Genomic DNA, 57,671 nt, shown 5'->3' on the forward strand with positions numbered 1-57,671 from the left:
CTCCGCGTGCTTACGGCTCCGCATGGATCCGGTGTGCTCGCAGGGGGACGCTTGGACATGCGTTTTTATGCGGCACTGGGAATTACATTTTGCGGGTATCCAAACAACGAATTTCCTCACCGACTCGAAGCAACAATCGCCCCTCGGAATAGGCCGGCGTCGCGCCCGCGGGCCCCCCCAGGTCGACTTCGCCTAACTTTTCAAATGTGTCGCTGGCGCGAAAGATCGTCGCTTGGCCATCCAGGCTGATGATTAAAACTTTGTCGTCAACGATGATCGGAGACGCCCCAAAATTGCCGCCAATGCGTTCTTTCCAAAGGGTTTCGCCCGTCATCACGTTTGCACATGACGCGATCCCTTTGTCATCGATCATGAACAAATGATCGCCTTTGCGTGCGGGGGTCGGAACATAAGGCGAGCCACGGTCGATGCGATACACTTGCTCGGGCTGTTCCTGCTTTGACTTCGGAATGCGAACGGCGACGAGATGATTTCCACCGCCGCCGCTTCCCGCCGTGGCAATGGCAAGGTCGCCCACGACCAACGGAGTGCTGCAGCAACGCGCACTGAACACTGGCAAGCTCCAAAGTAACTCACCGGTTTTGGCATCCAAGCCAAACATGCCATTGCCGGTATCCGCATTAATGACTTGGGCATTGCCATTTTCGGGCTGGAAAATGGCGGGGACACCGTAACACGTTCGCGTGGTTTTCAGCGGCGTTTCCCATACCGTTTCACCGGTTTTACGGTCGACGGCGATCATCCGAGTTTGCCCAGGACTTTCTCCCTGCTTGATTTGGTCGGCCTGCTGAGAATTGAACAGCAAGACCATCGATCCAAACAAGCGTGGTGAGGTGCCAAAGCCATGTTGACTTTGCCAGGTGCCAAAGTCGCGAGACCAAACTTCACGACCTTCAAAGTCAAAGCACTTGAGCGTCGTGTGCTGCGGGTCGCTCCATGCACAATAGATATTGGACGCGTCCGCCGTTGCGGTACTCGAAGCCGCCGTGTTACGCGAGTGAAGATGCCCCACCGCGTGAGGAAACGACTGATTCCAAACCAGGGCTCCCGTCTTCAAATCGAGTGCCCGGACCGCGATCGCTTGCTCCTTGGCGTTCGATGCCAGGAAGATGACACGGTCGTTGGCAACGATGGGGGAACCGACATTGTAAGCGCCGCTGTTGTGCCGCCAGGCATAATCGCCATCCTTCCAACGGTCGGGAAGCGAGCCGTGCGGGGTGTACCCGTGGGCGCTAGCCCCGTGGAATTCAGACCAAGCGGCTTGGGGGGCTGCCACCCCGGTGGTGCGGAGCGGGGACTCCGCAAAGCCAATCGTCTGCAATCCCAAACCAACCAGGATCGCGATCAATGACTTGCCAATAAAACCAGCGGTGGATGTCATATGAGTTCCAAGGCAATTTGAAAGAGGAAGGAGGAGCGTGTAGGGCGGGGCGAAACGATGTTGGGCAAATCGAGGGTGCCAGGGTACCGGATGCTTAAACCGACGCGATTGCATCGATTGTATCGATTGCAAAACAAGTTCGTTTTTTTGCATGCTGCATTGTAAGCGAAAGCGAGCAGTTCGTCCCCGTAGTCCAATCCGGGGGGCTAGATTTTCAGGTAAATCAACATCGTTGCCCCTCCGTTGATGGCCCGTCAATGCACCGCGTCGAATCTTCCAACAACGTCAACCTGCTTTTTGCCCAAGCAGACACCTGGAACCGTCTGGCCTCGGGAGTGCCATTTCGTGAAACATTTTGGCTGAAACCGTGGTGGGATCGATTTGGCGACTCATCAGACGCCTATGTGCTGGTCGCTCGCAACGCGGCAGGCGAAATCCAAGGTTTGTTGCCGCTTTATCGAAAAGCGGGCTCGCCACGGACATTGTGCAACATGGGAGACAACAACGCGTGCACCGATTTTGTCTCCATTTTGACTGACCCCATTCGCGATCCAGCCGAGTCGATTGCGATTGGCAACGCGATGGCCCGTTTCTTGTGCAAGCATGCCAACAGCGAAGCGGAGGGTTGGGATTTGATCGAAATCGATGGTGTGTCCGCCGACGATACGGTGATGCATCATTTTTCGAACGCACTCGGCAACGCCGGATCGATCGTGCATGCCCAATCACGGATGCACACTTGGTTTTTGAAGACCGAAGCCACGTGGGACGAAATGCTGAAAAGCTATAGCGGGCGAACACGCAAGAAAGTGAATGGCTACCTGGCACGTCTCGCGAACACGCCCGGACTGCGAAAGGAGGTCGCGGAAACTCAAGAGCAACTCGACGAATTCCTCAATGCCATGATCGAACTCCACCAACGACGCTGGAACGCCGTGGGCGAACCGGGCACCTACGGCGACGCAAAACTGCGTGACTTCGTGATCCGTGTGGCCAACGAAATGTTCCAAGCCAAGCGTTTGTACCTGCCTGTGCTACGAATGGATGGACGCATTATTGGCGGTGAGCTGTGCTTTTTGAATGAGGATCGTTTGTATGTCTACAGCAACGGATACGATCTCGATGCAGCCGAACTCGAACCCGGTCGGATTTTGAGTACCGTTACGATCAAGCATGCCCATGACCAGCGTCTGCGTGGCATCGAATTCATGCGTGGCGACGAGCCATACAAGCAACGCAATGGAGCGGAGCCGACACAGCTACTTCAACTCCGCGTGGTCGCGCCACGATGGTGGGCCAAGGCTTGCCATAGTGCTTGGTCGGCACAATTTGAATTCAAACAATGGGTTCGCCGCCACACCGGGCGTGATCCAGCGAAGGTGATCGACATGACGCTGACTTCCTAAACACTCGATTCACGATCGCGAGTGCCGTCATGTCGTCACGGCTTTGACTACCTTTGGAGACTCGAGTACTGATCTCGCAGCGCATTATCCTTAGGCGGATTGGTTAGCAAAATGTAACGTGCACGTTGCTGTGCCTGCTGCACATCACCGAGTTGTTTGAGTGTCGTAATCGATTCTAACTTGGCTCGGTGCCAATCGTCGCTGCCCACCGGCAATCCGGCTGCCCAACGATCCCACCACTCAATTGAAATCCGTTTTGCAGCGTCGTTGTCGCTTCTGCTAAGCAGGCTGGCTGCTTGCCGAACGAGATCTCTGGGCGCATCGGGCTCTCCTGCGAGTGCATTGATCGCGGTCGTCGCTTCCTTGATTCGCCCGAGCCAAACCAGACGTTCGGCATGCTCGAGAGAGTTTGCGGAGACCGGCGGCCAACTTTCGATTAGGGTCGCGATCGGAATTCGCAGCGTGGTGTCTTGGCGACCATCTTTCATCAGACGTGCGGCGGCCATTTCCAGCTTGTCCCCAGCGAGTTTTTGCAGCTCCGCCGCTGTGGCTCCCGAGATCCGGAATCGCAACAACGCTTCGCTCGGAGAAACCGTCGCCGCCGCGGAGGGGTCGATCGGCGGCAAATCGTCCAAGTCAACGCGGTCAAAAAAATACGTTGCGAGATGACGATAACGCTCCGCCACGCTGGGTTCGTCCATCGATTTTGCAAACGCGTGCTTTAGCCGGGGCATCATTTCAATGCGTGCGGCTTCGTCGCTTGATTGAAACGCATCTTCCCAAAGTTCAAAGGCGGTCTCGAAATCGTTCACCCCCAGCGTGGTCGCAACCTCCGCTGCATCGACGCGTCGTTGTTGCGCGGTGTATAGTTTGACCAGCCAATTCCCCGCTTGGTTCGCTTGCTCGCTGTCCGGCCAAGTGGTGATCGTGGTTTGCAGCATCGCTTCGAGTTCCGTGGCGGAAACCTTCGCTTGCGACTTCAGAATCGCAGCCTGCAAATGAGCCGCTGCGGCCCCGGAGCCCGACGGCTTCAACGTTGCCACCCCCGACAAGATGTCCGCTGCATCGCTCGGTTGCTTTGCGGCCACAAATGCGGCAGCCGATTCGAGCGAGCGTTTGATCGCACGGTCAGGAGTCGATTCGGCCATCGCCGCACTCGCGAGCAATTGAGCCGCACGAACGGGGTTGCCATCACGCAGGTATTGTCGCCCTTGGGCGGCCACGATCCCGGGATCCATGCGCAAAGGGGATTCGCCGCTAGAGGCATGGCTCGGTGCGGATCGCAACACGTCAATCGCAATCGTTTCGGCGCGGCGACGGCCATACGCTCCGTGGCGTTTGCCGATCATTTCCATCCAATCCCCGCCCTGGTTTCGATCGTCAGCATCGCGAAGCAGGAGCGACTCGAGGCGAACCAAATCCATGTCAATTGAGAGCGGAGCCTGCGAAGGAGATGGCTGGTAAAACGCATCGAGTTTCCGAAAAGCTTCATCGTGACGGTCGCTGCGCAGGTCGATCAGAATGTCTAACGCACGCATGCGAAGATCCGACGCCACGGGAACTTCGCTGACGAGTTGGTTGAATTCACGGCGTGCACGATCAAAGTCCTCGCTGCGCAAAAGCGTAATCACGCGAAGCCGTTCGACTTCGTTGCGGGCTTGGCATTCGCTCGGCAACTGTGTCAGCGCCTCGTCGGCGGCTTGCAACGCCGCCGTCGAGGCCGCCAAGCGGTCGTCGCTACCACGCGGAAACAGCTCGGTCCCCATCAACTTCACACGCACAAGATCGACCTGGGTTTGCTGAGCCAAACGAGCCAAATCGCTTCCCATGGCCGCGGCCTCAGGCGTGGTGGGGGAGCGTGAGTCGAGCCGCGTTTTTGCTTCGAAGGTCGTCGTCGCGAGCGTTTCCAGTACCGAGGCCGCGGCCGTCAATCGGCGAAGCGCTCGCTCAGTGCGTTGTTCGTCAGCGGGATGGATCATCACCGCCAACAAATCGTGTTCGGCGGCGGCCGTTTCCACCCCAATCAACTGCGATTGAAGAAACAAGGCTCGCGGATGTTCAGGATACGAATCAAGTAATTCGCGAATCGGTTTTTGGGCGGCGAGTATTTCTTGGTCCGAAAAGTCTTCACGCGTTCGTCGCTGGGCGGTTTCCAGCTCGCAATACCAAAGCGTCCAACGCGCGTATGCGTCGCTCATCGGCGAGGTTGATTCGAGCCCGCGGAGGATTAGGTTTTCCGCGACATCGAACTCCGTTCGGCGAATCAACTCGGCGATCAAATCCGCATCTCGATCATTGCTGGTCCTGCCGACCGCGGTGGGCTGGGCCGCGGAGGATTGGGCAAGCACCAAGCCGCACGGCAAGAACAGCGTGAATACGATTGCAATCAAGAATCGAGCGCAGGATGCGGGCATGGTAATCATTCGGCGTTCGCAGCGAATAGAACTCGATCGGCGCCCGCAACTCGGGCGATATCATAAACCAGAATCGCTTCGGCAATCGCGATGTTGGGCTCGGGGTCGACAATCACCGGCGGCTGAACGCCCAGCTTCAAAATCTCTTTTAATCGACTCTCCAGCTCGCCAGTATCGCGTACCGGTTGTCCATTCAATTCGATCACATGGCCGCCTTCTCTCGCGATCATGCGAACGATGAGCTCATCAAAAATCTCGATAGGTGGCGCATCAGCCGGATCGTCGCGGGTGCCTATCGTGGGGGGCTGAGCGACTGCGCTAGGGAGGTCGAATTCAGGCTGTTCAAAGCTGCTCGTCCAAACAAAAAACACCAGCAGCAGAAAGACGACATCAATCATCGGCGTCATTTCGACATCCAACGAGCCCTGAGAGCGTCGTAACGGAACCTTCATTATTGGTTAGCCTCGCGAACCGAGATCGTGACATCATGGATCCCAACGAGTGCGGCTTCGCGTAGGATCGGTTCGATGTACTGGTAGACAACCGAACCGTCGGTTCGCAATCTTAGCGACGCATTGGCGCCGCTGCGGCCAACGTGATCGAGCAGGATCGCCTGCAATTGATCGGCGGCGATGATGTCTCCCGAGATCCGGTAGTTCGATTCAGCATCGACCGTGACGGTCAACGCAACGCGATCGGGGGAGGCGGGTAGAAAGGTGCTTGCGATCGGTAAATCGACCGGCAAATAGTTCTCCTGCCGAGCGAGGTGGCTCGAGACCAAGAAAAAAATGATCAGCAAAAAGACAACGTCGATCATCGGCGTCATGTTCGCACCGACCGGGGAGACGTTGTTAGGATTGGGAACTCGCATAGCCGTCAATGTAGCGAAGTTGTGTTGGAAAAATAATACGGCCTTTCACGTTCCCAATGAGGTGCGATACGCTATGATGATGAAAGACACGCTCACTTTTTTGAAAAACTTCCTTCGTCATCCGACCCAAGTCGGGGCAATCGTGCCGAGTAGCGCCGGTTTGGTTTCCGCGATGGTCGATTGGTTCGATTGGGATTCGGCACGCAATGTCGTCGAGTTCGGACCGGGGACAGGCGTTTTCACCGAAGGAATCATCGATCGATTGCATCCCGATGCAAAGTTTTTTGCGATCGAACGCTCCGCGGAATTGGTCGCAGCGACCCGCCAGCGTTGTCCCACCGCGACCGTTTACGAAGACAGTGTGACGAACGTGGTCGAGCTCTGCCGACGCGAATCAATGCCCCATGTCGATGCAGTGATTTGTGGGCTGCCGTGGGCATCGTTCTCCGAATCATTGCAAGCCGAGATCATGGACTCGATGCTGGAGGTGTTACGACCGGGGGGCCAATTTGCCACCTTTGCGTATTGGCAAGGCTTGGCACTGCCAGCGGGGCAACGGTTTTCACGTCGCTTGAAGCAAACCTTCCCCGAGGTGGGGCGAAGTCACACGGTGTGGCGAAATTTGCCGCCAGCGTTCGTGTATCGATGCAGCCGAACGTGAGTAGAAAAAAGCCCAAGCGATCCACGGACGGGGCGAGCTCGCTGGGCTAACCGACGATGGGCTAACCGACGATGGGCTAACCGACGATGGGCTAGCCGACGATCTGGTGGTAGCTCCATCTACAAATTTGCCATGCCGCATAGATCAACAGCGCGGTGTAGAGCGAAACGATCAGAGCCCAGAAATAACGCTCGACATTCGAAAATGCCTTGTTCATCCACAGCAAAGGAATCCCCAACGCTCCGGTGACCAAGAACAGCGTTGCCAGCACTGCACCACGACTTTGCAATAAACGACGTTGCTGAAAAGGGGGCGTTGCCGCTGGTGACGGGGGCACCGGGACATCGCCGGCCGCCGATGGCGATGCGGAAAGCTTGGCTTCGATTGGCGACTCATCCTGGTCGGCATGCGGGTTCATTGCGAAACTTCGGGCGTGGTGGAGGCAGGTAAATTCTCTACAGGTGCATTCGCAACAGGTGCATTCGCAACAGGTGCATTCGCAACAGGTGCATTCGCAACAGGTGCATTCGCAACGGGGGCATTCGCAACGGGGGCATTGCTGTCACTCAAACGTTGTTGAGCCTTCAGCACCAACGGTCCTACGTTGCTATTGCTCGCATACAACTCAATGATTGAGTACCAGATTTGCCGTGCGGCGACCACATTGCCGCGGCGGTGTTCTCGCTCCGCTTCATCGAGTTTTTCTTGCAGGATGATTGCGGCTTCGTCCTTGATCAAGGAGCGATTTTCAATCTGAGCGATTTGGCGTCTGGCAAGATTGACGAACGGACGATATTTGGGATCGTCGCCGAGCAAGGTTTCCATGCTGCGGTATTTGTCCAACGCCGTCGAGGTGTCACCGAAACGTTCAAATTGCTCCGCTTCGGCATACAATCGCTCCCCTTCGTTTTTGATCGCTAGGTTACGCTTTAACTTGACCGCTAAGGCGTGCTCGGCCTGCATCATTTCAATCCGATCGACCTGTTCTTCGGCCCAAGCGGCATGTTCGCCGTCGGGGAATTGAGCGATCATCGGGCGCAGGTAGTTGTTCTTCGCTTGATTCATGGACGTTTGAGTTTCTTGCGAAAGGAGCGTTTCGGCGCGTTTTCGCATTTGATCTTCGTTGAGCGGCCAAGCGACATAGCCGAGCATCAACAACATGGCGACGAGAACGCCAATCAAAACCCACGACTTGTCATGCCAAAGAGTGGCATCGGGGTGCGATTCTTTGTCGACATCAACCAATTCACGACCGAGCAACGTGCGCGCCTCGTCTCGCTCTTTTTGGTCGGTCACGCTCAACGGACTGAATCCCGAGGAAGCATGCTCGGCAACGCCCGCGCGTGACATCGATCGACGTCGCACCTCGGCAAGGGCGAGCTGAACCGCGGGGGCGCCAAACGGACGTGCCGACGGATCTTTTTCGAGCAGTTGAGTGATTAGCTTGTCAAACCAAACCGGACAATCCATCACCAAGGATGCAGCGGACGCAGGAATTTGTTCTCGAACATTTCGCGTCACTTCTTCGACCGTATCGCCCTGGACCGGAGGGCGTCCGGTGATGGCGAAATAGAGCGTCGCCCCCAACGAATACAAATCGGACCGGTGGGTGATCGATGTCGGATCGTCGATCAGTTCTGGAGGACGAAAGGCAATTTCGTGAAGCGTGGGCGGACGCGATGTCTTGAAGTGCGACTGGAATCGATCGGTACGAACATCAACGAGCAGCGGGCTGAGCCCGGCGTAAACAATCTTGTCGGGGGCAAGGGCCCCGTAGGTGATCCCTTTCTCGTGCAGATAACACAGGGCCGCAATGATCGGCTCGGCAAACTCAAGCACCGATTCCCACGGCAAACGGCCACGTCTCTCTAATTGTGCGGCCAACGTTTCCCCTTCGACCAACTCATAAGCAAGGTACGCGTCCTTGTCTTCGAAGCCACCGCCGTAGCAGCGAGCGATCGCCGGGTTTTGCAGCGTTTTGAGCGTTTCCCACTCGGCCGCGAATTGAGTGCGTGCCTCAGGGGTCGCCCCAAACGGGGACGAAAAGACCTTGACGGCAACGGCCTTCTTCAATTGCACGTGAATGGCACGCCACACCGAACTCTGCGACGGATGGTCGCCGAGTTTGGTTTCGATGGCTAAAGGTCCAAGTCGACTGCGGGGCATGGTGACGGAGTGGGGAGAACCGAGGAGAAGAGGGGGGACAGGCGATGACATTGGCCGCGTCCGCCGGGGTAGGATTCTCCCCAGTGCGGTAGGCTGCCTTCGCTAAAGCTCACTTAGGTTGCATCAATTTGGTCTTTCAAGTGTGCAAAGAAGATCGCCTTGTCGGCATTGTATCGCTCGAGGTCCCCTTCGCCACGCCGCCATCGCTTCACTTTTGCGGCTTCAAAATCGACCGCTGATTCGGCATTTTGACGCAGATAATCGCGAATGGAAACCGCCTCAACCCAAGCGGGACTCATCGCCATCATTAAATAGACGCAGTGGGTCGGGTCAGGGGGGTCAGGGGTAACATAACGAGGTTTGCATAGCGTGATACAGGATCCTGCCCACAATGGCGATGCGACTCGGCGGTAATTCAGTCCTTCGATCAACAATGCGGCACGCTCCATCATATCGGCTTCGCTCACCCCTGCGAGCAAATCGAGGGTCGGACGGGCGATGAGCCCCGAAATCGCGGTGCTGCCGATATGAACGACATCGACCACCCGCCCTTCACATGATTGCAGGATGCTACTTCGTGTTTGCTCGAATTCTTGACGCCATCGTGGATCAAAGTGCATCAAGCGAACGGGATTGGTTTCCATCGGAAAAATGTCTTGAGGCCTCGCGAGAGAATCAGGTGGATCACTTGAATGTAACCGAAGTCGGCACGTTTTGGAGCTAGCGTGTCAATCCAGGCCCCGTCGAGTTCGCCGACGCGTGCGATCGATCGCACGCGTCAGCAACCCAATAGCGGCTTGCAAAAAAACCGGGCCAACGAATTTCTCGTTGGCCCGGTTTGCGATTTCAGAACGAGGCTTGCACACCCAAGCGACGCATTAACGGCTGGTCAGCATCGCGACCTTCGACGATTCGATCTGGCGTTGGATCGATTCGACATAGGCGACGTCTGCGGCGCACATCCGTGACATCGGTACGGTGCACGTTTTGCCATTGGATTTCAGCAAACGAACGCTGCCCGAATTGATTTCGATCAAACGCCCATCGGTGCGGAAGCTGCCGGTGTTATCGATCCAAGTACGCGAGCGAGTGTCCGATATCGAAGTCACGCTAACCGAACTCTTTTCCGAAACGACAAGCTGGGTCGAGTCTTGAGCAGCGGTCTGTTCCGCACCGCGTAGCTCGGTAGCCCCCTTCGCCACTGGAGCGGTGGATCGCTCGACGTTGCCGAACAGATCATCGATGGAGGCTCCCGCGGTGTCCTTTTCGGTTTTGGTTTCTTCCGCTTCGGCGGGTTGGCCAAACAAGTCGTCGATCGATTCGTTCGCAGGCGCCGCTTCTTCGGCTGGGGCTGCGTTGAAAAGATCGTCGAGACTATCGGCCGGATCTGCAGGAGCCTCAGTTTTGTCCGTAGCGGCAGCAGGTTTTGCTGGTTCACCAAACAAATCGTCGAGGTTCGTATCCCCCACGGCTGGCTCAGTCGCAGGAGCTTCCATTTCCACAGCGTCAGCAGGAGCTTCCGCGGCGGGAGCCTCTACCGCTGGGGCATCGCCACCAAACAGATCGTCGAGGTTCGTGTCGCCAACGGCGGGCTCGGTTGCAGGTGCTTCCATCGCTGGAGCTTCTGCAGCGGGAGCTTCCGCGGCGGGGGCGTCTGCCGCTGGGGCATCGCCACCAAACAGATCATCGAGGTTCGTGTCGCCAACGGCGGGCTCAGTCGCAGGAGCTTCCATTGCTGGAGCTTCTGCAGCGGGAGCTTCCGCGGCGGGGGCGTCTGCCGCTGGGGCATCGCCACCAAACAGATCGTCGAGGTTCGTGTCGCCTACGGCGGGCTCGGTTGAAGGTGCTTCCATTGCTGGAGCTTCTGCAGCGGGAGCTTCCACGGCGGGAGCGTCTGCCGCTGGGGCATCGCCACCAAACAGATCATCAAACGCATTCGGTGCTGGCTTTTCTGCAGGAGCTGGTTTTTCCGCTGCAGGGGCATCCGCCGGAGCAGCGAAGATATCTTCGTCCATGGCGGGCTTTGCCGACTTCTCTTCACCGCTGGCTGGGGCGTCTGCACCAAAAATGTCGTCCACTGCAGGTGGCGTAGCTGGCTTCGCAGGGGTTTCCGCTGGCGCAGGATCGCCGAACAAATCGTCTGCAGGAGCTGGTTTGGGTTCTTCCGCAGGAGCTGGTTTGGGTTCTGCCGCAGGAGCAGGCTTGGGTTCTGCTGCAGGAGCAGGCTTGGGTTCTGCCGCGGGAGCTGGCTTGGGTTCTGCTGCGGGAGCTGGTTTGGGTTCTGCCGCAGGTACAACCGGAGCTGGCTCCGCTGCTGGAGCGGGAGTCGCTGGGGCTTCCGCAGGCATGTCCGAGCTAGAGTCCACCGCATCCTGAGGTGCTGCGAAGGGTGAATCCGAGGGAGAGCTTGTTGCTGGACCGCTTGGGATCGTTTCGATCGTATCACCCTCGATGGTGGCGCCATGCTCGAAGGGTTGTTCCATCACCGCGGGTGATTCAACACTTCCCTCTTCGTAGACCATCGGAGCGGGCTCAACCACCACACCGGCGTCGACACCGCTGTAATCACAAACGCAACTGTTATCCACAACCTCGTAAGTAACTTCAGCACCGCAATGCACAGGCGCTGGCTCGCAACAGCCGGCTGCGGAGGAGATCACGCCATGCGTGACAACGCCGTGGTGGCCACAACCGTGGGCGACGGGCGCCGAGATGATCGGGCTGGGGTAACAAGCATCGACACAGAGGGGTGCCGAGACAATCGGTGCCGGAGCACAGAAGACAGGTTCACAGGAAGGAGCTGGTTGACAGCAGGCATTTCGAAGAAGCCACCCTGCCGAAGCAGGACTGATGCCAACGAGGCAACTCAATGTGGCAACGAGGCTCCATCGGTAAAGACGTCGGGCCGTGCGTTTCATAGTTAGTTTTGTCTCCTCCGCACCACTGGGGGGCGGGTCGCGTGCGAGTATTAAGGCGGGATAGGAATCCGTTGGCCAGCGTTAACTCCGAGTTCCGCAACATCGTCTCGAAACATCCGCGTCAAGTTCGCGTTAAGTCCGCGTGGGCCTTCATCCACCCTCCCATGCTAGTTATCACAAAATCAGCAGGCAAGCAGCGAATTATGGTTAAATTGAGAGCCGTAGGGCGACGGGTGGGGTTTTAAGGAACGAATCACCAGAATGAGCTAGGAGCACCGACCCGAAGGGCGTTTGCGAAACTCGCCTCCCCTGGATCGGCCGAATCCGTCACACTGTAGGTCAACCACAACTCCTTCGGCCCCCTCACGAACAGCCCCGCAGAAGGGGCAACTTATTCCGCCCCGTCCGATGATTTAGCGATCGATCGCGGTTATCGTGGTGCCGCTCAAGCGATCGAAGCCGCGGTTTCCCAACGCCGGTTTGATTGTTTGAGAGGCAAGTTTCGGGTGCCATAGCGTGTCACCTTGCTGCCTTTTTTCCTTTTACGATTGCCTCTGATTCCCATGTTTCGCTTCATCAAGAGCGTTTTCTCCTCCATGAGCCTCGAGCGGAAATGCCTGCTCTTTTTTGGCTCAGCGCTACTTGTATTGATGTGTGCCGCCTTTTTTGTGGTTCAATTGCTGGCCAAAAGTCTGGTCACGAACACCACACGCCAGCGAGCGCGAGACTATGCGGCAGCCGAATTGATGCTCATCCACAGCGACGCTCAGTGGTCCTCCGAACTGCCCTCGGAGGTCGTCAATCGGGACAAAGAACTACTGGGCGGGTTACGTTCGGAGCTACTGAATTCCAAAATCGACTTTCAAATTCTCGCTTTGCGAGACGCGTCGCCCTACGACAATTTGCCCAGCATTGCGTTGCCTTCGTCGTCGACCACGCTTGGCGCGATGGAACTTGGCCGCTTGAAGAGTCTGCAGCCACAGTATCGCGAATGGTTAACGCGTCAGATCGCGCAAGACCGTCCCGATGTGGAACGACCGTTGGATTTAGGCGAGAACGAATCGATGAGTCGCATCGGTTTGCTTGGGACAACGGTGTTCGCCGAAGATGGCCCTGTGGGCGATCGCTACATCTATTACTCGCCCGTCTTCTTCAAACCCACCTGTGTGTTGTCGTGCCATAGTCCGACCGGCGGCGCGATCTCGACATCCCCCGATGAAGATCCGGCGACGTTGGCGTCCCAATATCCGTTTCGTGTGTTTCGGGTCAGTATGCCGTACCAGGAAACACACGAGCAAACGACTTGGATTCGCGCGATCGTCATTGCACTTGCGATGCTGATCATCGCGGTGACCCTGTTTGTTTTACACGCGATCGTTCGCTATTTGGTGCTCCAACCCCTGTATCACCTTCGTGATGTCAGCGATGCGATCACCCACGGAGATACGAATCAACGAGCCACGATTGATACCGAAGACGAGTTTCGCGAACTGGCCGATGCCTTCAATCGAATGCTTCGCCACTTGACCGAAACTCAGGACAAGATCCAAGAGGTCAATCGCGAACTCGATGCTCGGGTGGATCAGCTTGCACAACTAAACCTGCAGCTCTATGAGGCCAACCGGCTGAAAAGCGACTTTCTGGCTAACATGAGTCACGAATTACGAACACCGCTCAATAGCATCATCGGGTTTTCCGAGGTGCTTCAAGGCATCGATTCGCTCAATGACAAACAGCGGCGATACGCTGGGAATATCCGCAAAAGCGGTCGTTTGCTCTTGGAAATGATCAACGACATTTTGGATCTGGCAAAAGTCGAAGCGGGCAAGATGGAAGTGCGACGAACGGAATTTGATCTCTCCCGACTCGTCTCGGCCCAGTGCGACATGATTCACGCGTTGTCCGAAGAGAAGAATATTTCGCTCACCGTCGAGGTCCCCGAACATCTTCCTAAAGCGTTCCAAGATCAAAATAAACTCGGCCAAATCATCAACAACTTGCTCAGCAACGCGATCAAGTTCACCCCCGAAGGGGGCATGATCACCGTTCATATCGAAGAGGTAAAAAACGGTCGCTTCCGGCTTTCGGTCAGCGACACCGGGGTGGGGATTGCCGAAGAGGACCAATCGATCATTTTCCAGAAGTTTCGTCAGAGCCAAAAGGTACTCAACGACGAAGGGCTAACGCGTGAGTTCTCGGGCACCGGACTGGGGCTATCGATCGTCAAGGAGTTAGCAAAACTGCTCGGCGGTGAAGTCGATTTTGAGAGCGAACTGGGGCGTGGTAGCCGATTTTGGGTCACGTTGCCGTGGCGGTTACCAGAGGTCCCTGCGATGTCCAACCGCACGCCAAGTGCACTGCCATCGGCATTACAAGACACCGCAAGTGGTTTGACGACGGCGCCGCCTTCGCCGTAGCCGCGTCTGCTTCGCCATAGCTATAGCCATAGCCATAGCCATCCCACTCAAACAAGCAACTCTAAATTGGAATCCCGTCTGCGCAACCGCGCTCGGCCGGAGAAAACCCGACAAGACGAGGATGAAGCGTAAGATTGCGATTCAGAATCAAACGAAGGCAAAGCCATGCGACCGTTCGATCACGAGAAACGGTTCCGTCTTTTTACAAAATTTGAGATACGATTGTCGTTCCCCTGAATTCGCCAGTTGCACTCCAATACACCTGCGGCAAAACGGCATGAATGAGGAGCTCCGATCCTTTGTCTCCCAAATCCGTGCTTGTTTAAGCCCTAGCTTCGTCGGGGTTCGTGAAATTCATGCCTGTCATGACGCCGCGATCTGGACACTTGAGCCACCACCTCCGTTTTGCACCGTACGTGCGACGGCCGAGATCGGGAGACGGGGGAGATCAGGGCCGATCAGGTCGCCGCAATGCAAAAAGCGGCCTGCGCCCACCATGAGCCCCCAACATGCATGTCGAAACCCAGGGATGGCAAACAAACAATGTTCGCTGGCCTTCGCATTTGTTAGGTTATCGGCTGGGGAGGTGGCGTGATGGGGAAATCGCAAGTTTCCGCGTCGTTATGCCCCTCTTGAAAGCGAAAGTGGGGTTGGCCATCGGTTTTGCCGAAGGGACTCGTTGGATCAACTCATTGGATCAATTGCAAAGCACGAACCGCGTCTTACGAAAAGCGCAAAGCCAAATATCGAATTATGAAAAAAGTGGATCTATTTACCGATGGCGCCTGTAGTGGAAACCCAGGCCCCGGGGGCTGGGCGTTCATTTTACGCTGTAGCAAAACCGAAAAGGAACTCGAACGCAGTGATGGCGAACCCGAGTCGACCAACAACCGCATGGAGTTGATGGCGGTGATTCGCGGCTTAGAGTCGCTCAAGGAGCCATGCGAGGTGACGCTGCATGCCGACAGCACCTACGTGGGTCAGGGGATGACCAGTTGGATGAAGGGCTGGAAGAGTCGCGGTTGGAAACGCAAGGATGGTTCCAAGTTAGTGCCGATCAAGAACGAAGAATTATGGCGTGAGCTCGATCGCTTGATGCAGCAGCACAAGATCATCTTTAACCATGTCAAAGGGCACGCCGGTCATCTCGAAAACGAACGCTGTGACACGTTAGCCGTCCAGGCGTACCAGAAATACTTGCCGCGATCGGCGCGCTAAGCGGTCCTCGGTCCCTCAACGGCCCTTGCCGCCCTAAACGTGGCGTCCGCAGATCGATCGCTTTGAAACGCACACGCCAGTCGGGTTGCGAGCGGTCTTAATCAACGCCACCACACCCCTCGGCAATGCGAGACACTCACGGCCCCGACGAGGTATCCATCACGGCCGCAAACCGGGGTTTTCTCGATCCAGCTTTGGCAAAGTGCCAAGCCCTTTAGGAAACGTCAAAAACGCCGTAAAAACGCCCCGTTTCGCGGAACGGAGGAGGCATCGCGGAAAGTCGCCAAAACCGTTAGAATACGTCGCAACCCGATTAACTTTTTTCGGCTACTTCCCGAGTGTTCTCGACACAGGCTTTTCATGAGCGACGACCCACAATCGGAACCCCTCTCCGACGATGCAAATCCTTCTGTTGATGCAAACGCAACCCCCGAAGTTGAGGCAGTGACCGATGCTGCTGAGACTCAGCAAGTTGCCGCTATCCAGGTTTCGATTTCTCCCAAAGCCAACTCGGAATACACCGACAAGGATTTGCAGCACCTTTCGGACTTAGAGCATGTCCGCGAGCGTCCCGGGATGTATATCGGCGATACATCGAATCGTGGTCTGCATCACCTGGTCTACGAAGTGGTCGACAACTCGATCGACGAAGCGATGGCTGATTTCGCCAGCGCCGTTTCGGTCACCGTCCATACCGACGGTAGCGTGACGGTCGAGGATGACGGTCGCGGTATCCCGGTCACACGCCATGACCAACTCTCGGAGGAACTCGATCGAGAGGTCAGTACGCTTGAAGGCGTGATGACGGTACTCAAGTTTGGAGGCAAATTTGAAAAAGGCGCCTATCAAACTTCGGGCGGGTTGCACGGCGTCGGCGTCACCGTCGTCAACTTTTTGAGCCAATGGGCCGAGGTTGAGGTCAGCCGCGATGGATTTACGTGGACCCAAGAATACGAGCGTGGTGTGCCCACCGGTCCGGTCGTGAAAGGACGTGCGACGAAACGCACCGGTACGAAGACCACCTTCAAGGCCGACAATCAGATCTTCAGTGTTTCGAAGTACAACTTCGACACCCTCTTCAAGCGTCTGCAAGAGCTCGCGTTCTTGAATAGCGGCGTGCACATCAAATTTCATGATGAACGCAATGGCGAGGGAGGCGACTTCAAATACGAGCGTGGGATTATCGAATTCGTCGAACATCTCAATCGCGCCAGCGATGTGTTGCACAGCGACGTGATCCAATTGCAAGGCGACAAGGACGGGACTCAGTTCGACATCGCGATGCAGTACAGTGCCGAGTACACCGAGAACGTCCAATCGTATGTGAACAACATTCACACGATCGAAGGGGGCACGCACGTCTCGGGGTTCCGCTCCGCATTGACGCGGACGCTAAACAACTACGGCAAGAAAGAAAACTTATTCAAAGGCTCGGCCGTCCCCGGTGGCGACGATTTCCGCGAGGGGATCACCGCCGTCATTAGCGTGCGAGTCCCGCATCCGCAATTCGAAGGGCAAACAAAAACCAAGCTCGGTAATAGCGACGTCGAAAGCATCGTCAATGCGGGCGTGGGCGAGCAATTGGCAAAGTACTTTGAAGAGAACCCGCGGGTTGCCAAAACGATCGTGCGCAAAGGCTTGCTCGCTGCTGAAGCCCGTGAAGCAGCTCGGAAAGCAAAAGACCTGCTGCGGAATCGAAAAAATGCACTCGGCGGCGGCGGTTTGCCAGGCAAACTTCGCGATTGCATCAGCAAAAAGATGGAAGAGTGCGAAGTCTATTTGGTGGAAGGTGACTCTGCGGGTGGATCGGCCGAAGGGGGGCGGATGCGGCAATACCAAGCGATCTTGCCACTGCGAGGTAAGATCATCAACGCTTACAAGAGTCGCGAAGACAAAGTGCTTGCCAACGAGGAAGTCCAATCGATGATCCAAGCGATCGGGATTGGCATCGGTGAAGACCAAGATTTGACCAAGCGTCGCTACAACAAAATCATCATCATGACCGACGCGGACGTGGACGGCAGCCACATTCGCACGTTGTTGCTCTGCTTCTTCTATCGTCAAATGTATCAATTGGTTGCCGCCGGACACGTTTACGTTGCCCAACCTCCTTTGTTCCGCGTTCAACACGGCAAGTCGCGCTATTACATTCAAAGCGATGAAGAGATGAAGTCTCAATTGCTTGAACGGGGTTTGAACGACACGATCTTCGAGGCCGAAGACGGTCGCCGCGCCGAAGGCGATACGATGCGCCAATTGTGTACCACGTTGGCCTCGATGGAAGATGCGATTTTGGCGCTCGAGCGACGTGGGTTTAGTCTGCGAATTCACGCGGTACGCCAAGATCCCGTGACCGGTCGATTGCCTGCACTCTTGTTGACCTACGAAAACGAAGAGCACTGGTTCCACAACCAAGAGGAAGTGGAAACGATGCTCAACGACAAGGGATGGCGACTCGATAGCGAGGAGAGCGAAGAAGACCAGCTCAAATTGACCTCGGATGACGCGGGCGAAAAAGCAAAAGAGGAACCGGAGACCCCCGAAGTGCTTGCTCACTTGGCCGAACTTCATGAAGTACGGACGATCAACAGCGGCTTGAAGGACCTCCTGCCGCTGCAGTTCACTTTGGAGGATTTGATTCCGATCGAACGAACCGGATCAACGACGGCGCGGTTCGAGTTGGTGCGGGGAGAAGATTTTCGGCGACCGTTGGAAGACCTTCGCGAACTGCTTCCCGAAGTCCGCGCCGCAGGTGAGAAAGGTCTGCAGGTCACCCGCTTTAAAGGGCTTGGTGAAATGAACGCGGAAGAGCTCCGCGAAACGACCCTCGACCCCGTCAACCGAACGCTTGTGAAGGTCAACATGACCGACCTCGGTGCGGCCGACGAAATGTTTCGTTTGTTGATGGGTGAAAAAGTCGAACCCCGCCGCGAATTCATCGAAAAGCACGCACTCGATGTGCGTAACTTGGACGTGTAACGCTAAGGACGAGACTTAGGGCGGGGTAGGTAGCGGAAGTCGTCAAGACTTTCGGCAAATCACGCTGCGAATCGAAACTCCCACGCGAGTTCCGCTACCCAAAATCAAATCCTGACGCTGCTATTGGTATTTGATCTCCCCTTTACCTTCGGGTTGACCGTTTACCTTCGGGTTGACCGTTTACCTTTGGGTAGAGCGTCGTGGATGCTTGTCAAAGATCATCCGCTGCTCAGGATCTTTCACAAGCTCCACGCTCCGAAAACCAAGCCGCGGCGGAAGCCTCTAAGCACATTAAAAATTGACATGCGAACCGGCCCTACGACCTAGCAAAAGTACTCAAGCGTCCGAGAGGCTTCGCTAAAGAACTCTCCGTGGGCCGACCGCTTACATCGCCTTTTGCGCCTTGGCGATGGAATGGTCCATGTCACGAAACAGTTGTTCGGAACTCTCATCAAAGATCCGTCCGATCAACAAATCGGTGACACGACCTCGATGCTCGGGATGCTCTTTCATGAAGCGTCCAATACTAAACTCTTTGCGATAGAACGCGTACACGAGTTTACGTAACCACTGCATGCCCTCGAGAAACTCGGGTGTCCATCGCCCAAGTTGTGACGCACTGAAGTCGTTTTTCTTGAATCCGTCGACCACCGCGTCTGCCGCTCGCACTCCCATCTCCAGCGCAAAGTAGACGCCCGAGGAATAGACGGGATCGAGGAAGCCGAGCGCATCACCAACCAACACCCACCCATCGCCGGCATGTTGTGTGGTCATGTACGAGAATTCTTTTGCGGTGCGGATATCGCCAAGTCGAGTCGCATTCTCCAGACGAGATTGCAAGCCGGGACAGCGCTCCATTTCCTCAAAGTAAACTTGCTCGGGTTTGCCTCGTCCTTTGAGCATGTAATCGGTATCCCCCACGCAGCCAATGCTAGTGATCCCGCGTGACAGGGGAATGAACCAAAACCAGGAGTCCTTTGATTCGGTATTCAGGATGATGGTCGCTCCTTCGTTGTCCCCTTCGCCACGGAGGGCGTCACGGTAGTAGGACCACACGGCCACCTTGCGAAGGTCTGGGTTGACTTGCCGTAATCCCAGCTTGTTTGCGATAAACGACTGTTGACCAGTCGCGTCAATTACGACCGGGCAATCGATTGCGTGGTCGTTTCCGTCTTTGTCGCGGACGGTGACTCCGATCACTTTTTGCATTTCGTCAAAACGGACATCGAGCAATCGAGTTCGATCAAAACAATCCGCCCCCAATTCTTCAGCGCGATCAAACAGCATTTTGTCGAATTCGCTGCGTTCGACTTGCCATGTGCTGCTGCACTCGCGCATGTCGTGTTCGCGAAAAAAGAAAGGCGCCGATTCGGTGCCACGATGGGTCACGAACTGGACACTTTTTTTGGCTTGAAAGCCAGCCTGCTGCATCCGCGAGATCATGCCGAGTCGCTGTAGGGGCCAGTAAACTTCTGGCATCAGCGATTCACCAATATGGAAACGAGGAAACGGATCGCGTTCAATCAGTAGCGTCGAAAGGCCTCCTTCTGCGGTGATCGCCGCTGCCGAGCATCCGCCGGGTCCGCCGCCGACGACCACGCAATCGTAACTTGACTTCATCATGTTCCTCTTCTTCAGGGACTTGTCTCGTTTATTTGCCATTGGGACACGAGACGGTCGGCCAATTGGCGACTTGTATCCGGCTCGAGCGGCATCGAAGCCGGCGTGAGCATCGCAACGAGTCGCAATTTTAAGCATCGGTAAGCAAAAAAGCTTCCCCTCGGAAGCGCGCTCGGTACAGTTTCTCTTGTCGGTTTATTCTAACCCGCATGGCAAGGTTCTTTGCGAAGCTACGTAGAGAGCGGCTGCAAAAATCCGTTTTCGATGGCTATAACCCATATTAGTCCGCAACCTTGCCTCCGGGGCGTCCTGCCATGGAGGCGTGACGTTCCCATTGTCAATCCAACCGCGAGAATTCCTCCATGCCCGCAATCGATTACCGTCGACGTCGTTATTTGCGACGACTCGCGATCGGTGTCGGTTTGCTGTTGCTGCTCGCGATTCCGGCAATCCTGCACTCGCATGCAGCCATTGAGAGCATTTTGAATCGTCCGCCCGATTGGGTTGCCGACTCGCTACCCGAAAAGGCTGAGTTTAACGAATTCACCGATCGCTTCTCCGCCGCGGACATCATCTTGGTGGGTTGGGAAGGAGCTGATCTCGATTCGGAATCGCTTCAAAGTGCTGCTGCCTTTCTGCAGCCGCTTTGCCAGCAAGTGAACGTATCGTTGGACGAAGATCGCGATCCATTACCCCCATGGGCAGAGGATTCGATCGCCGAGATTCGCAAGATTTGCGGGGTGGAACGGCCCTTAAAATGGTGTCGCACCGGATCCAACATGATGGATCAAATGATGGCCGCTCCCGCCAATTTACCCCGGCGGGTTGCCGTGGCCCGCTTGCGTGGTTCGATGGTGGGCGAGGATGGCAAACAAACGTGCATGGTATTTTCCATGGACGAAGCCGCGCTTGTCGCCAGACGTGGCGTGTTACCGGTGATCCGCCAATTGATTGCTCGAAGCGTCCAACTCGAAGCGGACATGATCGCGATGGTGGGCGGCCCGTTCGATGGCGCCGCGGTGGATGAAGCGAGTGTGCGGTCGGTCCGTTATTTCGCCCCCCCCTCGGCAGTCTTTGCCGCGATCCTATGTTTTATCGCACTCCGCTCGATTCCCTTGACCGCCGTGATCACGTCGGTTGCCGTGATTGGCGAAGGCATGGTTTTGGCTGCCGTCTATTATTGGGGCACCCCGCTAAACGCGGTCTTGATTGTGTTACCGCCACTGGTGTTCGTGCTAACCGTTTCGGCTGGGATTCACCTTAGCAACTATTACCTCGACGCCGCACACGAACATCCGGAGTTGAATCGCACCGGGGCGGCGTATCGCGCGATGCGTGCCGGGATGGCCCCCTGTTTACTCGCCACGGGAACCACCGTCGTCGGATTGGGGTCGTTGGTGCTGGTGCGGATCGAACCGATTCGAGTTTTTGGTGCGATCGCATCACTTGGCGTGCTAAGCACGTTGTTGATGTTGCTGCTCGTGTTGCCTGGCGCGATGGTGTTGACGGATCCCCGCACGCTAAGTCCAGACGTCGAGCCCACCCATACCTTGTTCCGCAGGATTCGTGGCCGTTTGCGACGCATGATCCGCAGACGTTTGTCACGCCCCTGGCCGGTGATCATCGGTTTTGTCGCGATCACGATCGGACTTGGCTTTGGGCTTCGAAATTTAGAGACGTCGGTCAACGTGCCGCGCATGTTTCTTCCCGACAGCGATATTCGCCGCCAATACGAATGGTTCGAGAAAAAGATTGGCCCTACCGTCACCGGTGAATTGCTCGTCTCGTTTCCCCCCATCAGCGACGACCAAGATCCGCTCGAGCGATTGGATCTAGTCAAACGGGTTCACATGACGGCGTTGAAACAAGATTCAGTCGATGGAGTTTTATCCCCGCTATCGTTCATTCCGCCCGTGCAATCCGGTTCAAGTTTGTCGGCAACCGCGAACCGCAGCGTGATTCGTTCGTTGATCCGTGACCCTGAGTCCTCGATTGGAAAACTGCATTTCATTTCGCGTGATGAGAAAGCCGAGGTGTGGCGAGTCAGCATTCGATTGCCACAAAACGAAAGCGTCGATCATGGCGAGATGATCGCGCAGATCCGTCACGCGGTGCAAGACGAGGTTGCCAATAGTGAACTCGACGCCAAGGTCATCCTGACCGGACACGTTGCGATCGTGCAAAAAGCGCAAGAGGTTCTGCTGAGAGACTTGTTCCGCAGTTTCTTGGCGGCCTTTGGGATCGTCGCCATCGTCATGATGTTCTTGCTACGCAGCATCCTTGGCGGGTTGATCGCGATGGTCCCGAATCTGTTTCCCACAGTCGCATTGTTCGGATGCATGGGGTTGTACGGGACACCGCTGGATATTGGATCGGTGATGACCGCAAGTGTTGCATTGGGAATCGCAGTGGACGATACGATCCATTTGGTCAGCCGGTACGGTTCGCGGCGTGCACGGGGACTTGGGCAAATCCGAGCGGTCTTTGGTGCGTTGTCCCAATGTGGATGGGCCATGCTGCAAACGACGTTGGTTTGCGGTTTGTCACTGATGCCGTATTGGTTCAGCAGCTTTGTACCGACCAGCCAATTCGCAGTCTTGATGATGGGCTTGTTGCTAGCCGCGCTACTCGGCGACGTGTTGTTGTTGCCATCGTTGATGGCCAGTCCGTTGGGACGTTGGTTAGCACGCCCGGTCGGCTTAGATCCCAAAGCGGCGATCGCGGCGGATATGCCCATCCGTAAAAAGCCTGCCGACACGCGGCGTCTTCCGAGGCCCTTGCGGCGGCGTAGTCGCAACCGGTAACCCACTCACAGTGAAGTCATCGATCTCTCGATTCGATTCCCCCCGAGCTCTCAATAGCGGTGCCGGTTGAAATCGGTACCGCTCGAAATCGGTGCCGCTCGCTTTCCCTCCGGCGATACTGCATCTGCCCTCCGGCGATACTGCATCGCGGCGTTAGCCTCGACTCGGTGAACCGATCAGTCCAGCGAAATCGTCGAAGCAAATGATTTCACAGGAGGCATCACCACGCCGTATTTCAACGCCTGGACTTTCATTGCTCGCTCGAAGAACGGAAACGGGAAATCAGGCCGCCGGCGAATTGCATAGCGTTCGACCGCTACGACAAGCCGGGTATCGAGCTTCTCCTCTTTGACCTGGAGCACTAAAAATCGCAGGTAAGCACGCTGATCTTCACTCGTCGCTCGCAAGCGATTGGTCAATTGCTCTTCGAGCGTCGCCAGCCGACCAGACGATGCCGAGAGGGTGCGCGGAGCGGTGATCTGGGCGCTGGCAGATGGAGGAACGGCGAATTGGATTCCGCTGAACAGGCCGATAAAAATTGCTAGCTTGATCCATGAGTGCCGGAGCATGACGGTCGATTCCTTTTGCGTCGTATACGTAGGCCGTTAACGATCCTGTTAAGACCGCGAGGATGCGGCGACCGCGATCGAGACGGTCGCCGCACTCGGGACTACCAAAGATGGACGATCGATGGCAAGGCGAAAAAAATGAGGCGGCGCCAGCTCGGTCCTTTCGAACCGACATCGCCGCCCGCCGCCCGCCGCCCGCCGCTCGCCACCTGCCACCTGCCGCTCGCCACCTGCTGAAATAGGCCGACCCACCTTTCCTCGTCGACGCTAGCAATAAACCAGGCAATTTGAGTCGTCTTTGTCACGCCCTACGAGTTCCCTTTGCTCGGGTCGCAGCGATTGTGTGTATGGCTTAACCGTCAAAGACCGAATGACACTACTGAAACGAAGTCGCGTCAAGCAAATTGGTTTGAAAGAACGGATTTGCATGAGCGACCCTTAAATACAGACCACAGCACTCTCGCTACAAGCATGTGGCGTAATTCGCAGAAGGATTCGGCGATGAATCGTTGGCTTTTGATTGGTTCTCTTGCAGCTCTATTGATCAGCACTTCGGGTTGCATGCAACACGGCGTTCGCGGCGGCTGCCATAGCTGTGGCAATGCTAGTTGCGGCGCGGGCGATACGGTTGGCCGCCCCGGAATCGCGGGGCGGCTCGCGGGACGCTTTGCGGGCCAAGGACAATGCGGTCCCGGCGGTTGTTCCCAAGGCGGGTGTGGTCGTCAAGGCTGCGTTGCAGGAAAGCTCGGCTGGCAACAGGGCGGGTTGGACTACAGCTCGCACTTAAACCCCGGCGTGTTGGGGCATCAGGCGGGCGCTCAACTGCAGGGGCAACCGTTCACTCCCGGACCTCCCACCGGCCAAGTTGCCTACCCATACTACAGTCATCGCGGGCCTCGTGATTTCTTGATGGACAACCCTCCGTCGATCGGCCGCTAAAGCCAATCGGAGGGCGATAAGACTGACACCGCCGGGAATTGGTTTTGGTTTTCGAGCCGCAATTCAAGGGCCCAGTGAGAACTGCGGACTCCCACTCAACGGCCACCCGAACCGGCTGGCTGCGAGGCATGTCCGCTAGAATGGCGACGCCAAAGGCTAGGCGTGCCGTTACAATGTGGGTGATGGAAGCGTCCGCCACCGTTACCTCCCATGCGTCTGATTGAGTTTGTTCCGTTCCTCTGACGTCTGACTAGAAAGAAGCACCGTGTCGTCCGACTTTCGATTGAAAGAGCAGCTGCCGGAATTAACTGAGCAGATTGTTGCGACCTACACCCCCAAGGATTCGATCAACCATCTCGGACACTGCCCGCTGCCCAGCTATACCGCAGTGGTCGAGATCCTGCTCGATCTCAAGGATATTCTCTATCCGGGCTACCGCCGCAAAACGGGGCTTCATACCGGCAACATTCGCTACCACGTCGGTAGTTTGATCGATTCGCTGCACGACGAGTTAACCACTCAGATCGCTCGTGCGTTGCGGCACGAAAGTCGCGTTCAGAAGAAACACACCGATTGCGAAAGCGACGTCGATTTCGAAGCCAAAGGTCAAACGATGGCGATCGAATTGCTCAAGCGAATTCCTGAACTGCGACGCATTCTTGCGACCGATGTCCAGGCCGCGTTTGATGGCGACCCCGCTTGCCAAACCACCGACGAAGTGGTGTTCTGCTATCCAGGCTTCGAAGCGATCACGGTCTATCGTATCGCTCATCAATTGGTCAAGCTCGACGTCCCCTTCATCCCACGGATGATGACCGAATGGGCGCACAAGCAAACCGGGATCGATATTCACCCAGGTGCAACCATTGGAGATCACTTCTTCATTGACCACGGTACCGGGGTTGTGATTGGTGAAACGTGTGAAATCGGTCGCCGAGTGAAGTTGTATCAAGGGGTGACTCTCGGGGCGCTCAGTTTCAAGACCGATGATGACGGTCAATTGATCCGCGGCAGCAAACGACACCCGACGATCGAAGATGGGGTCGTGGTTTACGCCAACGCCACCATCCTGGGTGGGAAAACCACGATCGGCAAAGACAGTGTGATTGGCTCGAGCGTTTGGATCACCAAGAGTGTGGGCCCACAGACGACGGTGGTGTTAGAGAAGCCACAATTGAAGGTTCGCAACGGAAAAAATGATTCGCTCGCTGACGAAATGAACTTCCAAATTTAGCGGCTCCTGATTGGCCTTGAGATGTTCCATCGGGCGCGGCGGCTAATTTGTCTTACCGCGAAGCGATATGAGTGATTCCATTGCAAAGTCGCTTGCCTGCACTGCTCGGTGCAACCACGCAGATCAATCGCGCAGATCAATCACACGGGTCAATCGATCGAATGGATCCTCAGACCGATCTCCGACGCATCGTCGTCGTCGTTGGCTTGGTGATAGATCCACCGTTTGCCGTCGCTGGCAAACGCAATGTTGCTGATCGCACCCTTTCCATTGCCTTCGATCACAGTGCCGACAAAACGTAGATCCTCTGCGTTCCAAATACCGATCGAGCCATCATCGCCGCCCGTCAGCACACTGTTCTGATCCGGGGTCATAGCAATGGACACGATTTCGGGTGCCCAACGGGTCCCGTTCCGGATCGATTCCCAGCGATTGCTTGTCTTCAGGATACGTCCACCCGAATCGTGCAAGCGAATGCGACCGTCTGCTGCGGAGGTGAAGACTCGGCGACTTGAACGATCCATGCACGCGGACCGCATATCGGCAAGGCCGCGTGCGACAAGGTTGATACTCGATTGTGGAAACTGGAATTCGGCAATGTAATCGCCGAACAACAAAAATCGGCCGTCATCGAACAGGATGCTCTCTCGGTGCGAAATCGGAAATGCATGCTGTCCGACACATTCAATCTGATGAGGAAGATCATCGGACGTGTCAGCGCGGGGAGGGAGCTTGAATAAACGAACCGCGTTGCCGGCGAAGGTCGAGACGAGCATTCGATTGCTGAGCGAATCAAATTCAATGCTCTCAATGAAGGTGTGTTTGTCGCCGGCTTCCGGATGCGGGATCAAATAGGTGACCTCAGGGTGCCGCACACTCACCAAATTGGTTTCACCGTTATCGAAACCCACCGCTAGCCAACGTCCATCTTTTGATACCGATAGCACCGTGGGGTAGGTGCTTGGATTGCTGGGCAGCACACTTTTAACTTGCATGGTGGCGATGTCCACCCACAAGACTTCGCCATCGTCGCAGGCCATGAAAACGGTTTTACCATCGGGAGTCAGTTCCGCGAAGGTCGTTTTCTTGTCCGTTAACGCTGGCGTTTCACGCTCGCCGTAAAATGAACTGAGAGCCACCGAACCGTCGGCACCCCCGCTGACAATGCGACCATGCTCATCCAGAACGATTTCGGTCACCATGCCATTGTGCAACACCTGGGGCTCGGACAAGGGCAGGATCGAATCGGCGTTCGTCTCGGTCCACGATCGGAGGTCACGCCATCGGAAACCTTGTTTCGCTAGATCCCAAGTCGCAATGCCGCCGTTACGAAGTCCAGCGACGACTTTAGTTCCGTCCGCGGAAAGCGTCACACTTGCCGTCACGCTGCCTGGATGCTCCAGAGTGATCCATTGATCGGGCGATTCCGTATCGAGCAAGTGAACGTAATTCTCCGCATGGTACATGCATGCAATGAAGCGCCCGTTTGCCGAGCGTGCCATGCGGTCTAGCGAATCAGGCATCGACCATCGACGAATGGTTTTTCCGGTTGCCAACTCAACGATGTGAGGCTCATTGGGTTCTTTCAAGATCAATAAATGCTGGGATTCGGGGAAGAATGCGATGTAATGATTGCGGCGAACCGCTTCGATTATCATCGAAGCTTGGGCCGCTGGTGACGTCCGATCCGAGCCGAGAGGAAACACTTGGACGCTCTCATATCGACATCCAATCGCAATTTGGTTGCCGTCCGGAGAAAAGGCGAGTGATTCCACCGTGGTTGGAAAGTCAATCAAGCGGGCGGGAGCCGGTCGTTCGTCTAAAGCGATGAACTCAACCTGGTTGAGGGCGTTTAGCCATTGACCATCGGGCGCGATTTGCTGGCCCACCGCAAGCATCGTTTCATCCGGCGTCACCGCTAAGGCAAAAACATGCATGTCACTTCGCAGAGGAAATTCGTTGACGACCGTTCCGTCATCCAGATTATGAATTCGAATGGTCCCCTCTTCGCCGACCACGGCCACGCCATTTTGGTTTGGCAAAAGAACAATGTCGCGAATCGGCCCCCAATGCGGTTTTAGTTTTGTCCAGCCCGCTCTCGCCTTCGATTGCAGCAACCGCAAATCGACACCTACGGGGATTACCCCGTCGGCGTACTGCTGGATCGAAGCAGCAATTTGAAGTGCCGTCGCTGGATTATGGTGCGCAAGCGATGCGTAGGCGTTGCGCAAATCGGAAAGGTAAGCGGTCTGGATCGCAACACGCTCACTCGACTTCGCCAGATCGCGTTGCTCTCTTGTCTGGTGCTCGAGTTCAACCGCTCTTTCTTCACTCTTGCGTACGTCCGCCAACGCCACGCGTAGAGAATTCTGTTGTTCCTCCAAGCGGCGATTGCTGCGTGCCAGCCCCATGACGCCCACCGCAATCAGCAGGAAAACGGTCGCCAGTAAACTGGATTCCAAGGGTGATCGCCAAACGGCACGCCATGTCCGCTCCGCGATCGAGCGTGGCCGGGCACGGACCGCTAACCCTTGTTGGAACCGGTTGAGGTCAGCGGCGAGTGCACTCGCCGATGCGTAACGGCCGCTGGGGTTCTTGGCCAAGCATTTCAGGCAAATCGCTGCGAGATCTCGGGGGATCATGCCCGAGACGACCCGCGGCGAGATGGGATTGTCGAAGCAAATGGCATTGAACAAATCGGCACCATTCACGCCACGATGCGGCAGAAAGCCCGTTAGCATCTGGTACATCAACACACCGATGGAAAAAATATCACAAGCTTCGCCATGAGAGTGTTCACTATCGATCACTTGCTCTGGGGCCATGTAATGCAATGTTCCCACCAGCCGCCCCTCGGAATCGTCGGCGGATTCGGTAAACAGATCGCGAACCAACCCAAAATCCGTTAATCGCGGAGTCAGCCTGCGTTTGCCTTCCGCAGTCGCCGCTTCCTGAAGCAAAATGTTTTGCGGCTTAATGTCACGATGAACCAGTCCGCGTTCATGCACATGGATGATCGCATCGGCTAACCGCAATACCATATCTGTCACCAGCGAGGGATCGACCGGTCCAGGGTGTTGTTTCAGCCATTGGGCGAGCGTCGGGCCTTCACAATATTCGGACACCAAATAGACCGATTGGACATCCTGGAACGCTTCATAAAGGGGAACCAAACAGGGGTGGCTCAGCCGAGCTGCGGCCCGCGCCTCTCGCAACCGAGGATCCTCATCATCGGTCATCGTTTTCGCCGTTCGACGAATCGACTTTAACGCGACCTCACGCAGTAGCATTTCGTCATGAGCGCGATAAACGGTCGCAAATCCCCCCACACCGATGACGCCGCGAATGCTGAAACGACCAATTTTTTGGGGTGCCTCAATATCGCTCGACAATCCCTCCGAGGCGAGTGACTTCGTCGCGGTCATATCCTGTTGACGATCGAACCATCGCAAGATCGCATTCAATCGCGTTTCGTTAACCGCGGGGGCGCCGGAAAACGAAAAAGTCCCACTGTGCTGCAATTCCTCACGAAACGCCGCCGCACGATTTCTCAGCGATGAGATCGAATCACTATCAGCTGGCAATTCGTTGCTGCTCATGGAAAAGCCCAGTTCCGATAGACATCGGCTGACTACCCTCGATCAATACGGTTTTGGAAAAGAAAACCTGCGTTCCTTCATCGAGTTTACGGGGGGATCGATACTACAGCAACCGACCGTTCCGGAGGAAAGGGAGCTTCGCAGCGATGAGATTCCCGCGAACGAGCAAGAGCGCGGCCCGAGATCCGACAAAACGCGTCGAGCCAGCCGCCGGGCGAGTCACTTCGTGGCGCGGCGAGACACCGGGGCGGCGAGACATCGGGGCGGCAAAAACGAACGTCGCCCGGAACGCTTCACGCGGGCGAGCGAGAAAAAGGCCGAAATCGCCAACCCGCCTCGCAGCCATCCTTACCCGATGGGCTGGCGGGCCGGTGGACTGGCGGGCCGGTGGACTGGCGCGGCGAAAGCGGCCGCCGAAGGCCTAGTTGCGGGTTAAATCCCAAGCATCCAACCAGGAGGTCTTCTTCTCTTTCATCAAGAAGTCGTTCTCCAAACGTTCGGCCATGTCTGGCAAATGCCCGGCCCCATAAAAAACAGAAACTTTCTTTTTTCCTGCGTCGAGTTCTTCTTTTAAAATTTCAAAACACTTTGCGTTACGCCCCTTAATCAAAGTGTTCTCACCGTTCGCGTCATCTAGCCCGGCGGTGACCGCGTCGACGTCGATCAATTGTTGCGACATCATTTGTTTCATGTGCTTGGCGCGGTCATCGCTGAACCATGCCAACAACATTCCGGCCTCGCCGCCGGTGGCGGCTTGCGAAGCGAGGCCAGCGCCCATCATTCGCGCGGCCATCTTCCAAACGCTATCCCCACGTCGACTCAAGTCCTCGACAAACTCTTCGGGACTCATGTCGGCATGACGAAAGTTTTTTGCCATGTAATCAATCTTCTCAAGCTGGTACTCCAGCCCCAGCATGTCTTTCATGCCAGATTGCATGGACGACAGGATCGAACGACGTTTCGCCAGATCCTCGGGGCGAATTCGCGTGCCATCGGGGGCAACCAACTCGTAGAGCACCGAATCGTAGGTTGCCAATCGCTTGTTCAAGGCCGCGTAGTATTCGTGTTGACCAATATGGACCACGCCGACAAGGTCGACGATGCGACCGGCGTAGGGCGTGTTGGGTTTGCCGACGTAACGCACGATCGCAGTTTGTAGAGCTCGCGGTTTTTCCGCGTCGGTTTTATCGATCCGTAAATAGGCGCCCTCCGATGAGGCCACCTTTGCGTTCGGCTTTGTCTCGACGGGCGGTTCGGCGATCGCTTGGGCGAACAGCGATGCTGCGCCGATCATCAATCCCGCTCCGAACAAAACGACTAACGCCGCCGCGTTGCGAATCATGTTCGCTGGAGTGCTCGTTCTCATCATCAAACAGGCTATTTTTCCAGCCTTCCTTTACCAAACAGGGGCGAGTTCATTTCATCTATTCCCAGGATAGTGCCTTTTGCGAAAACCGACAAACCGCGACCGACAAACTGCGACACGTGAAGCTTGGTCGAAAGCGGCAGGACAACCGGGCGAGGTCCCCCACCGACACCGTTGAGGGCGAAAGAGGGGGAGTTCAAGACAGATTCCGCCCCCACCACCATGCCCCCCCGACGCGGGAAAGGGCAACACGAGGTGCTTGGCGGACTAGCGACGACGCACAACAACGTCATCAAATTCGTTCAAATCATCGAACGATCCGATCCCGATCCGGCCCTTACGAAAGGTTTTGTCGACGACCTTCATATGCGGCGTGGTCATGTCATCAAAGAAGACGACGATCTCGCCCGAATCGACATTTCGCGTCACTCGGACGGTGTGCCATTGATCGTCCCACGGCGTCAAGGTTTCATTCTTCGTGAGTGCCAATCGCGGAGCTTCCTTGACGATCATGATTTGACCGCTGTTCGGATCAGGTTTGGCGCCGAGATGCACATAATAGAAATGTTGATCATCTTGGTAATTGAAAAACACGCAACAATCGCGATGGTTGCCGGTGTCCTTCGTGCTACGAACGCGAAAGGTGATGTCGAAACTTCCCAACTCCAAATCGCGGATCAAAGCAACGTGGCCGGGGCTTCGCACCGGAGGCTTGTACTCACTCCCTCGCTGGGTGATTTCGATCGTCGAATTGCCGTCTTGGGTGGTAAGCTTCCACGAATTCGGGTCGAGCATCTCCCAACGCGCGTCGCCGTTTTCGAAATCATCCGAAAAGACCGTTTCCCCCGGCTTTTCGGCTACGGCAAAGGAAGTCATCAAGATCGCAAACGCCATACCACGGGTGATACGAAACATGGGCAAAAACTCTTCAGGTAGGAGGTCGTGGAGGAATAAAAGGGACGGGATGCCCAGCTCAGGCGGGCGGTGAAATGCAAACGGAATTGGCGTGGCCGGTCTACCACAGGGCGTTTACTCTTTGAGAATCTTACCAAACAAGTGGCCGCCGACTTGGTCATGCTGCCACGTCCCCGAATAGCGCCCATCGTGAATCAACACCCGAGCGTCGAACGTTCCCATCCCAGGAATGCCAAACGAATGGAGAGTAATCACGGGAGTGTTGCCTGCAAACAAGATCGGTAAATCCATTGGGATTTCGCTGTCCACGTCGCCGTACTTGATCCGTGCGGTCAAGCGATACATGTTTTTTTCCGCTAACTTTTCGCACTTGCTGATCGTGTACTCTTCGGTTTTTGGCAACGCATCTTCTTTGCCATCCACCGTAAACTTGCCCACAAACTTGGCTCCGCTTAAATAGGTCGCGAGTCGTTCCGCGCGATCGTCGGTCGGAGAGACTTGCCCATCGCCCTTCACAGGTTCGTCCGCAACGCCAACGGTGCTTGAAAGCGCAACGAAAATTCCAGCGACGCCGAGAGTAGCTAAAAATCGTGACATGGTTATTTCAAAAGCGAGGAGGAGTGGAAGGGGGATTTCCCAAATCGGATTCGCTGAACAGGAAACATCGGGCGGGGGCACCCCGTAATAACGACCATCCTAAGCGGTCCGTAAGCCCGCGACCACACCGCGAAACCATGCCATAGCCGTTTTTCCAATGCGGGGCTGCAGAATATCGGGGTGGCCTCCGATTGTGATCCTATGGGCGTGCTGTTTTCCATTGGGAGCGACAAGGATGAACTCGACCTCCGAGGCGGGCACATGGCCGACCAAGTCATCGGCAATCGCGGGATAAGCGTTAACGACCAACAACCAATCGGACCGCATGCGCGATTGGATTTCCTCGAGCGAAACGTTGGGCATCGCTGCGAGCGACAACCCACCGCGAAACGCCGGCGTCTCGCCAAGCGCTGCGAACCAGTCCCCCAACGGTGCAGCGAACCCCAATTCCAACAACGCCAACGACTCGCCACGAGCTCGCAGCATGGAATCGATCACATGATATTGTTCGTAGTTTTCGCCATCGCCAAAGTACAATTCCCCAACGCGATTGAGGATCTCGGTTTTCGTTTGAGCGATCTGTGCGGTGCAGCGCTCGGCCGATTCAGTCATCGCCGTGATTCGCAACGAGATCGTCGCGGCGCTGACGGTAATCCCGACGCGGGGTTGGCGGTCACGAGAGATCATGTCTCCGAGCCGCTGTTCCATGTCGCTTTCGCCGATGCCAAAGAATTTCATCACATGGTGGCGAATCACACTGCCGCCGCCCGACATGGCCGCAATCTGATGCGAAACCGTTTCCTTGAACATCAACTGCATTTCGGCAGGCACGCCGGGCAATGCAAACACTCTGCAGCGCGCATGGCTGCCACGATCGATGAATAGATCGATCCCCGGAGCGGTGCCTTGCGGGTTGGGGATGATTTGGCTCGATTTGGGGAACATTGCTTGCACGCGGTTCCGCTCGGGCATCGGACGTTTTCGCGAGCTGAACAGCGATTCAATATGGTCCATCGCCTGTTGGCGGAATTCCAGCGGCTCATCGCTGACTTCGGCCAGCGCTTCGCGGGTTAAGTCGTCTTGCGTTGGCCCCAGCCCCCCGGTGCAAATCACCAGGTCGACTCGTTCGATGGCGATGTTGAAGACGTCAATGTTGTCGCGCAACATATCGCCCACGGTCGTTTGAAAACGGACTTCGACCCCTAATTCGCCGAGGCGTTGGCTGAGCCATTGCGAATTGGTGTCCAACCTCGCCCCACTGGTCATTTCATCGCCGATCGAAATCACTTCGGCCGATAACTTCAACGGAGCCTGCGTTTTCGGGCGGGAGACTGGGGTGCTCATCAATCGATTCTTCCAAAGGGGCGATAGGTCGCTCGATTGTAAGCGTGATTGCGGTTTTGGACAGTTGCCCAATCAAGATTACCCGGTTACGAAACGCTTCGTTGCGTTCGAAGAACATCTGCTGTTGGATTTCGTACCTCGCTGGCGTCTGATTTGCTGTCACCGGTTCGACTTCAAAATACCACCAAACGTGGGACCCTTCATCGCTCCGTCCAACCCAATGGATGGTCGCCTTGTTGCCTGTGGGATCCCCAGGCGGCTGCGATTTGGCTTTCGTCTGCGGGCGGATCAAAAACGTCCTTTCCAAGTAATTTACGCCCCAGTGTTCGACAGCCTGCGAGGAACCGGAGCGTTTTTCAATCCATTGCTGATCCAGAAGATGAAGCCGCAGCGCCACTTCAAAACGTTTCGTCTCCCCATTCCACTGGACCTCGCTGACAGTTTCGTGAACCGGGTGCAGCATCGCAAAAAGTAGGAGTGCATAGTGCATTGGTAGTCAGGCAATCAAACAGGGGCGGGAGGAAGAAGGGAGTCAGGCCGCAGATTTCTTGGGGGGCTTTGCTTTCACTTTGCTGGCAGGTGCTTTCTCAAACTCGCTTTGTCTCGACTTCTCCTTTCCGGTTTTCTCCTTTCCGGTTTTCTCCTTTCCGGTTTTCTCCTTTCCGGGCGGCATCGTCTTGCGGTCGATGTCGACGTCTTGGTTGTCGATGCCTTCTTTGTCCACTTTCGGTTCTTGTTTGGGCTTGTCGTCCGTAGCGTCGTCGACGTCCGGTTTTAGCGCCTTTTGCATTTCATTCTTGCCCTTCTCGCTCTTGAATAATTTGAAGCGACTTGGGACCAGCCGGGGTGGCCAATGATTGTTAGATTCTTCGGCGTCCGCGGTCTGTTGTTTCGGGTCCAATTGCAAGCGAGTGATCTCCTTTTCGGAAACAAACAACTTGTCGACTTGCTGGCTGTTGCTGCGCCAAATCTGTGCGGGGATCGTTACGATTTCGCTGGTGTCGTCGGCATAGTGAATGCGAAGGATGATGGGCATGACCAAGCCACCCTCGTTTTTGAAACGGACGACATAGAAGTTTGTTTTACGGCGCAGCAACGCGCGTTCGTCTGCATCGAGTCCATCGAGAAATTTTTGATACGCTTTGCGATCGGACTCTTCGACTTTGTGTTCGTCGTAGTCAGGATGGTTGTAAAAATCCTTTAGCCCCGGTTGCAGTTCAATTCGTCGGGGAAGATCCCCATTGCGTTCTTCGCTGATCGACGGTTCTTTTTTGTCCCGTTCTTGGCGTTGAATCTCGGCGTTGGCTTCCGGATCCCCGCTGTCGATTTGATAAAGCCGCACGTCGCTAATTGCAATGTCGACGTGATCGGTGCTGTAAAACCAACCTCGCCAAAACCAATCCAAATCAACCCCCGATGCATCTTCCATGGTGCGAAAGAAATCGGCGGGGGTGGGACGTTTGAAACGCCAACGCAAGGCGTATTCGCGAAACGCAAAGTCAAACAATTCGCGTCCCAGAATGGTTTCACGCAAAATATTCAGCGCTGTCGCGGGTTTGGCGTACGAGTTGTTCCCAAAGCTGAGAATTTCTTCGCTGCCGGTCATGATCGGGCGTTGGTGTCCCCCCTTCATGTAAGGCACGATTTTGGCCGGCTCGCCGCGGCCCGATGGATAGTTTTCTTCCCATTCTTGTTCGGCCAAATACTGCAAGAACGTGTTCAGCCCTTCGTCCATCCAAGTCCATTGTCGCTCATCGCTGTTGACAATCATCGGATAATAGTTGTGTCCGACCTCGTGGATGATCACCGAGATCAATCCATACTTCGTCGCTTTGCTATAGGTGCCATCCTCTTCGGGCCGCGGACCATTGAAGCAAATCATCGGATATTCCATCCCATAGACCGGCCCATTGACGCTGATCGCGACGGGGTAGGGATAGGGGAATGCATAGCGTCCGTAAACCTCTAACGTATGTACGATCGCCTCGGTCGAGTAGGTGCTCCAAAGCGGCTCGCCTTCGTTGGGATAATACGACATCGCCATCACCGTGCGGCCTTCGATGTTGACGCCCATCGCATCCCAAATGAATTTGCGACTGGCCGCGAACGCAAAGTCACGCACATCCTTGGCTTCGAAAACCCAAGTCTTCTTCGTTTCGGAGCGACTCGCTTCGTTGGCTTTCGCCTCTTCGGGTGTGATGATAAAGACAGGTTTTTCGGCGCTGCGAGCGCTATCGAGTCGCTCGAGCCATTTCGGATCGAGCACTTCATCCCTGTTTTGCAACTCGCCCGTCGCCGAAACGATCATGTCACTCGGCAACGTGATCCGAACCACGAAATCACCCAACTCAAGTGTGAACTCTCCGCGGCCGAGAAACTGTTTGTGTTGCCAACCGGCGTAGTCGGTATAGGCGACTACCCGCGGATACCACTGAGCCACTTCGTAAATATAGTTTTCGTCTTTTTCAAAGAATTCATAACCGCTGCGAGCGCGAATGACTTTGCTGTCGACGATGTTGTAGCTGTATTTGATTCTTAGTTTTGTGGATTGACCGGGCGCGAGAGGTTCCGGCAGGTCGACACGCATCATCGTTTTGACAATGGAATGCGCTAGCGGGTTGTGCTCGCCGTCGGTCACCGATTTGATGTTGTAACCCCCTGCAAATACGCTGCGGGCTAAGAGCGATCGAATCACGCCAAACGATGCACGCGGATGCATCGATGGAGCGGGCGAGGTGGTGACCGCATCCGAATCGGGCTTGAAGATATTTTGGTCGAGTTGAAACCACACGTAGGAGAGCGAATGAGGCGATTGATTGTGATAATCAATGGTCGCCGTGCCACGTATCCTTTGGTTCTTGTCATCCAAATGGACATCGATCTCGTAATCGGCACGCTGTTGCCAGTAATTTGGGCCGGGAGCGCCTGATGCGGTGCGGATGCTCGTCGGCGTGGGCAGCCAGGATTCGATTTGGAAAAAGCGATCGGTAGCATCGCGATGCTTCGAATTCGACAAAAATTGGGCGTTGACCCATCCGCTGCCGATGAACCAACACGCGAAGATGCAACCGATTCGGGTCACAGTGAACGGAGCTTGAGAAGCGTTTTTCACGTTGCCAACGTTATTATTTCGAGGAATCTGTCAAGTCAGCTTCCCACTAGTTTAATCCGCTTCGCCGACGCTGACGCCCCGGGGCCGGACGTTTGGGATTTCGATGGGCCCCCCTCCGCGTTTTCGGCCCTTGAACCGATGAGCCGGACCGCGACGGAGTTCTGGGAGCGGCTGTTTCGCGGCGGAGGCACTTTGGGTGCTGGACTGGGACTGTCGTCCAAGGTTTCCGTTCAGAAATCGGCCCCCCAATCGGGAAGCGACGTATTGTGGCGAATGATTGAATCACGAAACTGAATCACGAAACGTCCCGCCGGGACTCGATCGAGATTGACGCAAATCCCTCGGTCTCAAGTCCGAGGCTATCGAGAACGGTTGCTCCGTGACAACCAATCACGCCACTTCAACAGCGGAGGATGCCGCCGCAGGCAATTGCCTAGCAGCGGATCAATCCTTCTCTGTCGCAGCGGCGGTTAGCTTAGCAACCCCGCCAAGTCGTCAGCAAGCAAGTCGAGCATCTCGTCATCGTCGTTGGAATCATCGACGGAGCCCGCCGCGAGTACAACGGCGGTCGCGGCTTGCGAGTCGCTCGAAACATCGGTCGCAACCGCCTTGGCATTGCCGTTGGACAGTTCCGCGAAGACCGAATCCGACGCTGGCTTGTCGCTTGGGGCTGAGTTGGTTTGAGGCAGAATCGCCGTCACCACCTGATTGTCTGCGACGACCCGTTCGCCTTCACCACTGTTGCCGACCGTTTTCGCCCGACGACTCAATTCGTTGATCACCGTCAATGCATCGAGGGCGGTGATCGATCGGTCGCCATTGACATCGACATAATACGGACTGACCAGCATGGCTTCGCCCTGAGCCCCCGAGGGGACCGCACGCGCCATTTCATTGATGACGTGCAAGGCGTCAATCGGAGTCACTTCGCCATCGTTGTTGACGTCCGCGGGAAGCCGTGAGTTTTGCAACGGCGACTCGCCTTGACCGCCCGTACCAATCGTGATGTGCAAGGCTTCGTAGCGAATTCGCGACGTCGGCACGGGGTCATCTTCACGATACAGCAGCGTGTCTTGGAACGGTGACGCATCCGCAGGCGAGCTGGCGATGACGCTTGAACCCGGCGCGATGGCATCAAAGTAAATCGTGGCCATCGTAGCGGGGTTCAAACTCGGGTATTCGCTCTCGGCGGCATTGGTGCGGGTCGTAACCGTTCCGAATTCATCAATGATGCCCAGCCGCGATGCGGTTCCTACAGCCGCCGAAGCGTTGTAGTTAGACAGGATGTTCACATCAAAATCGAAGTCGTCCGCCAAGTTGGTGTTAGCTGGCCGAATCATGCCAGCGTCGTACAGCATGTCCAAGAAGCCGGCAAACACAAACGTGCTGTTGTTTCGCAAGTCTTCGAGACTGACTTGGACCCCAAATCGATCGCCCACCCCAATTTGATTAGAGTTAATCGGTTGGCCGCCCGCGTTGACCAGATTCAATCCGATCAACACTTGGTCATCACTGTTCGCGTTGCCGTAGGCCAACGTCACTTGGGCGGTACTGCGAATGCCCTCATCGGTCACAATGACATAGGTGAATTGGTCGAACCCGCTGGCACTTGGATTGTTGTTAGGACGATATTGGAAAAAGTCGTCGTTCAGATTGCTAGGCGTGTTGTTATTGTTGATCGTCAGGCTGCCGTTTTGGGGCTGCACCACGACACCAAACTCTTGCAACTGAGCGTCACTGAATCGGTCATTGCCAAGCACATCCAATCGAGCCGCGGTGGACGACGAAGCGGAAATCGTTTGGCCTGCGGAATCGACACCTTGCATAAAGGCATCATCAATCGCGGTCACGAAATTTCCGTTTCCAGCAAAAATCACAAACTCGTTCCGTCCCAATCGCAGTTGGCTTGGGGTCAGAGCCACATCTTCGCCAATCAGCACGGTTTCGCTGCGAGCGTCATCGGCGGGATCTGCCGCGAAGACAGCAACGCCGGGCGAGAGTGCTTCAAAGGTGATCGTGAATAATTCCACCCGGCCGTTGAATGGCGTGGTGTTGTTGACGATTTGCACGCCACCGACATCATCGATCAAACCAGGTTTTTGCGAATTGCCCTGTTGGAAGGTGCCACCAGCGAACAAGGGGCCAAACGAGATGTCAAACGGGAACGCCGAGCTGCCATTCGCTGCGACCGTTTTGACCAATTCGTCGGTGTACAACAAATCGAGGAATGCCGAGGCCACGCCTTCGGGATTGCGATTGCCTAACTGATTGAGGTCGTCAACCGAAACGCGAACACCAAATCGATTAGCGGCCGGATTGGTTGAGTTCAGTTGCAGGTTGGTGATCGGGGTGTTATTCAACGGGTCGAAGAAATCAATCGAAAATTCGACGAGATCATCCGCCGCGGATCCAGGCAACATGTTGACGGTGACTTGGGCACTCGATGTTGATCCCGCCCCGTCCTGCACACTGTAGGAGAATTGCTCGGTCCCAGCAAAGCTGCTGGCGGGAGTATAACGCAGCGATTGCCCTCCTCCGATGATCGTGATGTTTCCTCCAGCGCTACCTGGAGTCACGCTGGTGATCGACAAGCCACCCGAAAGACTCGGAACATCGTTGTCGAGCACGTTGAGGGCGCGGTTCTGTGCTCCTTCGGGAACACTAAACACATCGTCGATCGCGATCGGCACATTCGATTGGAAGGTGACTTCCACGACGACCGTTGCGGTGTACAGATTGTTAAAGACGTCGCTGACGGTATACGTAAACACATCGCGTCCGGTGAACCCGTTCTGCGGCGTGTAGAAAACCGAGCGTCCGCCATCGTCCGTCGCAATTCGGACCGAACCATTCGTGCCACCGGTTCCGACCGAAACGATGGTCAGCGGATTTTCGGCCGTTTCGAAATCGTTCGCCAGCAGCAACAATCGTTTGGGGTCGCTGTTGCGAGAAACCTGTTCATTGAGGTCGTCATTGGCAACATTGTTAGTCGGCAAAATCGAGACGAGATGGTCTTCCACCTCGCCCGTCTCAGCGAATCCTGCAGGCCCCAAGCCTTGGGTTTGGCTGAGTCGGAAACGTGTGTACGTCGTGCCAACCACCGCGTATTGAGGAACCGCGACATCGATGGTTTGAACCGAATCGGTGACGCCGCTCGGGATGAGTTTCTCGGCCAACCGCTCGCCCACGCCATTGAACGTGCCATCGCCATCGAAGTCGACGAAGCCCTGTAGGTAGGCGGGCAGCCCGCTGGTATTGGTAACGTTTACGGAGAATTTCCCGGTGGACCCCAAGCCAAACGGAGTCGCTTGGCGAACGCCATCTTCGTCGTCGCTGCCGTTATTGTCGTCGCCATCGGCGCCGACTGACGGTTGACCATCGAGTTCACGATCGACGGTCGATCCGATCGTCAGCCCGGTTAGAATTCCGTGGGCCGCTCCCCCAACCGCTTCGGTCGTCAAGTACGAATCCGGAGCATCCCCAAAGTCGCGAGAAGGCAAGTTGCCGAAATTGTAATTATCGCTCAGCACCGTGCCGTCAAAAACAACGACATGCTCGCCACCGGCTGGGAAGGTCTGAACAAAACCAGGCTCCACGACTTCACGAATCGTATAGGTTCCCGGGCCGGGGAAATTGATCGAATAACTGCCATCCGGCTTCGTGATCGCACTTGGTTCGCCAAGGTCAGGACGTTTGTCACCATCGAGGTCGAGGTAAATATAGACGCCACCGATGCCAGCTTCGCCTGGATCCTGGAATCCATCACCGTCGTTGTCGCTAAACTTCGTGCCCGTGATATCCGCTTGAACTTTGCTAAAACCAAAGTCCACTCCAGCCACTCCGCTGAGTGACACCGTGGTCGACTTCGACGCCGGAGTGGTCGGAACAAAGTTTGTGGGCGCGATCGCGATGATGTTGTACGTTCCCGGAGCCGCCGTCAACGTGAATTGTCCGGATGCATTGGTGACCGCGGTCGGTTCCGATGGATCCGCGACCTGGTTGCCGTTGATGTCAGCAAACACGGTAACCCCAGCCAAACCAAGATCGCCAGTGCCGTTGCCATTGCGATTTAAGTCATTAAAGACGCGTCCGGTGATCCCGCCACCCGTTTGCCCGGTCGACAAAACCCACGACAACGCTTGCGGAACGTACTGAACCCCAGTGTAGGTTTCGGTGGTGCTGAAGCGGTCGACAACAAACTCAATCTCGGTGTCATCCGGCGTGCCGAAGATTTGGTCAGGGCCAACGCCGAGGTCGAATTCGGGCACGCGCGGCCCCGTCCCGTCAATCAACGAGCCGACATTGTTCAGGCCATTGGTGTGCTCCGCTCCAAACGAGTGAGCGGCTTCATGCGACACCGTCACTGCGATCGTGCGAGCGATCGCGTCGAGCACCGAAGCACTGGACGAGAATGGAAATTGGGTGGAATAATCAAGCACCAAATCAAGCGGCGAGAGCACGATCTCGTTTGGATTGAAGTTGCCGATATCTCCGGAAGGCGAAACCCCAAGCAGATTTCCACCGATATCGCCCAAATCCGCGTTCGTTCCCCCCACGACCACTCGCGTGACCAGCGGGTTATTGAAGCCCGGATCGGGATCGTCCAAGCTGTTACGAATCTCGATACCGTATTGGCCGGCGATTCCTGTGGCCGCAAAATCACCGTTGGATCCATTGTCGGCGATCGATTGGAAGTGCATTTTGACTTCCGCCATCACTTCGCGGATGAGCCGATTGGTCGCAGCGACGTCGAAATCGTCGATATTCAGCAGCGACAACGATTCCTGTAGGCTCGGAATGTTGACGATGCCGCCGGTCGGAGTGAATCGATTGAATTGGTCTGCGGAGTAGAAACCACCGTCGAAATCGACGTACAGAATCTGTTTTTGCCCAACCGCTAATGATTCGGTCACCGGGCGATAGGTTCTCAGCCCGTAGGTGTACGGCCCCGGCGATGCACTCGGCGCGGCAATAAAGTAGTAGCGACCATCCTCAGGAACGACCTGAGCCGCCGCGGCATTGCCGAATGTCTGCAGCGGAGAATTGTTTGTATAGCCAAACTCACCATTGTTCACATCGGTGCTAAACCAAAGGGCGCCCCCTTCGTCGTAGACCGTGATGTTGCTAACGGATCCCGTTACGGCAAGGTCAAAGATGTCGCCCGCTTTCAAATCGACCGCATAAAAATCGAGGTCGGTCTGAATCAGCCCGGTTTGCGACATGATATTGACGTTGGTGTTCCCCACCAAATCAACGGTGTTGCGTTGACCGGTTTGGTTGCCCAAGGGGATCAGCTGAGCGGTCGCAAACGAGTCGTTTTGTCCCCGTGCATCAAACGCTTCCGCCTCAATCACGGAAAACGCTTGCACCGTTCCGAGGTTACGGGGCTCGGGGTACTTGTTCAACGCAGAGGAGACGATCGAGGATAATGTATCCCCGGCCATCATTTGGCGTTGCTCGAGGCCTTCGAGCATCAGGTTTCGTTTTCGCAACCCACGCGGCTTCAAGTTTCGCTTGATCCGTTTACGGGAGGTGCGAGCGGGTTGGGGTTCGCTAGATGTCGATGCTTGAATCGATTCACTGCGTTTGATCATCGAGGGTCTCTTGCCAAACGATTGCCTAAGGTGTCACGCAACAATACCGGTTTTTGTCACGCTCTGCCCAAGGGCGTCAAATCAATGACGCTGCGAGGTGGATGTAGTCGTCTTCGGTGGTTTTCGTGCCGCTTCTCTCTCAAAGCCGCCTGTCAGTCTAATTAGCGGATGCGCTCGTGCACCCTTTGATTTGCCCCAATCCATTTGGGCTGATGCCAAATCGCGGGGGTCAAAATGCCAGGGTGTTTTGAACTGGATCGGATAATTCGACTCGGTGCCTTTTGCTATTTAGTGAACGCCTTCCCATTCCGAAACATAGTCACAATGGGTAAGAGAACACGAAGGAGCAAAATGTAGGGGAAAAGGGTCGAGATGCGATTCTAATTGCACCCTTAGAGGTGTCAACGAAACCCTGCGTTTGGGACGCGTCATTCCGGTCGGAAGTTCCGGGATAGCCCAAAAAATCGCTCTAAGCGGACTTTCCAGAGCGTTTTCGCCGATCGGAATGCCTGACCTCGGGGGGCTAAAACGAACGCCGTCCCAACCGAGCCAGCCCCTTTTTCGCCCTGTTTTCTGCGACCGAATGAGCCGTGGCTGCGTCCCGCTTAGAGAAACCGAAGCGTTTGACGTGCGCTCCGCCGAAGACATCCCCTTGAAAACCGAAGAGCGGTTGCCAAACGACAAAAAAAAATCCCGCGATTGAAATCGCGGGATTTTTTCAGTCCAAAAGATGGCGTAGGTGCGGCTCCACTACCAAATGTACTCGGCACCGACCGAGAAGCCTTGGATCACCAAATTGTCGGTTTGGGCACGGTTCGCATTCGGTGGCGTTGACGGTACTGCGGCGGCAAAGTTGCGGATGTTCTGGCTGTCGAACGCTCCGAAGCGAACTTCATCAATGCCAATCAAGTAGTAGGACGAACGCACCGTCCATGAATGGCTCAGACGATACAGCAACGTGGTTTCGAATTCCCCCATCACGGTCGAGTCTTGGTCGGTGTCATTGAACTCAACCGAACCTGGGGTGGCCAGCGGTGCTTCGGAGTTGAACGCCAGGAAGGAGTCGCGTTTGACATCGTTCTGCATCCAAGCTCCCTTCAAGCCAAAGCCAAGGTTGATCCCAGGCATCACGTTGTACCACAGGTCGAAGCCCGCTTGAGGGCCGAACAAGCGGTTCTTGTTACGGTCGCTCGAAGTGAAGAAGCGACGGTCACCCCCGACTCCATTGTTGTCGAGCCCAATCGCTGAATAGATCAAGCGGTCGTTGTAGCGGATATGACGAAGCCCAACGAGCCACGAGCCTTGGAAGCGATTGTAAGGGCCTACCGTTCGGCGTCGGTAGTTCAATTCGAAGCTATCGAACTCACTCTGGTTTCCTAACGATTGGCTGAGCGATTGATCGGTATCATCATAACCGCCAGCCGGTGTCACTCCAAAATCACTGATCACCGAGTACAGTTGGGCGGTAGGATCGTTGACCGTTGCGGTGCTATCCCATTCTTGGCCACCCATGTAGGTGAACTCGAGATTTCCGCCCGCTCCGAAGATCATCGCAGCGGAGAGACGCATGCCGGCTTCGAGATCATCGCTGTCTGCGTCACCGATGCTGAGCACTGGGGTGCCGCTGACACCTTGAGTCGTGACCACTCCGCTGCCGTTGCCGGTGCTGTGGCTGAGGAACAGGGCTTCAGCAGAAAGGTCATACCAACGTTGTGCACCACGGCCGGCGTCTTGGTAAGGAAGCAGACTGCCAATCGCACCGAGCAGGTATCCACGCCCGAGGAACTGGCAAGCTTCGCAACCACCACCGCGACAAAACATGCAGAAGAAACGAGTGTTCGTCAATCCGCCACAGGCCCGGCATCCGGGATGAGCACATCCGCCACAGGCGGTCATGTTGGCTGCGAATCCTCTCCCCCCAAGCAATCGACAACGAGCACGGCGACCGAAGATTCCGGCATCGTAGTCTTCACCACATTCGCCGTTCTCACAGCCGCCTTCACAGTAGCCATTTTGGCAACCGCCACCGCCCAGCATGCCGCCGGAGAACATCCCGTTGTTTCCGCCGCCATCGCAATCGACGGGGCCGTTGAAGCCCACCGGCATGACGCCACTACTCATCCCTAAGGGCAATGCGGACCCTTGATACATCGACGGAGGCACCATGCCCGCCGGGGTCACGTAGCCGCTTGCGTCATAATCCGCATCGGCGTGAACCACACTTGGCGGTTGAGCTTGTGTCGGTGATAGACTAAGCCCCAAGGCAAAGCCCACTGCGGCAAACAGAGTCAGACAAGTCGCTTTTATTGGAATCATTCGGTGCATTGCAAACGTCTCCGCGGCAAACGCCGCCTCGCTATCGGCCGGTGTGGAAAAGCCGGTGTGTCAAAAGCGGGAACGAAGCAATTGCGATCCAAACTCTGGACCGTTGCTATCGATGACCCCTGCCGCGACCCTCGCAGCAGATGCCTGAGGTGCCATTGACCCCGTTAGCCGCGTAATCGCGACGCGCCGGATCAAAGCCACCTTTTCCCCCTTGGTTGGCTTCGAAGCCAGTCATGCCGATTCACAGCCCAAAAAAACGAAAGTTTTGGAACGTTCGACATAACTCCTTCACGCGGATTTATCGGCACAACCTGACGCTAAGGTTTGGTTATTCCGGCGGATACGTTCAGGAAAAATTTTCCATGCCTGCTCCAAAATTGCTATCATCGGCAGTTGTGGCGGTGGCAATACAGCGACCTGTACAGTGCCATCCGACTGAAAACCGACCGAGTCTCGCTTGCAGGCAACCACCTCACTCGCAGCGAACAACCTCGCTGACGGGGCACGGTCAACCGCTCGAAAAACGTTACCGAAGCAGCGATCCTCAGCATGAGCCATCGTTCCTCTTCCCGATCGGGTCCGCTTTCCAGCTCACCGGCGAATCCGTCGTCCGGCGGTCCTGGGCAAGCGGATTCCCACTGGCCCGTTGAATCGGTCCGCGACATCATCGCTCGATTGGGTACCCCGCCTCGGGATGTCGTTGAAGCTTGGTGCCTCCAGGTGCAAGCGATCGCCAACGACATTCAAACACGCAGCGGAGAACCGTTGCCTCCGATCGATCTGAGATCGTGGTGGGTCGACACTCGTGGTGCTGTCGGTTTGCGATCGAGCGGGTATCAGGCCCGCGATGCTAACCTGACGCCTGACTCGGACCAGGATGCAATCGCGATCAACGACCAACGGGTACGTGATTTCCGTGACCAAGTTTTACAAGCCCACGTCGCCCACCCCCAAGATCAAAACCAGCCAGCGCCGGCTGCGATGACGGAAGCGACCCTGTCGATCGATGCGAACGTGACGCCGGAGTCTGAGACGCATGCTCGAAAAACCCTGTCGTGCAAGCACCCCAAGGCGTTGGTTCTGATCACGGCAGCACTCGTCATCATCACGGGACTTGGCTCGCTTTGGTGGTACCTCGGCCGAAACACGACGGGCGTCGATGCACGGGGTGGAACGCTGTCGATGACCCCCAAACGCCCTCAACCGGAGCGTTTTTCCAATGAAGAAACGAGTCGATCTCAGCCGCCCCCAACGAGCGCAACGTTCGATACCGGCACGTCATTCGAAGGCGACGGCAAATCATTGAAACTCGAGTCGTTTGGATCAAGCAGCAATGCGGCAAACGAACACCGCGTCGACGCCCCGTGGATGGATGCAAAACCGTCGCCGGAATCCGACTCGATGAAACCCAAATCATCGGATCCCTCTGCTGATGCGCCGGTGCGAGAGGACGATTTTCTAAAGACATCGTCAATCGCGCGCCCCGAGCAGACAACCGAGTCCAATGGGATAGGGACGACCGCCCACGAAGAACGAACCAACGCAAACGAAAACGAGTTGCCGGAATCCCCGCAAATCGTTCGCACCATGCAAATTCAGTCGATTCAATTGCCACCCACCGATGACACACAGACCGCGCCCAAGATTGACTCTTTGTCTCTAAATCCACATCCCTCTGGCGTTGGCATCCCGATTGAGAATCTCACGCTCGAATTCCCCTTAGACATCCCGATTGCGATGGATGCGAACGATGGCGTCGGTGAACATCACAGCGAAGGATTTACGATTCGCGACACGCGAAATGAGATCGCGATTGCGAGTTTAACACGCCAATCCAATTCGTTCACGTTTACTTGGTCCGAACACGCCAAAGCGAGTTCTCAAGCGGGAGCGCTATTGAACGGGCGTCTGCGAGACGCCCGTGGCAACATGACCTACTTGCGTCCTCGAGTGGAAGCGGATCCTTGGACGCTTTCGTTTGATGAGTTTGATTTTCATCCCAGTTGGGAATTGTCCGGAGGGTTGCCGGCAAACGTTTCTCGATTGGCGATTGATTTTGAATTGCCTGACGAAGTTGAGCAAGCTTGGATTGCCCCCTTCGATCCTGCGTCGCCACGACGGACCACGGGCGTCGCGGTGTTGTCGCTACGAGACAGAGAAACGGTGCAAATCGGCATTCGCTTTGAAGTCAAATGCACGACAAAACTAAGTTGCCGAATGCGCATTGCGGGGCGACTCGACCCCACGTTCGCTTGGCAGACGTTTACCTCAGCGGGATTGGCCGATTTTGCGAATCAGTTGCTGACTCAAGCAGACCAATTGCAAAAACAAACCGTTCAAATCGAAGCGTTGTATGACCGCGCCAACACCGATACCCGACGTGTAATCCGACCTCGTCGATCCGATTTGAAGTCGCAATCCGAACGGGTCACCGAGCTGTCGCGACGGGTAGCGGAATTGCAATCGTTGACCGCTTTGCTACAAACAACGACGAAGGTCCATTTCAAGATTTTTGTGGAGTGGCCTGACATGGAACAAATCATACTGACTCAGCAAGGATAAATCCGATGCGTTGTTTTTGGGTAGAGAAAAGCGAATCGGGCGAAGTGACTTCGTCGTTGACCGACAAACCTGTTTCGATTCTTGATTCATCCGACACGAGCGAGCCGCGAATCCGAATTCAAGTCCAATACTCGTCGCTGAACTATAAAGACGCAATGGCGGCAACCGGGCACCCTGGGATCGTTCGCCACTTTCCTCATATCCCCGGCATCGATGCGGTCGGACGTGTGATTCAAAGCCAAGATGCGGCGTTCCCGGTTGGCGCTGAAGTGATCGTAACGGGAAACCAATTGGGGGTCACCCACTTCGGCGCTTGGGCCGAACAGATTGATGTTCCCGTGTCGTGGGCGGTGCCGCTACCGGAATCACTCACCCCGCTGCAATCGATGGCCCTCGGCACAGCCGGTTTTACTGCGGCTCAGTGTGTCGCCGCGCTGATCGATCATGGCGTGACCCCTGAATCGGGTAGTGTCGTGGTAACCGGAGCGACCGGCGGTGTCGCCAGTCTGGCCATTTCACTGCTCGTTAAACTGGGCTACTCCGTCGTCGCGGTGACAGGAAAGCAGAGCGAGCACGAAGCTCTGAAGCAGCGGGGTGTCGACCACGTGCTATCGCGAAGCGAGTTCATTGATGACAGCAGACGACCGTTGTTGAGCGCGGCGTACGCCGGCGCGGTCGATACCGTGGGCGGAACGATGCTGGAAACGCTGTTGCGGTCGACCCAGTACCGCGGCTGCGTTGCCGCCTGTGGTTTGACCGGCGGGGCGGAGCTAAACACGACGGTTTATCCGTTCCTGTTGCGCGGCGTGACGCTCTGTGGGATTGATTCAGCGATGTGCCCGATGCCGATACGAAAAAAGATTTGGCAGCGTCTGTCGAGTGATTGGAAGCTCGACGATCTCGATTCATTGACCGAGATCGTGCCCATGGATGAATTGTCATCAATGGTTTCGAAGATCTTGGCCGGAGGCATGGTCGGACGCGCCGTTATCCAAATCTAACTCCCAAGCCTCAACCGCGTCCGAGCAGCGAGATGCTCGATCGCTAACTCAACACGTCCTCGATCACGTGCCCATGCACGTCGGTGAGTCGGCGGTCGATGCCATTATTTCGCACGCTCAATCGCGTGTGGTCGATCCCCAATTGATGCAGGATCGTAGCATGGATGTCGTAGACTTGGTGAGAACGTAGACGTTCCAGCGGTTTGTAGCCCCACGGGTCGCTCGGCCCATAGGTCCCCCCTTTGATGCCGCCACCGCACATCCAATTCGTAAACACAAACGGATTGTGATCGCGGCCTTCACTCCCCTGTGAACACGGCATGCGACCGAATTCGGTAGTCCACAGGATCAGCGTATCGTCCAGCATCCCCCGTTGTTCGAGATCCTTGATCAAGGCCGCAGCCCCGGTAGCCATCCCCAATGCCAAGGGCTCATGATCACGACGGACATTTTCGTGGCTGTCCCAATTTCGACGTGGGTGTCCATTGTCATTGCCGCTCCACACTTGAACGAATCGGACTCCGCGTTCGAGCAAGCGGCGGGCGACCAAGCACTTGCGTCCGAAAAATTCGGTTTCCGCTTTGCGGTTGATCACCGAATCATCCACGCCCGGGCCTTCGGTAGCGAGCCCGTACATGGATTGGATGTATTGTGGTTCTGATGAAACGTCCAATGCATCGGTAGCACTCAGTTGCATCGCAGCGGCGAGTTCATACGAGCGAACCCGGGCAGCAAGTCGCTCGTCGTCGGGACGTCGTTCAGCATAAGCGAGATTCAGCTGGCGAAGCGCCGCTAAACCAGCGGCGTCACTTTCCGCTGTAATGAAGTCACTATGCGGAGCAAACAGGTCTCGAATCGGCGTCTCGCTTCCCACACGGATCACGGTTCCTTGATGTTCGGCGGACAAGAACGTGCTCGCCCAATTCTTGGCACCATTGGAAGCCAATCCGCGATGGTCCGGCAACACTACGAACGCGGGCAGGTTCTCGTTCTCGCTGCCCAATCCGTACGAAACCCACGCCCCGGCACTGGGAAACCCCGGCAATTGGAATCCCGTGGTTTGTAGCAGTGTCGCTTGGCTGTGGACGCCCGTCTTCGCCACCACGTTGTGGACGAACGCGATCTTGTCGACGACGTCGCCGAGCGGAGCCACGATATCGCTAAGCATTTTTCCCGATTCGCCGTACGGCTTGAACTTCCATGGGCTGGCCATGCACGCACCGGGGGCGCTCTGGAACAACTCCACCTGTTCGCCGGGATCCCACGGTTTGCCATTCTGTTTCTGCAGCAACGACTTATAGTCAAACGTGTCCACATGGCTGGCCGCACCCGCCATGAACAACTGCACGACTCGTTTGGCACGCGGTGGATGGTGCAAGGGCGTGACCGTACCGGCAGCACCGGCTAACGCGTTATCGCTGTGGAGCAGGTCGGCCAACGCTAACCCCGCAAAGCTCGACAGCCCCTGTTGCAATAACGATCGTCGCGAGAGCGGGAGAGATAAATTGTTCACGTGACGACTATTCCACATAAATAAACTGGCTGGTGTTCAGGAGCACTCTCGCGAAGGTTTCTTCACCCTCGGCGCGAATCAGGTTTTCGAGTACCGCACGCTCCGCTTCGCTGGGATTCCGCCCCCATGCCAATCGACACGCTTGGTCGATTCGCCGATCGAGGGTGTGCGGCGATTCCGTTCGGAGCCGTTTGGCAAAATGAACCGACATCGCTTCGGTCAACCGATGGTTCCACTGCGTCAGCGCCTGGATCGCGGTGGTGGATTCATCACGCTGAGGAACGCTGATCGAGGGGTCGGCACAATCGAGTGCCGTCATCATCGGTTGGGGTTGCGATCGAACGACAAACCGATAGATGCTGCGCCGATGCGACGTGGGATCCTGGGGATCGTGTAGATGATATTCGTAGTGCGGCGAATGCTCCGGTTTTTCGATCACGAAGTCTTGAAAGCTTGGGCCGCCGCGAGCGTCTAACCGCAACACCCCCGCGAGCGATAGCAGTGAATCTCGGAACTCTTCGGCGGTCAAACGTCGACGGTTGAATCGCCACAGCAACGCATTATCTGAATCGACGGTAGCGTTGGCTTCGTCGTAGGCGCTCGAGCGGCGATAGGCTTGGCTGGTGACCAACATCCGCACGAGTGATTTGATCGATTGCTTGGGATCATCTCGCAATTGCACCGCTAAATAATCGAGTAGTTCGGAATGGGTGGGCAATGCTCCCATACGACCAAAATCATTTGGGGTGCTCACCAGCGGTTGCCCAAACACCCATTGCCAGACGCGATTGGCGATCGACCGCCACAGCAAAGGGTTATCATGGTCAGTCAGATAGCGCGCCAAACTCGCCCGCATTTCCGCCTCGCTTGCGTCCGGTTTGATGCTCCCCGACGATGCTTTGCTGCGCCATAGCTGCGGCAGAGCGGGAACGACCGGTTCCCCGCCCGAACTCACGTCGCCGCGGTGCAAGAAAGGAATAGGACGCGGTTTCCCACCGGTCGGCACAAATTGCCCTTGGCGAGCGAATTGGGTGGTCGCAGCGTAGACGAGCTGACCTGGTGGAAACTGGCTGAGCTGTGCTTCGAGCGAGGCGATGGATTGCGTGATCGCTCGCAGACGTGATTCGTGCTCTGCGGTACGCAGCGTTTGCGTGATTTCGGACCTTTGGGCATCGAGTTGCATCCACTCGGTAATCGCCTGCTCGTCATCAAATTTTCGGTAGGAAACGTCATCCATCAAGTTATCGATGCCCCAGCGGGGTGCCGCTTCGATACTGTCCAACGCCTTGCCCGTCGCTTGCAACGCATGATTGATTCCCGATGCCGAATCGAGTGCTTCCAATTCGCCCAAGGCGAGCATGCAGTCGTTATGGCGAGGAGCCAGCTTAGTTGCAGTGAATCGGACGTAGCGAATGGGTTCGCCACCCACCGCGGCCAATATCATTTGTAACTTCGGATTGGCTTGGTCTTGTTCACTCGCATCTAAAATTCGCCGAACCGACTCGTCTTCGAAACGCTCGTCGTTGGAGACGTCAATGTGATACCGAACCGGGAATCCAAAGCCGGCGCCGATGTGGTTGTAATCGTCATACGCAGCCGTTACTCGCACATGTGCAATAGAGCGACGTTCGCCCAAATCGAGTTGCACCCACTTTGTCGTTTCCTGAACCTTGGTGATTTGGCTGTGATAGCCAAACTCGGCTCGCTGCGTGATGCCGTGCATTGCCACCAGTTCCTCGATGCGACGGTCAAGTTCCTTGGTGCGTTGACTAATCGCATGCTCGAGTTCGGACTCAATGGCTTGCTGCTCCTGTTGGAGCGAGTGGACCTGGGTCGCCAGCGATTGCTGTTGTTCCTTTTGTTCGGGCGGCAAGCCGTTGTAAACACGATCGGCGCGATCGACCGCTGCAAACACCGCATGCAAACGGTAGTACTCCTCCGCGCGAATCGGGTCGAATTTATGGTGATGACATTGAGCACATTGAATCGTTGTACTCATGAAGACGTTGAACACTGCGGTTGCCATTTCGTCGCGATCAAGGTGCTTGGCAATCCGGCCATCGAGTTTCCCCTCGCCCACTTCCACGTGGCCGATCAGATCCCAGGGGCCGGCGGCTAGAAACCCAAGCCCGATGATGCCGTCGGCGGAATGGGGGAACAACGCATCACCGGCAACCTGTTCCTGCACGAAACGGGCGTACGGTTTGTCATCGTTGAAGCTGCGAATGACGTAGTCGCGATAAGGCCATGCATTGCTGCGCGGTTTGTCTTTGTCGTAACCGTGCGTCTCGGCATAGCGAGCAATGTCAAGCCAATGTTGCCCCCACTTTTCGCCAAAGTGAGGCGAATCGAGCAACCGGTCTAGCAACGCCACATAAGCGGCCTCGGGATGCGTTTGTGACTCGGCCACAAACGCATCAACCTCGCGTGGGGAGGGTGGCAGCCCGGTGAGATCGTAATGCAGGCGGCGAATCAGCGTCCGCGCGTCCGCCATCCCAACCGGCTTGAGCCCTTGAGAGTCTAATTTTGCATCAATGAAAGTGTCGATGGGATGGGTCGACGGTGCCATAGCGAGTTTGGGGAGCGTCAACGTTTGTAGCGACCACCAATCGAGATCCGAGACGGACGGCTCGACCAGGGTGACGTCGGCTGGCCACGGGGCTCCCGCGGCAATCCAGTCGCGCAGGATCGCAATCTCGCTGGCCGACAAGGGTGGTGCGTCCTGAGGCATCGAGGCTTGGCCATCCAACGGCGTGACCCGTTCGAGCAAGGGACTCGCTTCGGGATCCAGGCGGTTGATCGATTCGCTGGTGAACAAGTCGTCCGCGGTCGTGAACGAGAGCTCACCGCTGCGATCCACATCGTTGTGGCAACGCAGACAGTGCTGTTGGAGCAGCGGAGCGACGTCGGCCACAAACTGGATCGGGGCCTCGCCAAACGCCCATGAACTCAACCAGAGCGTCAGACACATCCAAACGCCGGTTTGCATACCGCGGTGGATCAACGAGCGAGCCGAAAGAAAGGCGGAGGAAAACACGCGGTTCGCTTTCCTGGGGATCGAAGCGACGGGAGCGAGCGGCCCTGCTGAAAAGCACGCTCGCCTGGGAGGCTCCGCATTATACCAGGACACCAGGCTCGACACACCAGGCTCGACACACCAGGCTCGACACACCAGGCTCGACACACCAGGCTCGACACACCAGGCTCGACGCTGGCCGTGCATCGAGCGGTGCGTGCATTTTTGCCCGTTAGCGTGTACGCGACCTACTTGCCGCATGGTGAGCCGTTAAGCGACCTTCTTGCCGCACGGTGCACGCAAATCAAACAAACCGAAAATCTCTTCGCGACTAAGGCCACCTCCTGCCGCGACCGGGCCGCCACCCTGCTCCGCGAACAAGGCGTCAAACATCTCACGCTTTTGATCCAGTACCGCAGCAATGCGTTGTTCGATCGTATTCATTGCCAACATCCGCGTCACCGTGACCGCCCCTCTGGCCCCGATACGATGCGCTCGATTGATCGCTTGATCTTCGATCGCGGGGTTCCACCAACGATCGAACAGGAACACGTATTCACAAAACTGAAGATTCAAACCGACGCTTCCCGCTCCGTAACTCATCAAGATCACGTGGCTTTTCGGGTCGTTTTTGAATCGATCAATCACTCCTTCGCGTTGCTTGTGCGGGATGCGACCGTGGTACTCCAACGGGCCAAATCGCTCCAACGCTGGTTTCATTTGGTCGATACTGTTGACCCACTGACTGAACACGATCGCCTTCTTGCCGCTGGCGGCAACCTCTTCCATATCCGCAACCAACCGCTCGAGCTTGGTGCTGCTGCCCGTCATCGGATCAAAATTGCAAATTTGCTTCAGTCGCAAGACGAGTTCGAAGACGTGTTGAATCGTCAACATCTCTTCCAACTCTTCTAATTGAATGACTCCCTCGGACTCGGCCTGCTCGTACGTAGCCCATTGCTCAGGGGTTAGATCGAGTTCGGCATCGCGGTAAAGTTTCGGAGGCATGTCATCGAGCACCATGTCCTTGGTGCGGCGCAAAATATACTCGTGTGCCTTCGCGGCCATCTGCGGCAGCGGCATTCCGACTTGCAAAAACCCCGGCGAGAGGAAATCAAACACTCCGACCAAGTCATCGGGCGAATTCTCGACCGGCGTTCCGGTCAACGCCCATGAACGTGTACGCGGTATCGCACGGACAATCTCCGCCGTCGTGCTGTTGCGATTCTTGATCCGTTGCGCTTCATCGAGTACGACCAAGTCGAAATGCAATCCACTTTCCAGGACCGTTTCCTTGTCTCGCATCAATAATTCGTAGTTGGCGACCTTGACCGGTATCTCCGTCGATCGCCATTGAAAATCGCGTTTCGCCGCGTTGCCTTCGATCGCAACAATTGGAATCTCAGGCGCCCAAACGCGAAATTCTCTCAGCCAATTCGAAACCAACGGCTTTGGGCAAACCAACAGGATGCTGCGAACCTCTCCGCTACATAGCAACAAACGAATCGTGCTGATCGCTTGCATCGTTTTGCCCAATCCCATCTCGTCCGCTAGCACACAAGCGAAACGAGGGAACATAAACGCAATCCCATCGAGTTGATAAGGAAACGGTTCGAAGGGGAAATTCAATTGCCCGCTGCCGACGAGCAAATCGAGAGGCGGTTGCAACAAGTAGTACAAACGGTCTTGCAGCTTGACCACGTCGCTGGGCGGCTTGATGCGATGGCGTTTGCGGTCGACCTTGGGCTTCTTTTTCGTCGCCTCGGCAACCTTCAAACCGTTCTCTTCGTTGCCCGCCGCCGCGGCTTTCGAGCTTGGCGCGACCCACTGATTCGCTTCCGGGAACAGGAATCCAGTCACCCGTGCCTTCAGCGGCGAGACACGAATGGGTAACGAGCGTGGTTCGATCGCGGGAATCGAAAGTTCGTAAGTGCCCGATGGCACCAGATCGTTTTCGCACCAGCTCGCTTGCGGATTGATCTCGACGTTGAGCATGGCGAATGGTTTCTTGGCGTCAGAGAGAACGAGAGTGGGGATGACGACAGCGCGCGGTACGCTGCAACAAGGCAAGCGGCGCCGGGCTTAAGCGGCGCGAGCAATTTGAGACTGAGCCTCACGGATGGCTTCGCGAATTCGCTCAAAGGGCTCAATGGCGTCGGGCATGTCCTCAAAACTTTTCACCAAGCCCTCGACCACGTCGGCGCGTTCCAGGGGAACGTTCAACGTCGCATTGACCAGCGCGACCTGGGATGCCCCCATCAACATGTCGCTCGTGATTGGGCCTTCGTCCCCCTCGGCCGCTTCAGAGATCAAGGCCACCGGAATGTCGCCGCGTGAGTTCAAGGCCAACGATTCGACTTGGTCGCAACACAACAGCGACATCGGCGTGCGGCACTTGGATACCAGCATCGGCCCGATCACCTCGCCAATTAAATGGTCGCGCATCGTGCTGCCAAACAAAATCTCGTGCGCTCGCGAGGGGCGGACCGGCAACGTGCACTGGAATTCGACCGGGCGACCGCCACGATTGAGAATCAACAGACCGCCGGTCCAACCAGTGCGGTCATCTTGAATCACCGTAAAGTAACCAATCGTCGGGTTCGTCGGAGCGGGCATTCAGTTTGTAACTAGGGCTTGGGGGACATTGCGGGAATAAAGGGGGGGGATCGGCCAGCCGGATTTCACGACAAGGCTGAGAAGCGGTGTTTCAAGTCGCTCGCTAACGTGGCCTTCGATCTCGTCAACGTAGCGCCACGGTCGCCACTTTTCCAATTGCCAAAAACGACGCCTCACCTTTCACAACCGGGGCGCGAAAGAAAATGGTGCCTGCAGCCAATCCCTAGTCACGTCATCGGCGTTCCGGTCGTGTCGACTTTAACGGCTGAACCCGTAAATTGGTCTTCTGGTAATGCAGGCAATTTGTAATGTCAAGGAAGGTTTGCAGAGAAATATCGGCAAGTTCGAGAGCCGCCTGAGAATTTTTGATTGTCGTTCCGGTTTGCTCGACAACTGTATTTTTTGCTGGTTATACTCGGGACAACCGTGATGCCACGACCGTGATGCCACGACCCAAAGTTGTGATGCCACGACAAAAGTAGATCCGCACAACGCGCCAAGCCGTTGGCCTTTCGATCTCTTTTCCATGCGGGCACAGCGATGACGTCGGCGCCGCAACTTGTGCCGACGACCTAACCGCCCACGCAGTTGATGTACTAGGAAATAACGACCATGTCATTCGACCAGGAACCTGTCTCGCCAATGTTCCGTATCGACGTTTCACCCGAATCCGGATCCGATGCCTCCATGTCAGAAAGCCGTGTAACGATTGAGCTTTTGCGACAAATGGTCGCGAGCCAGAATCAGCAGAACCGCTTGCTACAAGAATTGATCCAACAAAACGCAGCGATGCAGAAGCAACGTGCGGGTGAACTCCAGCAATGGAAGGATTCCAACCCCGAACTGTCGCGAGCGTGCCGACAAGCAGCCGAAACCCTCAGCCGCGTGCAAACCGGCTTCCTCGATAGCTTGACCGAAGAAATCCTCGACAACGAAGACCATCTGATGGAAGGCGAGTTCATGCTCAATGAATTCGTCGATCGTTTCGGACCCCGCTTGGCTCACCTCAACGGGGTGCTTCAAGTGTTGGCCCAATTGGGGACCGGACAACCCATCCAAAACTCGTAGCGTTATAAATAAGACGTCACGCTATAAATAAAAGACGTCACGTTTGATCGAGTCGGCCGCTTGATCGAGTCCGCCGCTTGATCGAGTCGGCCGTTTGATCGAGTCGGCACGGTGGAACTCTCTGCGAGTGCTGTTTGCGGGCTCACCACTCCCCCGCCAAGAACGCATACAACCCCACCAACGTCTTGGCGTCTCGGATTCGCCCCTCGGCAATCCATTGTCGGATTTCACCGCGAGTCGCGATGTGGTTTTCGATCTTCTCGGTCGCTTCGCGTGCATGTGCCCCCAACGTCAAATCGCGGGCCACGTACAAATGCATCAATTCGTCGCAAATGCCTGGCGCAGAATAAAATTCGTGCAGCAGTGTCATCGACGTTGCTTGGTAACCGGTTTCTTCCCTCAACTCGCGAATCGCCGTCTGCTCCGCAGGCTCTTCGGATTCCCTTGTCCCGGCCGGCAATTCCAATAAGGTTTCGCCAACCGTTGGACGCTGGTTTTCGATCATCACAATCGTATCGGCATCGAGCAGTGGCAAGATGACGACCGCGCCGGGATGACGAATCACCTCGCGAATGTACGTTTGACCGTCATTTCCGACCAACGACATCGCATGGACGTTAAATCGAGCCCCGCGAAGCACGATCGTTTCTTCGGCGGGGGTTGGGGAATCTTGATTCATCCGATTGAAATCCGTTTCACGAGCAAGGGCATCACCGCGGGTTGATCGTAGCGGAAGTCACCGCAGCACACGACGTCGAAAGCTCACTGTGGCAACGAGCAATCAAGGCATTTTTATGCGTGGATCGATTGCGTCGGCAACGGTCGACGAACGGAAGCGTCCTGGCCGATGTCGTGCCAATACTCGACCGACTCCTCGCCCAGAGTCCAGCACAACCGGACAGCTTGGCGATGGAGGATCGCCGGAAAATCGATGCTTCCGTTAAGCGGCAAGTGAGGCTCCACCCCGAGCCGGGTGAGTTCCATGATGCACTGATCCAATCTCGCTTCGTCTGCAACCAAGGTTCCGCGAATGTCATTCACCTCATCGCGATACGAAGGGTGATCGATCGTCTCGGCTAAGCGATCGATTCCCTCAATTTGATTGCGTTGCCGTTGGATCGATTGATTCAAATGCATTGCGTCCCGCATGATCGTCTTGAGCAGAGGCAACATTTCCGTTGCCCGCGCTGGAGTGAAGAGCACGGCTTGGGGCGGCAGTGACCCGTCATTGCTTGGTAACGCTCGAACCATCTTTTAAGAACCAGTCAGGAGTTTACGGGGACCTAAAATTTTCGCAAAAGCACCGAGTTCGTCTCAAGAAATCGGCTCGTTGCAGCAACTCACACTGTGGTGTCTACCTAACCGTAAGACGAACCGAAAGCCCCAATGGTTCCCGAACGTGAGAATTTACGAAACTCGCTTCCA

Annotated in this window: 37 protein-coding genes; 12 read left to right on the plus strand and 25 right to left on the minus strand. The window is 56.0% G+C overall.

The window, feature by feature from the left end:
- Positions 1-82: 82 nt before the first annotated feature.
- Positions 83-1,402, minus strand: a complete 1,320-nt coding sequence (locus Pla52o_RS09605; protein WP_146594392.1) for an outer membrane protein assembly factor BamB family protein — start codon at positions 1,400-1,402, stop codon at positions 83-85.
- A gap of 257 nt (positions 1,403-1,659) precedes the next feature.
- On the opposite strand from Pla52o_RS09605, the gene Pla52o_RS09610 reads away from it, so the two are divergent.
- Complete coding sequence (locus tag Pla52o_RS09610; RefSeq protein WP_146594393.1) at positions 1,660-2,808, plus strand: GNAT family N-acetyltransferase; 1,149 nt, start codon at positions 1,660-1,662, stop codon at positions 2,806-2,808.
- Positions 2,809-2,855: 47 nt separating this feature from the next.
- On the opposite strand, the gene Pla52o_RS09615 is transcribed toward Pla52o_RS09610, so the two are convergent.
- From Pla52o_RS09615 to Pla52o_RS09625, 3 genes are read right to left on the minus strand one after another with little or no spacing between them, the layout of a single operon-like run.
- On the minus strand, positions 2,856-5,222 hold the full coding sequence (locus tag Pla52o_RS09615) for a hypothetical protein (protein ID WP_146594394.1): 2,367 nt from the start codon (positions 5,220-5,222) through the stop codon (positions 2,856-2,858).
- 5 nt (positions 5,223-5,227) lie between these two features.
- On the minus strand, positions 5,228-5,674 hold the full coding sequence (locus Pla52o_RS09620) for an ExbD/TolR family protein (protein ID WP_146594395.1): 447 nt from the start codon (positions 5,672-5,674) through the stop codon (positions 5,228-5,230).
- On the minus strand, positions 5,674-6,093 hold the full coding sequence (locus Pla52o_RS09625; protein ID WP_146594396.1) for an ExbD/TolR family protein: 420 nt from the start codon (positions 6,091-6,093) through the stop codon (positions 5,674-5,676). The genes Pla52o_RS09620 and Pla52o_RS09625 overlap by 1 nt, the downstream gene beginning before the upstream one ends.
- Here Pla52o_RS09625 and Pla52o_RS09630 point away from each other — a divergent pair.
- On the plus strand, positions 6,047-6,754 hold the full coding sequence (locus Pla52o_RS09630) for a class I SAM-dependent methyltransferase (RefSeq protein WP_146594397.1): 708 nt from the start codon (positions 6,047-6,049) through the stop codon (positions 6,752-6,754). The two genes, Pla52o_RS09625 and Pla52o_RS09630, sit on opposite strands and share 47 nt — an antisense overlap.
- Before the next feature lie 91 nt (positions 6,755-6,845).
- On the opposite strand, the gene Pla52o_RS09635 is transcribed toward Pla52o_RS09630, so the two are convergent.
- The 4 genes from Pla52o_RS09635 to Pla52o_RS09650 all read right to left on the minus strand — a co-directional run bounded on the left by Pla52o_RS09635 (position 6,846) and on the right by Pla52o_RS09650 (position 11,508).
- The gene (locus Pla52o_RS09635; RefSeq protein ID WP_146594398.1) at positions 6,846-7,172 is read right to left on the minus strand and encodes a hypothetical protein; all 327 of its coding nucleotides are present in this window, start codon (positions 7,170-7,172) and stop codon (positions 6,846-6,848) included.
- Positions 7,169-8,920, minus strand: coding sequence for a serine/threonine protein kinase (locus tag Pla52o_RS09640; protein WP_146594399.1), 1,752 nt, complete (start codon positions 8,918-8,920; stop codon positions 7,169-7,171). The genes Pla52o_RS09635 and Pla52o_RS09640 overlap by 4 nt, the downstream gene beginning before the upstream one ends.
- Positions 8,921-9,033: 113 nt before the next feature.
- A complete protein-coding gene (locus tag Pla52o_RS09645; protein WP_146594400.1) occupies positions 9,034-9,564 on the minus strand; it encodes a GrpB family protein in 531 nt (176 codons plus the stop codon).
- A gap of 234 nt (positions 9,565-9,798) precedes the next feature.
- Entirely contained in the window at positions 9,799-11,508 is a 1,710-nt protein-coding gene (locus Pla52o_RS09650; protein WP_146594401.1) for an SHD1 domain-containing protein, read from the minus strand.
- An 893-nt stretch (positions 11,509-12,401) separates the two neighbouring features.
- On the opposite strand from Pla52o_RS09650, the gene Pla52o_RS09655 reads away from it, so the two are divergent.
- The 3 genes from Pla52o_RS09655 (at position 12,402) to Pla52o_RS09665 (ending at position 18,452) form a co-directional block, all read left to right on the plus strand.
- Positions 12,402-14,255, plus strand: a complete 1,854-nt coding sequence (locus Pla52o_RS09655; protein ID WP_146594402.1) for a sensor histidine kinase — start codon at positions 12,402-12,404, stop codon at positions 14,253-14,255.
- A 753-nt stretch (positions 14,256-15,008) separates the two neighbouring features.
- Positions 15,009-15,473 (plus strand): ribonuclease HI, encoded by a 465-nt coding sequence (gene rnhA, locus Pla52o_RS09660; RefSeq protein WP_146594403.1) that lies wholly within the window; start codon positions 15,009-15,011, stop codon positions 15,471-15,473.
- A gap of 360 nt (positions 15,474-15,833) precedes the next feature.
- Complete coding sequence (locus Pla52o_RS09665) at positions 15,834-18,452, plus strand: DNA gyrase subunit B (protein ID WP_146594404.1); 2,619 nt, start codon at positions 15,834-15,836, stop codon at positions 18,450-18,452.
- A gap of 384 nt (positions 18,453-18,836) precedes the next feature.
- On the opposite strand, the gene Pla52o_RS09670 is transcribed toward Pla52o_RS09665, so the two are convergent.
- A complete protein-coding gene (locus Pla52o_RS09670) occupies positions 18,837-20,072 on the minus strand; it encodes an NAD(P)/FAD-dependent oxidoreductase (protein ID WP_146594649.1) in 1,236 nt (411 codons plus the stop codon).
- A gap of 362 nt (positions 20,073-20,434) precedes the next feature.
- On the opposite strand from Pla52o_RS09670, the gene Pla52o_RS09675 reads away from it, so the two are divergent.
- Entirely contained in the window at positions 20,435-22,876 is a 2,442-nt protein-coding gene (locus tag Pla52o_RS09675) for an efflux RND transporter permease subunit (RefSeq protein WP_146594405.1), read from the plus strand.
- A 176-nt stretch (positions 22,877-23,052) separates the two neighbouring features.
- Here the strand turns inward: Pla52o_RS09675 and Pla52o_RS09680 are convergent, their stop codons facing one another.
- Positions 23,053-23,445 carry a hypothetical protein gene (locus Pla52o_RS09680; protein WP_146594406.1) on the minus strand — a complete coding sequence of 131 codons (393 nt, stop codon included), beginning with the start codon at positions 23,443-23,445 and terminating at the stop codon, positions 23,053-23,055.
- 501 nt (positions 23,446-23,946) lie between these two features.
- On the opposite strand from Pla52o_RS09680, the gene Pla52o_RS09685 reads away from it, so the two are divergent.
- Together Pla52o_RS09685 and epsC are read left to right on the plus strand one after the other, a co-directional pair.
- Entirely contained in the window at positions 23,947-24,384 is a 438-nt protein-coding gene (locus Pla52o_RS09685) for a hypothetical protein (protein ID WP_146594407.1), read from the plus strand.
- A 265-nt stretch (positions 24,385-24,649) separates the two neighbouring features.
- Positions 24,650-25,618 (plus strand): serine O-acetyltransferase EpsC, encoded by a 969-nt coding sequence (epsC, locus tag Pla52o_RS09690; protein WP_146594408.1) that lies wholly within the window; start codon positions 24,650-24,652, stop codon positions 25,616-25,618.
- A gap of 149 nt (positions 25,619-25,767) precedes the next feature.
- Here epsC and Pla52o_RS09695 read toward each other — a convergent pair whose 3' ends face one another.
- Positions 25,768-29,217, minus strand: a complete 3,450-nt coding sequence (locus Pla52o_RS09695; protein ID WP_146594409.1) for a WD40 repeat domain-containing serine/threonine protein kinase — start codon at positions 29,215-29,217, stop codon at positions 25,768-25,770.
- Here Pla52o_RS09695 and Pla52o_RS09700 point away from each other — a divergent pair.
- Entirely contained in the window at positions 29,216-29,653 is a 438-nt protein-coding gene (locus tag Pla52o_RS09700) for a hypothetical protein (protein WP_146594410.1), read from the plus strand. The two genes, Pla52o_RS09695 and Pla52o_RS09700, sit on opposite strands and share 2 nt — an antisense overlap.
- Here Pla52o_RS09700 and Pla52o_RS09705 read toward each other — a convergent pair.
- From Pla52o_RS09705 to Pla52o_RS09735, 8 genes are all read right to left on the minus strand, one after another.
- Positions 29,639-30,583 carry a hypothetical protein gene (locus Pla52o_RS09705; RefSeq protein ID WP_390620851.1) on the minus strand — a complete coding sequence of 315 codons (945 nt, stop codon included), beginning with the start codon at positions 30,581-30,583 and terminating at the stop codon, positions 29,639-29,641. The genes Pla52o_RS09700 and Pla52o_RS09705 overlap by 15 nt on opposite strands.
- A gap of 267 nt (positions 30,584-30,850) precedes the next feature.
- Positions 30,851-31,459, minus strand: coding sequence for a hypothetical protein (locus Pla52o_RS09710; protein WP_146594651.1), 609 nt, complete (start codon positions 31,457-31,459; stop codon positions 30,851-30,853).
- A gap of 153 nt (positions 31,460-31,612) precedes the next feature.
- The gene (locus Pla52o_RS09715; protein ID WP_197169130.1) at positions 31,613-32,095 is read right to left on the minus strand and encodes a hypothetical protein; all 483 of its coding nucleotides are present in this window, start codon (positions 32,093-32,095) and stop codon (positions 31,613-31,615) included.
- 99 nt (positions 32,096-32,194) lie between these two features.
- Positions 32,195-33,439 (minus strand): competence/damage-inducible protein A, encoded by a 1,245-nt coding sequence (locus Pla52o_RS09720; RefSeq protein WP_146594411.1) that lies wholly within the window; start codon positions 33,437-33,439, stop codon positions 32,195-32,197.
- The gene (locus tag Pla52o_RS27875) at positions 33,363-33,929 is read right to left on the minus strand and encodes a DUF6702 family protein (RefSeq protein WP_390620844.1); all 567 of its coding nucleotides are present in this window, start codon (positions 33,927-33,929) and stop codon (positions 33,363-33,365) included. Before Pla52o_RS27875 ends, Pla52o_RS09720 begins: the two co-directional genes overlap by 77 nt.
- A gap of 42 nt (positions 33,930-33,971) precedes the next feature.
- On the minus strand, positions 33,972-36,551 hold the full coding sequence (locus Pla52o_RS09725; RefSeq protein WP_390620845.1) for a M1 family metallopeptidase: 2,580 nt from the start codon (positions 36,549-36,551) through the stop codon (positions 33,972-33,974).
- A gap of 470 nt (positions 36,552-37,021) precedes the next feature.
- Positions 37,022-42,145 carry an Ig-like domain-containing protein gene (locus tag Pla52o_RS09730; protein WP_146594412.1) on the minus strand — a complete coding sequence of 1,708 codons (5,124 nt, stop codon included), beginning with the start codon at positions 42,143-42,145 and terminating at the stop codon, positions 37,022-37,024.
- A gap of 750 nt (positions 42,146-42,895) precedes the next feature.
- A complete protein-coding gene (locus Pla52o_RS09735; RefSeq protein ID WP_197169131.1) occupies positions 42,896-44,461 on the minus strand; it encodes a hypothetical protein in 1,566 nt (521 codons plus the stop codon).
- 558 nt (positions 44,462-45,019) lie between these two features.
- Between Pla52o_RS09735 and Pla52o_RS09740 the strand changes: the two genes are divergently transcribed.
- Both Pla52o_RS09740 and Pla52o_RS09745 read left to right on the plus strand, forming a co-directional pair.
- Complete coding sequence (locus Pla52o_RS09740) at positions 45,020-47,032, plus strand: hypothetical protein (RefSeq protein WP_146594414.1); 2,013 nt, start codon at positions 45,020-45,022, stop codon at positions 47,030-47,032.
- Between the two features lie 5 nt (positions 47,033-47,037).
- A complete protein-coding gene (locus tag Pla52o_RS09745) occupies positions 47,038-48,033 on the plus strand; it encodes a YhdH/YhfP family quinone oxidoreductase (RefSeq protein ID WP_146594415.1) in 996 nt (331 codons plus the stop codon).
- A gap of 43 nt (positions 48,034-48,076) precedes the next feature.
- On the opposite strand, the gene Pla52o_RS09750 is transcribed toward Pla52o_RS09745, so the two are convergent.
- The 4 genes from Pla52o_RS09750 to Pla52o_RS09765 all read right to left on the minus strand — a co-directional run bounded on the left by Pla52o_RS09750 (position 48,077) and on the right by Pla52o_RS09765 (position 55,178).
- Positions 48,077-49,546, minus strand: coding sequence for a DUF1501 domain-containing protein (locus Pla52o_RS09750; RefSeq protein WP_390620846.1), 1,470 nt, complete (start codon positions 49,544-49,546; stop codon positions 48,077-48,079).
- Between the two features lie 7 nt (positions 49,547-49,553).
- Positions 49,554-52,583, minus strand: a complete 3,030-nt coding sequence (locus Pla52o_RS09755) for a DUF1549 domain-containing protein (protein ID WP_231612219.1) — start codon at positions 52,581-52,583, stop codon at positions 49,554-49,556.
- A gap of 249 nt (positions 52,584-52,832) precedes the next feature.
- Complete coding sequence (locus tag Pla52o_RS09760; RefSeq protein WP_146594417.1) at positions 52,833-54,557, minus strand: DEAD/DEAH box helicase; 1,725 nt, start codon at positions 54,555-54,557, stop codon at positions 52,833-52,835.
- Between the two features lie 87 nt (positions 54,558-54,644).
- On the minus strand, positions 54,645-55,178 hold the full coding sequence (locus Pla52o_RS09765) for a hypothetical protein (protein WP_146594418.1): 534 nt from the start codon (positions 55,176-55,178) through the stop codon (positions 54,645-54,647).
- Between the two features lie 612 nt (positions 55,179-55,790).
- On the opposite strand from Pla52o_RS09765, the gene Pla52o_RS09770 reads away from it, so the two are divergent.
- Complete coding sequence (locus Pla52o_RS09770; protein WP_146594419.1) at positions 55,791-56,246, plus strand: hypothetical protein; 456 nt, start codon at positions 55,791-55,793, stop codon at positions 56,244-56,246.
- 142 nt (positions 56,247-56,388) lie between these two features.
- On the opposite strand, the gene Pla52o_RS09775 is transcribed toward Pla52o_RS09770, so the two are convergent.
- Both Pla52o_RS09775 and Pla52o_RS09780 read right to left on the minus strand, forming a co-directional pair.
- Positions 56,389-56,925: an NUDIX hydrolase gene (locus Pla52o_RS09775; protein WP_146594420.1), complete on the minus strand. Its 537-nt coding sequence runs from the start codon at positions 56,923-56,925 to the stop codon at positions 56,389-56,391.
- A gap of 113 nt (positions 56,926-57,038) precedes the next feature.
- A complete protein-coding gene (locus Pla52o_RS09780) occupies positions 57,039-57,497 on the minus strand; it encodes a DUF2203 domain-containing protein (protein WP_146594421.1) in 459 nt (152 codons plus the stop codon).
- Positions 57,498-57,671 lie beyond the last annotated feature (174 nt).

Origin of the sequence: Novipirellula galeiformis (assembly GCF_007860095.1) — a bacterium.
GTDB classification, from domain to species: domain Bacteria; phylum Planctomycetota; class Planctomycetia; order Pirellulales; family Pirellulaceae; genus Novipirellula; species Novipirellula galeiformis.

Excerpts from the sequence above, each read along its gene's own strand:
- Pla52o_RS09670 (WP_146594649.1), bottom strand. The coding sequence starts at position 20,072 with ATGAAGTCAAGTTACGATTGCGTGGTCGTCGGCGGCGGACCCGGCGGA.
- Pla52o_RS09740 (WP_146594414.1), top strand. The coding sequence starts at position 45,020 with ATGAGCCATCGTTCCTCTTCCCGATCGGGTCCGCTTTCCAGCTCACCG.
- Pla52o_RS09680 (WP_146594406.1), bottom strand. The coding sequence starts at position 23,445 with ATGCTCCGGCACTCATGGATCAAGCTAGCAATTTTTATCGGCCTGTTC.
- rnhA (WP_146594403.1), top strand. The coding sequence starts at position 15,009 with ATGAAAAAAGTGGATCTATTTACCGATGGCGCCTGTAGTGGAAACCCA.
- Pla52o_RS09745 (WP_146594415.1), top strand. The coding sequence starts at position 47,038 with ATGCGTTGTTTTTGGGTAGAGAAAAGCGAATCGGGCGAAGTGACTTCG.
- Pla52o_RS09675 (WP_146594405.1), top strand. The coding sequence starts at position 20,435 with ATGCCCGCAATCGATTACCGTCGACGTCGTTATTTGCGACGACTCGCG.
- Pla52o_RS27875 (WP_390620844.1), bottom strand. The coding sequence starts at position 33,929 with ATGCACTATGCACTCCTACTTTTTGCGATGCTGCACCCGGTTCACGAA.
- Pla52o_RS09705 (WP_390620851.1), bottom strand. The coding sequence starts at position 30,583 with ATGAGAACGAGCACTCCAGCGAACATGATTCGCAACGCGGCGGCGTTA.
- Pla52o_RS09620 (WP_146594395.1), bottom strand. The coding sequence starts at position 5,674 with ATGAAGGTTCCGTTACGACGCTCTCAGGGCTCGTTGGATGTCGAAATG.
- Pla52o_RS09760 (WP_146594417.1), bottom strand. The coding sequence starts at position 54,557 with ATGCTCAACGTCGAGATCAATCCGCAAGCGAGCTGGTGCGAAAACGAT.
- Pla52o_RS09720 (WP_146594411.1), bottom strand. The coding sequence starts at position 33,439 with ATGAGCACCCCAGTCTCCCGCCCGAAAACGCAGGCTCCGTTGAAGTTA.
- Pla52o_RS09615 (WP_146594394.1), bottom strand. The coding sequence starts at position 5,222 with ATGCCCGCATCCTGCGCTCGATTCTTGATTGCAATCGTATTCACGCTG.
- Pla52o_RS09700 (WP_146594410.1), top strand. The coding sequence starts at position 29,216 with ATGGAAAAGCCCAGTTCCGATAGACATCGGCTGACTACCCTCGATCAA.
- Pla52o_RS09645 (WP_146594400.1), bottom strand. The coding sequence starts at position 9,564 with ATGGAAACCAATCCCGTTCGCTTGATGCACTTTGATCCACGATGGCGT.
- Pla52o_RS09635 (WP_146594398.1), bottom strand. The coding sequence starts at position 7,172 with ATGAACCCGCATGCCGACCAGGATGAGTCGCCAATCGAAGCCAAGCTT.
- Pla52o_RS09770 (WP_146594419.1), top strand. The coding sequence starts at position 55,791 with ATGTCATTCGACCAGGAACCTGTCTCGCCAATGTTCCGTATCGACGTT.
- Pla52o_RS09780 (WP_146594421.1), bottom strand. The coding sequence starts at position 57,497 with ATGGTTCGAGCGTTACCAAGCAATGACGGGTCACTGCCGCCCCAAGCC.
- Pla52o_RS09715 (WP_197169130.1), bottom strand. The coding sequence starts at position 32,095 with ATGTCACGATTTTTAGCTACTCTCGGCGTCGCTGGAATTTTCGTTGCG.
- Pla52o_RS09630 (WP_146594397.1), top strand. The coding sequence starts at position 6,047 with ATGTTCGCACCGACCGGGGAGACGTTGTTAGGATTGGGAACTCGCATA.
- Pla52o_RS09655 (WP_146594402.1), top strand. The coding sequence starts at position 12,402 with ATGTTTCGCTTCATCAAGAGCGTTTTCTCCTCCATGAGCCTCGAGCGG.
- Pla52o_RS09625 (WP_146594396.1), bottom strand. The coding sequence starts at position 6,093 with ATGCGAGTTCCCAATCCTAACAACGTCTCCCCGGTCGGTGCGAACATG.
- Pla52o_RS09765 (WP_146594418.1), bottom strand. The coding sequence starts at position 55,178 with ATGCCCGCTCCGACGAACCCGACGATTGGTTACTTTACGGTGATTCAA.
- Pla52o_RS09605 (WP_146594392.1), bottom strand. The coding sequence starts at position 1,402 with ATGACATCCACCGCTGGTTTTATTGGCAAGTCATTGATCGCGATCCTG.
- Pla52o_RS09710 (WP_146594651.1), bottom strand. The coding sequence starts at position 31,459 with ATGACTTCCTTTGCCGTAGCCGAAAAGCCGGGGGAAACGGTCTTTTCG.
- Pla52o_RS09610 (WP_146594393.1), top strand. The coding sequence starts at position 1,660 with ATGCACCGCGTCGAATCTTCCAACAACGTCAACCTGCTTTTTGCCCAA.
- Pla52o_RS09665 (WP_146594404.1), top strand. The coding sequence starts at position 15,834 with ATGAGCGACGACCCACAATCGGAACCCCTCTCCGACGATGCAAATCCT.
- Pla52o_RS09640 (WP_146594399.1), bottom strand. The coding sequence starts at position 8,920 with ATGCCCCGCAGTCGACTTGGACCTTTAGCCATCGAAACCAAACTCGGC.
- Pla52o_RS09685 (WP_146594407.1), top strand. The coding sequence starts at position 23,947 with ATGAATCGTTGGCTTTTGATTGGTTCTCTTGCAGCTCTATTGATCAGC.
- Pla52o_RS09695 (WP_146594409.1), bottom strand. The coding sequence starts at position 29,217 with ATGAGCAGCAACGAATTGCCAGCTGATAGTGATTCGATCTCATCGCTG.
- Pla52o_RS09735 (WP_197169131.1), bottom strand. The coding sequence starts at position 44,461 with ATGATTCCAATAAAAGCGACTTGTCTGACTCTGTTTGCCGCAGTGGGC.
- Pla52o_RS09775 (WP_146594420.1), bottom strand. The coding sequence starts at position 56,925 with ATGAATCAAGATTCCCCAACCCCCGCCGAAGAAACGATCGTGCTTCGC.
- Pla52o_RS09730 (WP_146594412.1), bottom strand. The coding sequence starts at position 42,145 with ATGATCAAACGCAGTGAATCGATTCAAGCATCGACATCTAGCGAACCC.